This is a genomic window from Rhodobacter flavimaris, assembly GCF_021378075.1.
Classification (GTDB): Bacteria; Pseudomonadota; Alphaproteobacteria; order Rhodobacterales; family Rhodobacteraceae; genus Rhodobacter; species Rhodobacter flavimaris.
The window spans coordinates 278956-336626 of sequence record NZ_JAJUOS010000003.1; the positions used below are offsets into that span (position 1 = coordinate 278956).

Consider the following 57671-nt stretch of genomic DNA (forward strand, 5'->3'; position numbering starts at 1 on the left):
GACACGGAGCCACGCCAATGATGCAAGACGCCGACACCGCCGACACTCTGCCCTTTCTGGATGTCGCCAATCCCGCCTTTTCGATCCGCTCACAAGCCGTTCTGGACGCCCGCGACGCATCATGGTGCGCCCGCACGCCCTATGGCCTTGCGGTGCTGCGCTATGACGATGTGCAAAAGCTGCTGCGTCACCCGAAACTGCGGCAGGGCTCGTATCGCTGGCCGGCCCATAACGGCGTCACCGGCGTCTTTGCCCGCTGGTGGGAGGCGATGCTGCTCAGCCAGGAGGGCGACACCCATGCCCGTCTCCGCCGCATGGCCAACCCGGCCTTCTCGCCCAAGCTCATCGGCTCTCTGATCCCCAAGTTTCAGGCGCTGGCCAACCAGCTGATCGACAAGTTCGCCGACAAGGGCGAGTGCGACTTCATCGCCGACTTTACCGAACCCTACGCAACCGGCGTCATATGCGACCTACTGGGGCTTCCGTTCGAGCGTTGGCGCGAACTGGCGGACATCGCCGCCGAGATGGGCCTAGCGCTCGGTGTGACCTTCAAGCAGGACCTGCCCACGATCGAGGCCGCCACCAAGCGCATTTTCGCATTCGCCGAAGACCTCGTGGAAACTCGCCGCGCAGCGCCGACCGAGGACTTCATCGGGATGCTTATCAAAGCCAACGAGGACAAGGCGCAGCTTTCCGATCAGGAACTGCTCGACATGATCGTGCTGGCGATCTTTGGCGGCATCGACACCACCCGCAACCAGATCGGCCTTGCGATGGCCACCTTCATCGAGAACCCCGAGCAGTGGAAACTTCTGGGCGAGCAACCCGAGCTTGCCCGCGCGGCGGTGGAAGAGGTGATGCGCGTGCGCCCGACCGTGACCTGGGTCACGCGCGAGGCGGTCGAGGACTTCACCTACAACGACACGCCGATCGCCAAGGGCACCACGGTTCACCTGTTCTCGCAATCGGCCACCTCCGACCCCAAGATCTTCCCCAACCCGGGCTTCGACATCACCGCCGAGCGCAAGCCGCATTTCGGCTTTGGTGGCGGCACGCATCACTGCCTGGGCCATTTCATTGCCCGCGGCGACATGACCGAGGCGCTGAAACTGCTCGCGCAGCGCCTCAAGAACCCGCGCTTCAACGGCGAGGTCGAGTGGCTGCCCGACAGCGGCAACACCGGCGCGATCAAGATGCCGATCGCCTTCGACGCCGCCTGAAATCCAAGAAAAACATCAAGGATACCAAGATGAAAGTTCACGTCGATATGTCGATCTGCCTGCTTCACGGCCAATGCGTGATCGCAGCACCCGAAGTCTTTTCCTTCGATGACGCGGGTGGCCTGGTCTGGGTCACCGAGATCGATGACAGCCAAGTGGCCGATGCCGAAGCAGCCTCGGACGCCTGCCCCGAGCAAGCAATCATCCTCGGCTGAGCGCGATGGCGGACCCTCGGATCACCATCGTCGGGGCGTCGCTTGCGGGCCTGCGCACGGCCGAAGCGGTGCTGGCGGAGTTGCCGCAGGCCCGCATCATGCTGGTCGGCGACGAGCCGCACGCCCCCTACAACCGCCCGCCACTGTCAAAAGACAGCATGGAGGCCCTTGCAGGCGGCCAGGCGCCGCGCGCCGAGGTGTTCGAAAAGCTCCTGCTGCGTTCCAAGATCATGCCCGGGCAGATCGAGATGCGCCTTGGCGTTGCGGCTGCGGGGATCGAGAGTGGCAATGTGCGACTGGAAGATGGCGCGCTGCTCCGCTCGGACTTCGTGGTGGCGGCTACCGGCATCCGGCCCCGTCGCATGCCGATGCAGGGCGCGGCAGACCGCCGGCACGTCCTGCGCAGCTTCGACGATGCCGAGGCCTTGGCCCAAGCAATGCGGCCGGGCGCGCAGATGGTGGTGATCGGCGCGGGCTTTATCGGCTGTGAGATCGCCGCGACCGCGCGCAAACTGGGCCTGCATGTCACCGTGGTCGAGCCCGCCCCGCAGCCGATGCTGCGCGCGCTTGGGCACCGTGTTGCGGCAGCCATGGCGGCCTTGCATCGCCGCCATGGCGTGACGCTGCTTACCGGGCGCTCGGTCGAGACGTTTGAGGCCGAGCGGGTAATCCTTGATGACGGCAAGGCGCTTGAGGCCGATGTGATCGTCGAGGCGCTCGGCTCGCGCCCCAATACCGAATGGCTCGCCGCCAGCGGCGCCGATCTGAGCGACGGCGTGCTGGTTGATGACCGCATGCAGGCGATAGGCGCGCAGAACCTGCTGGCCGTGGGCGATCTTGCCCGCTTTGCCAACCCGCTTTTTGACGACCTGCCCCGGCGGGTCGAGCATTGGTGCGTGCCGGGCCAGACCGCCAAGCGCGCCGCCGCAACCATCGCGGCGCGCGTCTCGGGCGGAGCCCCCGCGCCCGATTTCGCGCCGATGCCCAGCTTTTGGTCGGACCAATACGGGATGCGGGTGCAGGCCTTCGGCGCCCCCGCCCTGGCCGAGACGCAGACCGTCGTCGAGGGAGACCTGACCCAGATCGGGGTGGCCCCCATCGTCGTCGAATATGCAAGGGGCGATCACCTCGTGGGGGTCATCGGCCTTGGCGCCCCGCCCGCCCTTATCGCCCGATACCGCGCACGTCTGATGGACGCGCTCTGTGCCCCTGTCACCGCCTGAGGATATGATGAGCAACCCCCTGACCACTGCCCTCGAACAGTTCGACGCCGAGATCGTTCATGTCGGCCAGTTCGACTACGCCAGCGTGTTTCGCGAACGCCGCCTGCGGCGCACCCAGTTCCTTGAATGGGCGACCGACGCGCGTTTCGCCAACGTGCTGGCCTATTGGGACAGCGCCGACAACCTCTTTGGCGGGACGTCCTATTACACCGAGACGGTCGAGATCGACCCCGCCTCGATCCGGCGCAACCCAACCGAACCGGGCGCGGTCACCATGATCGCCGAACTGTCGGGCGAGGCGAAAGAACTGATGCCCCGCCAGTTGCTGCGCCGCCAGATCGAGCGCGCCTCCACTATGGGTTTCAGCGTCGATGCGGCCTTCGAGTTCGAATTGATCGTGCTTGATGAATCCGACACCTCGGTGCGCGACAAGGGGTTCGAGGGCCTCGCGAAATTTGCCCCGGATAACAAATGCTGGTCCGGCGCGACCGCCAATACCCATGCCGGTTTCATCGCCGGGATGGAGGCAGAAATCCTTGGCCATGATGTAAACCTTTACGGGCTTGGCGTCGAGCTTGGGCCGGGCTGCCTTGAGGCCACGCTTGGCGCGACCGAGGGGCTGCGCGCGGCGGATGATGCGGCCTTCTTCCGGATGGCTGCGCGCTCTTACGCCCGCAAGCACGGAAAGACCGCCAGCTTCATGCCCTATCTGGGCGCGGAATATCCCGGCATCGGCGGGCATTGCACCGTTTCGCTGCGCGACAAGGCGACCGGCAAGAACCTGTTCTCGGACCCCGAGGGCAAGACCTCGGCGCTGGCCGGGTCGTTCATCGCGGGAATGATGCAGATCGTGCCAGAGGCCTTTGCCATGTGCACCTCGACGGTCAATGCCTATCGCCGCCTTGCGCCGGGCTCCTGGGCGCCGAAATCGCTGACCTGGGCGGAATATCCCTTCACCGTCGCGGTCCGCTCGGCCCCCCACGCAGGCGATCGCGCACGGCTCGAATTCCGCGTCCCGCCTGCCGATTGCAACCCTTACCTCACGCTCGCGCTGATGTTGGGGGCAGGCCTCGACGGGATCGAACGCAAGCTGGCCACCCCTGCCCCGACCACCGCCGCACACCCCGATTTCGTGCCCGAGGGCGCCGCGCGCTTCCCGCGTGATCTGGCCGAGGCCGCCGACCGCCTGGAGGCCAGCGCCGATGCCGCCCGGATTTTCGGGGCCGCCTTCACCAGGAATTTCGCGGCAGCCTGCCGCGCCGAATACGCCAGCCTCTCCAAGGCGGTCAGCGCGGAAGAGCGCGCCCGCTACCTCGAAGGCTGAGCAGACAGAATAACAGGGAGACGTAAATGAGCACCACCGATACCGACTACCACCGCGAACTTGACGCCCCCGGCCGCGCCGAGATGGTCGAGCGCGCGCGCCGCAAGATCGACGCGCTTGGGGTGGATTACATCTACTACCAATACGTCTCGATCACCGGTCGCGTCATGGGCAAGGCCGCGCCCGCCCGCCATTGGGAGACCCAGGCCCGCAAGGGTGTTCAGACCTGGATGGGCGGCGTGACCAACGTGTTGCCCGACTTCAAGGGCAACCTGATCGGTTTTGACAGCAACGCGATGGAATGCATCGCCCTGCCCGATCCCGACACCTTCTGCCAGCTTCCTTGGGACAAGCGCGTGGCCCGTGTCTTCTGCACGCTGTTCTACAGCCTCGAAGACCCGAATTTCCCGGGCCAATACTACGAGTACGACACCCGCGGGAACCTCAAGCGCTTTGACCGCGAGTTCCGCGAGGCGCATAACGGGCTGCACCTGCGCGTGGGCCTTGAGCCCGAGATGCTCTGGCTTAAGCCCAAGGCGGGCGAGGTACGCCCCTATGAGGGCGTGACGGAGGCGCTGGCCTATCACATCGGCCAGTTCGAAAGCGCGCGCGACATCTGGATGCAGGTCTCGGATTATGCCCGCGCCATGGGTCTCGACATGATCCAGGGCGATTGCGAGGACGCACCGGGCCAGATCGAGCTGAACTACCAGTTCGACGACGCCCTGCCGACCTGCGACCGGATGACGACCTACCGCCAGATCTGCGCCGAAGTGGCGCGCCAGCGCGGGTTGATTGCGTGCTTCATGGCCAAGCCCTTCATGGGGTACGCCGCGAATGGCTGCCACCATAACTGCTCGGTCTGGACGGGTGGTTCGCGTGAATTGCAGCAGATCATCCCGGGCGAACTGCCCGGCATGGAAGAGCTGTGGCACTACTCGAAGGGCGGCGTAAACGAGTTCGAGAACAAGGAAGGCGGCTGGCTGCCGACCGAACTTGGGCATCACGTTCTGGGCGGCTCGCTCAAGCATATCGACGCGCTGACCTGCCTTGGCGCCTCGACGGTCAACTCGTATCGCCGCTTCAACGACTACGGACTTTGGGCGCCGATCGGGGCGAACTGGGGCTTGCAGAACCGCTCCTGCACGATCCGCATCTCGTCGCCCGACCGGTTCGAGTTCCGCGCGGTGGACAGCATGGTCAACCCGCACCTGTTCTGCGGCGCGCTCCTGAAGGCGATGGATGACGGCATCCGCAACAAGATCGACCCCGGCGCACCCGAGTCGCGCAATGTCACCGAGGTCTGGCAGAAGGGCGAGCCGGTCAAACTCATCCCGCTCAATTTGCGCGATGCACTGACCGCTTTGGAAAAGGACGAGGTCATCCGGTCGGCACTTCCGGGCAGGCTCTACAACGTCTTCGACGAATACAAGCAAGACGAGTGGACACGCTTCCTGCGCGAGGTCACCAATTGGGATGTGGAACGCTACCTCCATTGCGTGCCGTAATCGGAGCCACCCCAATCAGGAGCGCGAACGTATGATCGACAAAGCCACACCCGAGATCGAAATGGTGGACATTCTCAGCCGCGACGGGCGCATCGTGTCGGTCGGCGCGGCCGAGCTCGGGTGCCTTGGCTTGCCCGAGGATCAGGTGGTCGATGCGCCGTGGTCCGCGATCTACCCGCTGGCCGCGCGCGAACGGATCGAAGAGCTGTTCGCCGCGGCCTCGGCGGGGCCGCATGTCGTGGCGCTCGAACTGCGTCAGGGCTCGGGCGCGCTGGTGCCGGTGACGGCGATCGCGATGCGGCTGGTCGATCCGGTCGCGGGCGCCTGCCTGCGCCTTGTCAAATGGCCGCGCGGGGGCACGCTTGATGACCTCGCGCGGCTCAGCGAAGAGAAAGAGGTGCTATCCTCGATCCTTGAAACCTCGGACGATGCGGGCTGGTGCATGGAGTGGGCCGAGCCCGTGGACCTTTCCGCCCCCGAGCAGGAAATCATCCGTCAGGTCTTCGAGAACGGCCCGCGCTGGCGGTTTTGTAACGATGCGATGGCGCGCCTTTACCGCACCCCCGAGGGCAAGGATTTCAACGCCCTGCCGGTGCATGAAACCTTCCCCCGCAGCCCCGAGAACGAGGCCTTCATCCGCCGCCTCGTGCGCGCCAGTTTCGACGTCAACGCCTCGCCCTCGCGCGATCTGCGCTATGATGGCGTCTATATCGAGGTCGAGAATGACGTGCGCGGCCATATCCGGGGCAACCTGCTCTACCGGATGTGGGGCACGGTTCGTGATGTCTCGAAACACGCCCGCCGCGCCGCCGTTCTGCGCGAGGAGATCGACGCGCTCGAGGCCATCCTGGGCGCGCTGCCCGACGCGCTTGTGATCACCGACCGCGACGGTCACCTGCTGCGTATCAACAGCGCCGCCGAGGAACTGCTGGACCTCTCGCCCGAGGAACTGCCGGGCCGCGCCTTCACCGACCTGATCGAACTGCCCCTGCCCCTGCCCGAGTTGTTCGCCGCCGCCGCCAACCGCAAACCCGGCCACCCAAGCCGCGTCTATCCGGCCCGTGTGCTCAACCCCGAGCGCCGGGCGCGCGCCGATCTGACTGCCCGCCTCGTGCAGTTGCGCGACGCCGAATACCTCGTGCTGTGCCTGCGCACGCGCCTTGGGCCGGTGACCGTGGGCGAAGGGCCCGACCGTATCAGGGTCGGGGGTTAGGGATGGGAATGCGCGCCATGACCCGTGACAACCCCGACCTGCCCGGCCTGACCGAGGCCCTCGACGCCCTTGCCGACGGGCTTATCGTGCTGGACCCGGACCAGCGCATCACCTTTGCCAACCGCGACGCGGGCGCCATCGCTGGGATCAACCCCGCGCAAATGGCGGGCATGAGCTTTGCCGAGTTCAACGCGGCCTCCTCCATGAACTGGGCATTGCTGGCCGAGATGCTGGAGGCCGGGCGCACTGGCAACCTGATGCTGCGCGGCGAGGCCGTGGGCGCGGTCTTCGTCACACTGCGCCGGATTTCGGCCATGGGCCCAGAGTCGGGCCATGTGATTACCCTGCGCGATCTGGCGGTGCTGGACCACGCACGCCGTCAGGCCTCGGGCAACCGCGACGCGGTGGCCTTCAACAGCGGGACCGAGCGCCGCCTGCGCCCGGATTTCGCGCGTCAGCGCGCGATCTCGCCCTGGCTCGACCGGATGATGTCGCGCGGCGAGCGGGCGCTTTTGCAGGGCGCGCGGGTCATCATCACCGGCGAATCCGGCGTCGGCAAAACCGAGATCGCCCGCCACCTGCATTCCTTCGTGGCCAATGGCGCCGACCCGTTCATCGCCGTGAACTGTGCCGCCATCCCTGAAAGCCTCTTTGAGTCCGAGCTGTTCGGCTATGAGAAGGGCGCCTTCACCGGCGCCTCGACCGAGGGCAAGAAGGGCCTGATCGAGGCGGCCGAAGGCGGCACGCTTTTCCTTGACGAGATCGGCGAGATCCCCCTGCCCTTGCAGGCCAAGCTGCTCTCGTTCCTCGAAGAGGGCACCATCCTGCGCATCGGCGGAACCCGCCCCCGGCGTGTCAATGTGCGCGTCATCTCGGCCACCAACCGCGACCTGCTGGAAATGGCCGAGGAACGCCGCTTCCGTGCAGACCTCTATTACCGGCTTGCGGTGGTGAACATGCCGATGAAGCCGCTGCGCGATGTGCCCGAATTGCTCGATCACCTGATCGACCGCTTTCTGGTCGCGATCAACCAGCGCCGATCAGTGCCCTTGGTGCTGAGCGACGATCTGCGCACGCGCCTGAGGGCCTATCGCTACCCGGGCAATATCCGCGAGCTTTGGAACCTTATGCAGCAGATCTCGGTCCTGGGCGATGACGAAGAGGAACTGCCCCGCCGCCTCATGGCCGTGCGCCTTGATGGCCGCCCGGAGCGCGACGATGCGACCCCGGCCGCAGCGCCCGAAGAGGCCGCAGCAGATGGCCGGGGCCTGCGAGAAGCCCTCGCGGAATACGAATTGCGGATCATCGAAGAGGCGATCCGTATCCACGGCAGCAAGCGCAAAGCCGCTGCCGCGCTTGGTGTCGATATCGGCACCATCTCACGAAAAACCCGAAAAGAGCCCTAACAGGCCAAGCGAACCAACAGGAGAGACAACGCAATGCGAAAGACCATTCTGACGACCACCGCTCTCGGCGCACTGCTTCTCGGGGCGGCCCCCGTGCTAGCCGAAGGATCGATCAACGTGCTGACCTGGGAAGGCTATGCCGACCCCTCCTTCATCTCGACCTTCGAGGAGCAGTCGGGCTGCAAGGTCAACGCGACCTATGTCGGCTCGAACGACGACTTCGCGCCGAAGATGATGGCGGGCGGCGGGGTTTATGACCTCATCACCCCCTCGATCGACACCACCAAGCTGATGATCGACCTCGATTTCGTCGAGCCGCTCGACACGGCGATGATCGAGGGCTGGAACGACATCTACCCCAAGTTCCTTGCGCTCGACGGCATCCAGAAAGATGGCGAATATTACGGGATGCCCTATAGCTGGGGCGCCATCGCCTTCATGTATCGCGACGACGCCTTCACCACGCCGCCCACCTCGATCAGCGACCTGTGGCGCGAGGATCTGAAGGGCAAGATCTCGCTTTGGGACGACAAGAGCGCGATCTATGTTGCCGCGCGCAAGAATGGCGACATGGACATCTACAATCTGAGCGACGAGCAGATCGCCGCCGCGCAGGCCGCGCTGGTCGAACAAAAGCCGCTGATCCGCAAATACTGGGCGACGGCGGGCGAGCTGGTCGATCTCTACAAGGCAGGTGAGGTGGTGATCTCGAACACTTGGGCCGGCTACCAGTCCTCGCTGCTGGCCGCCGAGGGCGTCAAGGTCACCGAGTTCATCCCGACCGAGGGCGCCGAGGGCTGGCTTGACAGCTGGATGGTTGTCAAGGACACGCCGAACAAGGAATGCGCCTACAAGTTCCTTAACATGCAGCTGAGCGAGTTGGGCCAGTGCGGCGTGGCCAATGTGAACGGCTATTCGGCGGCCAATGCCTCGGCCGCGAAAAGCTGCATGACGCCCGAGCAGTTCGCCGCCCTGCACCAGGACGATCCGACCTATCTGGACAGCCTGCTGATCTGGACCCCGCTTGGCGACCGGTTCGAGACCTATACGAACGCCTGGAACGCCGTGAAGGCGCAATAACAACAGACGCTTGCGGCGCCGCGCATCCGTGCGGCGCCGAACCGACGACATGCAAGCGGATCGCCAGGGAGGGGCCCCGTTTGCTGGAGCATTCAGGGAACAAGGCGACATGGCCGCAATTATTGAGCTGGAGAACATCTCCAAACACTACAGCCCCACCATCATCGGCGTGGATGACGTCTCGGTCACCGTCGAGGATGGCGAGTTCGTGACCCTGCTTGGCCCCTCGGGCTGCGGGAAATCCACCCTTCTGCGCATGATCGGCGGCTTTGAGGAGCCGACCGGCGGCGCGATCCGGCTGGCCGGAAAGGACGTCACCTGGGATCCGCCCTACAAGCGCGAGGTCAACATGGTCTTTCAGGACTATGCGCTTTTCCCGCATATGACCGTCGGGCAGAACGTGGCATATGGCCTCAAGACGCTGAAACTCAACCGCGCCGAGGTCGCAGATCGCGTCAAGGACGCGCTCTCGCTGGTGGGGCTTTACGACAAGGTCGATCAGCGCCCGCAACAGCTTTCGGGCGGTCAGCGCCAGCGCATCGCGCTGGCCCGCGCCATCGTGCGTCGCCCCAAGGTGCTGCTGCTGGACGAGCCGCTCTCGGCGCTCGATGCCAAGCTGCGCGAGCAGATGCAGATCGAACTCAAGCACCTGCACGAAAAGGTCGGGATCACCTTCATCATGGTAACCCATGACCAGACCGAGGCGCTGGTGATGTCCGATCGCGTGGTGGTGATGGAGCGCGGTAAGATCGCCCAGCAGGGCAAGCCGCAAGACCTCTACGATCACCCGGCCAGCCCCTATGTAGCGAACTTCATCGGCACGACGACCTTCCTGCCCGGTAAGGTGTCGAAATGCACGGGCGGCAAGGTCACCGTGGCCACCGGCGGTGCCATGTTCGAGGCAGAGACCGATCATAGCTACTCCCCCGGCAAGGTCGTGACCGTGGGCCTGCGCCCCGAGAAGGTGCGCTTCCTGGCCGAGGGTGAGACCGCAGCCAACACCATCACCGGCAAGATCGCCGAGGTGATCTATTACGGCCTTGGGCTGCGCATCGCGGTCACCCTGTCCGACGGGGCGACCGTCTATGCCGACATGCTGCTGCCCGACCGGCTGTCGCACAGCAAGCTGCCCGAGATCGGCACGCCGACCCGCATCGCGATCGAGCCCCATAACGTCTTCGTCTTCGAGGGGAACGTCGCGCCATGAACCTGATCCGCCGCAATCTTCCCGGTGCGCTGGTGGTGGGCATCCCGGTCCTGTGGATCGCACTGTTTATGCTGCTGCCCTATGGCATCATCGTCACCTATTCCTTCTGGCTGAAGAAATACCCGACCTTCGTGCCGGCCTTCCAGTTCGGCAATTACGTCACGATCTTCACCGATCCGCAGTATCTTCAGGTCTTTCTGAGGACGCTGAAGATCTCGATCCTGGTGTCGATCGCCTCGTTCCTGCTGGCCTATCCCTTCGCCTATTACCTGGTGTTTCGCTGCCGCTCGGCGGCGCTGCGCACTTGGCTTTACATGGCGGTAATCGCGCCCCTGTGGGTCAGCTACCTGCTGCGCGCCTATATCTGGAAGACGATCCTCGGGACCGAGGGGGTGCTGAACTCGTTCCTGATCTCGGTCGGTATCATCGACCAGCCCTCGGACATATTCCTTTATAACCAGTTCGCGATGGTGGTGACGCTGACCTATATCTTCATCCCCTTCATGGTGATGCCGATCTATACCGCGCTGGAAAAGATCCCGGTGAACCTGAGCGAGGCCTCGGCCGATCTGGGCATGGGGCCGTGGCGCAGCTTCTGGCATGTCACGCTGCCCCTGTCGCTGCCCGGGGTAGCCGCAGGCTTCACGCTGACCTTTTGTCTGTCGTTTGGCGACTTCATCGCGCCCTTCCTGGTGGGCGGGCCGGACGGCAACCTGATCGCCAACGTGATCGCCACGCAGTTCGGCGCGGCGCTCAACTGGCCGCTTGGCTCGGCGCTGGCCATCGTAATGCTGGTCGTGGTGCTTACGATCGTTTCGCTCTCCGACCGGATGGAGCGCAAGGGCATGGTGGGAGGCCACTGAGATGACACGCAAGAACCCCAACCTGTTCGCGCGCTATGGGGCCGATACCGGCTTCATGACCTTCGTCGCGGTGCTGATGGCCTTCCTCTACATCCCGATCTGGGTACTGATCGCGTTTTCGTTCAACGACTCGCGCTCGCTCACCTGGCCGATGACGGGCTTTACGTTCGAGTGGTATCGCAAGCTCGCGTCGAACACCGACCTGCTGGCCGCCATCGGCAACAGCTTTTACGTGGCCACATTCGCCACGGTGCTGACGCTGCTGGTGGGCGTTCCGGCGGCGCTGGTGCTGCACAAGTTCAACTTCCCCGGCAAGTCGATCTTTCGCCGGCTGATCTTGCTACCGATCACCCTGCCCGGCATCGTGACCGGTATCTCGATGCTGAACATGTTCAAGCTGATGGGTTTCCCGCTCAGCCTTGAAACGGTAATCTTCGGCCATGCCACGGCGCTTCTGGGAGTCGTGGTGACGCAGGTCTACGCGCGCCTGCAACGGCTGCCGAAATCGCTTGAGGAAGCGGCCTTCGACCTGGGCGCAACCCCCTGGCGCAGTTTCGTCGACATCACGCTGCCCAATATCCGCTCGGCCATCATCGGGGCGGGGCTGCTCAGCTTCGTTCTCAGCTTCGACGAGATCCCGGTGACCTTCTTCCTGACCGGGCGCGACAACACCCTACCGATGTACATCTACTCGACCATGCGGCGCGGGGTGACGCCCGAGATCAACGCGGTCGGCACGATCATCGTGCTGCTCTCGCTCATCCTCATCATCGTTGCGGTCGTCGCGACCCGCGAACGCAAGAAATAGAACCGGAGGTATCCCATGACCGTGACTTTCTTGGACTGGCAGGCCCGCGCCGCGGCACTAACGCCCGAAACCCGGATGTTCATCGACGGCAAGTTCGTGGAGGCCGCCTCGGGCGCGAAGTTCGAAACCCTCAACCCGGCGACGGGCGAGGTGATCGCCGCCGTCGCGCGCGGCGGTGCCGAAGACGTTGACCGCGCCGTCACGGCGGCCCGGCGCGCCTTCCGTTCGGGCGTGTGGTCGCGCATGGCGCCCTCGGACCGCATGGCCGTCATGCGCCGCTTCGCCGACCTGATCGAGGAGCATGCCGAGGATTTTGCCCTGCTCGACACTCTCGACATGGGCAAGCCGATCTCGGACATGTTCAACATCGACATCCCCGGCTCGCTGATGACGATCCGGTTCTTCGCGGAGACCATCGACAAGATGGACGGCGTCGTGACCGCGACCAATGCCGACGCGCTGCATTACATCCTGCGCCAGCCGCTTGGCGTCTGCGGCCTCGTCGTGCCGTGGAACTACCCGCTGATGATGGCCGCGTGGAAGCTTGCCCCGGCGCTCTCCTGCGGCAACTCGGTCGTGCTGAAACCGGCTGAACAGTCGCCCCTGTCGGCACTACTGCTGGCGCGGCTCTTTTCCGAGGCGGGCGGACCGGATGGGGTCTTTAACGTGGTCACCGGCCTTGGCGAGGAAACCGGCAAGCCACTGGCGCTACATATGGACGTGGACAAGATCGGCTTCACCGGCTCGGGCGAGGTCGGCAAGCTCATGCTGATCTATGCGGGCCAGTCGAACATGAAGCGCGTCACTACCGAATGCGGCGGCAAGTCCCCGCAGATCGTGCTCGCGGATTGCGAAGACCTGGCCAAGGCCGCGACCACCGGCGTTGCGGGCATCTTCGGCAATCAGGGCGAGGTCTGCTCGGCCGGGTCGCGCATCCTGGTCGAGCGCGCGATCTATGACGACTACGTCGCGCTGTTCACCGAGGCCGCCAAGACCATGCACCAGCCAGGCAACCCGCTCGACCCCGACACGACGATGGGGCCTCTGGTGACGCCCGAACAGCAATCGCGCGTGCTGAGCTACATCGACATCGGCAAGAAGGAAGGCGCGCAGCTTGCCTTCGGCGGCGGGGTTCCCGCCAGCCTGAATGCCGGTTGCTACGTCGAGCCGACGCTGTTCACCGGCGTCTCCAACAAGATGCGCATCGCGCAGGAGGAGATCTTTGGCCCCGTCGCCTCGATCATCCCGGTGGACAACCTCGACCACGCGATCGAGACAGCCAACGACACGATCTACGGCCTCGCCGCCGCAATCTGGACCTCAAACGTGAAAAGCGCGCACCGCTTTGCCCGCGACATCGAGGCCGGTATCGTCTGGGTCAACGCCTACGAAGCGGGCGATGCCACGACGCCCTGGGGCGGCTTCAAGCAGTCCGGCAATGGCCGCGACAAATGCCTTGAGGCGCTGACGCAATACACCCAGACCAAATCGGTCTGGATCGAGATGAGCTGACACGACAGCCGGGGCGCGAGGGAATTCGCGCCCCGCATCGACCCAAAGGACTGACATGAGATTTTGCATACTTGAGGCCGACCGCCCCGCCGAGGCCTTCCAACCCGATCACGGCACCTATGCGGGCATGTTCATGCGCTGGCTCGGACCGCACTTGCCCGAGGCCGACTTCTCCAATGTCTTTGTGGCCGGCGGCGAAGCCCTGCCCCAGCCCGCTGATTTCGACGCCTACCTGATCACCGGCTCGCGCGCCGGCGCCTATGAGGGCCACAACTGGATCGCCCCCTTCGAGGCCTTCCTGCGCAAGGTCCGCGCGGAACGCATTCCCCTTGTCGGCGTCTGCTTCGGGCATCAGATCATGGCACAGGCCTTTGACGGGGTTGTGCGCAAATCGGATGATGGCTGGGTCATTGGACGGCAGGAACACAGCCTGACCCCCGAAGGCGCGGACCTCTTCGGCCCCTCGGCCCTATCGGCCCTGTCCTTCCATCAGGATCAGGTTATCGAACTGCCACCGGGCGCGCGGCACCTTCTGTCGAACGCCGCCTCGCCCAATGGCGGGCTGGTTTATGACGATTTCCCCGCCATGTCGCTGCAATTCCACCCCGAGTTCCAGCCCGCCTATATCCGCGACCTGCTTGTGGCCGCCAGCGGCATCCGCGTGCCCGCCCCGCTGGCCGAAACAGCGATGGCCTCGCTGGACGACCCGCTGGAGCCTGACCGCATCGCGCAGGGTGTCGCGCGCTTCTTCCGCAGCCACGCCAGGGTCGCTCCATGAAGCTTCGTCAGGAAGTCGCGCTGCGCCAGCAGCTCGGGCTCCGGCTCAATCAAGAACTCGCGCGCGCGATCGGCTTCCTTGAGCTATCGAATATCGACCTTGCCCAAAGCCTGCGCGAAATCGCTCAGGACAACCCCTGGCTGCGCCTTCAGATGCCGCGCGGCGGGATCGAGGGCGCGCCGGAAACCGCCGCCGATGGCCCGACCCTGATCGAGCACGTCCTGACCTGCATCCCCGGCCTGGTCGCGCGCCCCGAGGACCGCCGCATCGCCGTCGCCCTGACCGAGGCCCTCGATCAAACCGGGTTCCTGACCGAGACCGTCGAACAGGTTGCCCTGCGGCTCGATCAGCCCCCGAGCCGGTTCGAGAGCGTGCTCGCCGCGCTGCAACAGATCGAACCGCGCGGGCTCTTTGCGCGGTCCCTCTCGGAATGCCTTGCTCTGCAACTTGCCGCCGAAGGGCCAGTTCCCCCCGCGCTGCGGCGGGTACTCGAGGCCCTGCCGAGCCTGACCGAGGGCGGCGCATCGGCCCTGGCCCGGGCAACCGGCCTGCCCCTGCCCGAGGTTCAGCAGGCGCTGGCCACGTTGCGCGATCTCGATCCACGCCCGGCCGCGGCCTTCGCCACCGCCCCTACACGCATCCGCGTCGCCGACCTTATCTTTGAGCCGGTGGGCGAGGCTTGGCACGTCCGTCTCAATCCCGAGACTCTGCCGATCCTTTCCCTGCATGATCTGGGCGCTACGCCCGCACGCGGTTCGATACTGTCGCAGGCACGGGTCGCGGCACGCGCTCTGGTGCGCGCGCTCGACCGACGCAACCGGGCGCTGCTGGCGGTCGGTGAGGTGCTGGCGCAGGAGCAGGCCGAGTTCCTGTCGCGTGGGCCGATCGCGTTGCGCGCCCTGACGATGCGCGCGGTGGCCGAACGGGTGGGCCTGCACGAAAGTTCGGTCAGTCGGCTGATCAATTCGGCCTCGGCCAATACGCCGCGCGGCACACTGGCCCTGCGGAAGTTCTTTGCCCGCTCGGTCCGGCGCCATCCGGAAAGTCCTAGCAACTCGGGGCCCGCCGTTCAGGCGCGCTTGACCGAACTTATCGCGAAAGAAGACCCCCGGAAGCCGCTGAGCGACGAGGCTCTGGCGCGTCAATTGGGAGCGGAGGGGATCACCGCGTCACGGCGCGTGGTGGCGAACTGGCGGGTGAAGGCAGGCATCGCAAACCGGAGCAAGCGCAGGTGCCGACAGTAACCCAAGGGTTCTCCGCGGTGGCCACGAATATCGCAAAGTCGATGAATTGCAGTGCATCTGGCCCAATTCAGCCGCCTTTTAGCCGTATTTTCGACAAAATTCTTGCCCGAGCGCGTCGATTGGCACTTACTGGGGTGACATTTAGATTTCTGGCTGGATGCATTGCCACTGCGTCAAGCCAATTGAACTGATTACCGCTTGCCGGGGGGGCAGTGCTAAAGTGTTCCAACGCCTCATATCCGCCGTGCTCGCCGGCGCATTCATCATCGTAGCATCGTCTCTTCCGGGCGAAGCTGGAATAGCAACCGCAGTCGCCGTGCAAGACGGCGCCAAGTTGAAGAACGTGACCGGGACAGTCGCCTTGTCCACCGGAATGTCGCTTGAGCAGGGTGATGAGATCGTCACTGACGCCAAGGGGCAAGTCCAACTTGTCTTTGCCGACGAGACGCGCATCGCGATCGGGAACAATTCTCGTCTCAAGATCGATCAGGTCTTGATGCGCAATTCCAAGAGCGCAAGCAGCCTTGCGGTCACGGCCGTGTCAGGCAGTTTCCGTTTCATCACCGGCAAAAGCGAAAAGGCAGCCTACAAGATCGCCACTCCGACGGCGACGATGGGCATTCGCGGCACGATTTTCGATCTGGCGATCGATCCTAGACGGCAAACCGCGCTCGCCCTGCATGACGGAGAGGTCAAGATGTGTGGCTCCGGGGCTAGCTGCGCCGAGGTTGCCAGTGGCTGCACCCTCGTAAGGACCGGCGGCGGTGGAGTCGCAGAGCTGACCTCGCAAAAAGAGGCAAACCAGACATTGCGCAGCGGCTTTCCCTTCGTGTTGGCGCAACAGACACTTAGGCAAGACTTCCGCACCAATGTTCAGGCATGTGACCGGCACCTGATCGTGGCAATGAACGAGGTGCCGCCCAAAGCGCAGCCGCCGGTTGCCCCGCCTGTACCGGAACCCGAGCCCGAGCCCGAGCCCGAAGTCGAAACGCCCACAGATTTCCCGGGCAACAGCGGCAGCACCGGCCCTAGCGAAGGGCGTGGCAACGATGTCAGCAATGGCCAGAGCGGCACCGGCACCGGCAAAGGCCAGGGTGGCGCGAAGAAAGAATAACGGCTGATCGCATCAGCTCGGTGGAGAGCCAGAATGACGGGCCGACGGCAGGTTTCAAACATCTTCCGCGCCTTCCTGATCATCGGCTTCTCACTGGTTTCGCTGGGAACGGCGGTGCGCATTGTTGACCCGGAGCCTTTGCGCATCATCCGCCTAGCCTATTTCGATCAGTTGCAGCGCGCGGCCCCCCGGAAGTTTCCTGAGCTTCCGGTCCGCGTCGTCGATATTGACGACCGCGCGCTGGCGGAGTTTGGCCAGTGGCCTTGGCCGCGCAATCTTGTAGCTGATCTGACCGCGCGGCTGCTGCAGATGGGCGCGGCCTCTGTTGCATACGATGTCCTCTTTTCCGAGCCGGACCGCTATTCCCCCGCCCGTCTCGCACAGCACCCCGCGATTGCAGTGGCGCTGAAAGATCCAGCTTCGCTAAGCTCGCTTGACAATGATGCCCTTTTGGCTGCGACGATCGAAGGCAATCCGGTCGTTCTCGGGATCGCCTCTGCGCAAGAGGATCGCGGTAACAATCTTGCCCCGAAATCTGGCCTCGTCGAAATCGGCGATGCGCCGACGCGGGGGCTCTATTCTCTGCCGCAGACAACGCGCCTCGCGCCACCGCTTTATGAAGCCGCGGCGGGAATTGGCGGCGTGAACGTCGCACCGGGTCAATCCACCGGTGTGGTGCGCGAAGTCCCCCTGTTCTGGCAAACGCCGGGCGGGGTGATGCCCGGGCTGGCAGTGGAGGCATTGCGCCTTGCATTGGGAGAGTCCACCTATCTTCTGACAGGCGTGCCCGGGGTTCCGGGGGCGCTCGAAAGCGTCGGGCTTGGTCCATTCGACATTCCGACCGGCCCTGAAGGGCAGTTCTGGGTGCACTATCGCCGAGACGATCCGCGCCTATATATCTCTGCCGCAGACATACTTTCGGACGAGACGGGAGGGTCGGCAGGCGCCGCAGTGGAAGGCGCGATCGTCCTAGTGGGCACCTCGTCTGCCGGACTGCTTGATATTCGGACAACGGCCTTGGGTGAAACCGTCCCCGGGGTTTCAATCCATGCGCAGATCATCGAACAAATCCTGTCGGGTGATGCGCTTCGGCGTACCGATTTCACAGCCGGCCTTGAGATCATAGCGTTCATCGTGCTTGGTATCGTGATGACTTCGCTCATGACACAGGCAGGTGCCGTGACTACCGTCGTATCGGGGTTGTTCGTGGGCGCCTCGATCGTTGCGATCAGCGCGCTCAGTTACATGCGCGCAGGCATCCTGTTCGACGCGACCTTTCCCCTGTTGGGCGGGGCTGCGAATTTCTTCCTGCTCTTGGCCTACCAGTTCATCGCGGTGGATCGCGACAAGCGCCGCATACGCCGCTCCTTCTCGCATTACGTGGCCCCGGAGGTGCTGAGCGACATCGAGAAAGGAGGGCACCAGCTGGAACTCGGCGGCATCACCAAGGAGGTCACCGTTCTTTTCAGCGATATCCGGGGCTTCACCCCCCTGAGCGAGAAGCTTTCGGCAACTGATCTGGTCGAGCTGCTGAACGACCTGTTCACCAATCTCGGCGCAGAGATCCTGCGCGAGCGCGGAACGCTCGACAAGTTCATTGGCGATGCCGTGATGGCATTCTGGAACGCGCCGCTGGAGGTAGAGGACCATGCCCTTCACGCCGCCCGCGCCGCGCTGCAGATGCGCCAGAGCCTTGCTGCTTTCAATGCCCGCTCGCAGGCCGCCGGGCGGCCGCCCATCGCCATCGCGATGGGTTTTGCCACCGGTATCGTTTGCGTAGGCAACATCGGCTCGCGCGACCGCTTCAACTACACCGCCATCGGTGAGGCCGTGAACACGGCCGCACGGATCGAGGCAAGCTGCCGACGGATCGGCTATGACATCGTTACCACCCAACACTCGGTCGAGATGATGGCGGGAAGGATTGCCACGCTTCCCGCCGGGCGCCTTGAACTCAAGGGCATCAGCGAACGCGAGGCGCTTTGCATTGTGATCGGAGACGAGAAGCTTGCACGATCCGAGGTCTTCGCCGAACTTCGCGAGCATCACACGCGCCTGATCAAAGCCCTCGTCTTGGACGATGAGGTGCCTGCGGCCCTAGACGCGTGCAGGCACCTGATTTCCCAGATCGAGCCTGGCCTTGCGGGCTTTTACGACGCGCTGCGAGATCGGCGCGCGGATTTCCTCTAGCCGTTCAGCTTAGAAGATACCAAGCCGCTGCCATGCCAAGATAGGTGATCTGGTGCAGCGCCTGATCAAGTCCGAGCGCGTGCCAATACTCGGGCATGTCGGGCTTGAAGCCGTAATGCTCACCCACAGCGCTTTTTGCCCAGTCGATATGGTAGTGCACGATGAACTCGGCCAGCAGGATCATCGCGACAAAGGCCCCGCCGATACCAAGCAAGGCAAAGGACAGCGCCGTTCCCGCAAGATGGATCAGCACATGCGTCGCGCGCCCGGCATGAAAGTAGCGGTTGCGGCCCGACAGCATGAACTGGTTTTGCAGGTAGAAATCCGCGACAAGGTGCTTGGCCTGCAACAACAGCACCAGAGCCAGAACATCCACGGCGCCGATCACCATGCGCCCCTCCGCGCCAACCTGTTCTGCACGAAAACCACGACCACCTCACAACCCTGCCAGCTAGATTCAACCTAAACGCAACTGCACGCGAATTACAAAGACTTATGCGCGAACGCAGGCGCGCATACCGGCCTGCACAGTTTGCGATATTTTCCCTAGCCCACTGCCCATTAGATCATCGCCCGAAGAAGACATCGTTGCCGAGCAAACTTGCGGCACGGCGCCCCGCAAATCACGAACTGCCCGAACAAACGGCAAAGTTCGGCGCACGCCGTCAAATATGCTCAAAATCATTACAGTTTCCCGCGCCCACTGCCGGGTTGTCACAAAGCCCCGTGGCATTTCTTGACAGTGCGAAGGGCACATATTCCGCTAGGTCAGTACAAGATCACTACCCCCGGAAGCGAGGACACGAAGATGGTTGCGATGGAGCGAAGCGTCGGTTTTCAAAGCCGGTCCCCCGTCGAGCAATATCTTCACGACCTTCTTGCGCAGATCGCCACGAACACCGAAGGCACGGTCGCCGATTACATCCCCGAGCTCGCGAAGGCCAACCCCGAGCATCTGGCCGTCGTCGTGGTGACCGTGGACGGCAAGGTCTATTCGGCGGGCGACGCCGATGTGCCCTTTACGATCCAGTCGGTCTCGAAACCCTTCATGTTCGGCTATGCGCTGCAAGAATACGGACTCGAGACAGTATTGAAGAAAGTCGGTGTCGAGCCGACAGGCGATCCCTTCAACTCGATCGTGCTCGACGATGTGAACAACCGCCCCTTCAACCCGATGGTGAACGCGGGCGCCATCGCCATGTCGGAACTGCTGCGGGGCGAAAACCACGCGGAGCGCGAAGCCACCCAGATGGATTTCTTTAGCCGCTTCGCCGGGCGCAAGCTGACCATGGACCAGACGGTCTACCAATCCGAAAGCGATACCGGGCACCGCAACCGCGCGATCGCCTACATGATGCTCAACTCGGGCATGATCAACGGCCCGACCGAAGAGGTACTCGATCTCTATTTCCGGCAGTGCTCAATCCTTGTCACCGCACGCGATCTTGCCGTAATGGCGGCGACTCTGGCAGCACATGGGCGCAACGTGATTACCGGTGAGCAGGTGATCTCGCCCGGCAACGTGCGCGACGTGCTTTCGGTTATGGCGACCTGCGGGATGTATGACTACGCCGGCCAGTGGATGTTCGACGTGGGCCTGCCTGCGAAAAGCGGGGTCTCCGGCGGCATCATTGCCGTGCTGCCCGGTCAATTGGGGATCGCGGTCTACTCACCGCGCCTTGACAGCGTGGGCAACTCGGTGCGCGGGATCGAGGTGTGCAAGCGTTTCACCCGCGATTTCAGCCTACATGCCTATGTGGACCGCACCGACACGCGCGCGGTCGTACGCCGGATGTATCATGGCGACGAGGTCACTTCGAACCGCGTCCGCAGCCAGTCCGAAATCCAGGTGCTTTATCAGGCCGGCAAGAACATTTCAGTCGTCGAGGCACAGGGGCCGCTGCATTTCGGCACAGCCGAGCGATTGCTGCGGCAAGCAAGCAAGGTCGCGACAAGCAGCGACACGCTGATCATCGATTTCCGCCGCGTGGCCTATGCCGACCGCGCCGCGCGCATGTTGCTGCGCCAGTTCGTGACCGAGCGCTCCGCAACCGGCTGCAAGGTGGTCTTCACCGAGGTCTGCGCCAATGACAACCTGCGCGGCTTCGAAGGCGCGTTCGCCGAAGAGGTCGCCTCGGGGCAGCTTGCCTTCGTTTCCGATCTCGATCACGCGCTGGAAGCGGCCGAGAACGCCCTTCTGGAGCGCCACGGCCTGAACCATCGGGAGGAAAAGCTCAAGCTCTCGGAGCTGGAACTTTTCCAGGGCCTGTCGCGCGAAGAGATTGCCGCGCTAGAGCCTCTGATCCTGTCCTTCAACTTCAAGGAAGGGCAGACGATCCTGAAGGTCGGCGACGAAGGGCGGCTGATTTTCATCGTCGCGCGGGGCTCAGTCAGCATTCATCTTGGCGAACCAAGCGACCTCGCGCGGCGCATCGCCTCGGTCGGGCCGGGGCAGAGCTTTGGCGAGATGGCGCTGCTGGACGGCGGGCGGCGCTCTGCAAACGCCTGCGCCGATACGCCTGTGCTCGCCTATGCCTTCGACGTCGAGGAAGTGCGAAAACTTGCCCAGACCCGCCCGCGGATCATGGAGGTGATGCTGGCAAACATGGTTCGCTCGCTCTCGAACCGGCTGCGGGCTGCCAACGATCAGATCAAGGCCCTGGAGTGATCCAGGCGGGCGCAAACGCTTCCTATGATCGCCGACCGGGCGCGTTGCTCGATCAGAACCGCTCGGCCTTGCATCCGTAGGTGGTTGGGGGGCGCGCACGCCCCCCCGATCAATGCGCGACCATGACGTGGCGCACGACCGAGTAGTCCTCGAGCGCGTAGGACGACAGATCCTTGCCATAGCCCGACTGCTTCAACCCGCCATGCGGCATCTCGCTGGTCAGCATGAAGTGGGTGTTCACCCAGGTGCAGCCGTATTGCAGCCGCGAGGCGACCTGCAGGCCGCGCGAGACATCCTTGGTCCAGACCGAGGACGCGAGGCCGTAATCCGAGTCATTCGCCCAGGCGATGGCCTGATCGGCATCGTCGAAACGGGTGACCGAGACGACGGGGCCAAAGACCTCGCGGCGCACAATCTCGTCGGTTTGCAGCGCGCCTGCGATGACGGTGGGCTTGTAGAAAAAGCCGGGTCCATCCGGGATCTCGCCGCCGGTGGCGACCTCGATATGGTTGGCCTCGCGCGCGCGGGCGACGAAACTGGCCACCCGGTCGCGCTGACGTAGAGAGATAAGCGGCCCCATCTCGTTCTGAGCGTCATCGGCTTGCCCATAGGCTATGGACGAAACCGCGTCGCTTAGATCGGCAACGAAGCGGTCATAGACCGAGCTATGCGCGTAGATGCGGCACGCGGCGGTGCAATCCTGCCCGGCGTTGTAATAGCCAAAGGCGCGCAGGCCCTGCACGGTGGCCTCGATGTCGGCGTCGTCGAAGACGATGACCGGTGCCTTGCCGCCCAGTTCCAGATGGGTGCGCTTGATCGTCTTGTTCGCGGCCTCAAGGATCTTGCGCCCCGTGGCGATGTCGCCGGTCAGCGAGATCATCGCGATCTTGGGGTGGTTGATCAGTGCCGAGCCAACCGTCTCCCCGCGGCCAAGGATGATGTTCACCACGCCTTCGGGCAGGATCTCGGCGAAGATCGCGGCCATGCGCAAGGCGGTCAGAGGCGTCTGTTCCGAGGGTTTGAAGACGACCGTGTTGCCCGCGCCGATAGCGGGCGCGATCTTCCAGGCCATCATCATCAGCGGATAGTTCCAGGGCGCAATCGAGGCCACGATGCCAATCGGATCGCGGCGGATCATCGAGGTGTGGCCCGCCAGGTATTCGCCCGCGACCGGGCCGGTCATGCAGCGCACCGCGCCCGCGAAGAAGCGGAAGCAATCGACGATGGCGGGGATCTCGTCGCCGAGAGCCATATGACCCGGCTTGCCGCAGTTCATCGCCTCAAGGGCGGCAAGGCTTTCGGCCTCGGCCTCGATCCGCTCGGCGATTTTCAGAAGATAGCCCGAACGTTCGGCGGGGGTGGTGCGCGACCATCCGGCAAAGGCCTGCTCGGCGGCGCTGACGGCGGCCTCGACCTGCGCCAGCGAGGCCTCGGGCAGCGATACGATCAGCTCGCCGGTGCGCGGATTGAGGATCTGCTCCTCGGTCTCGGTGCCGCTCACAAGGCTGGCGCCGATCAGCATTTGGGTGTCCATCTCAGTCTCCCTGTTCTTGTCTTATTTCTCGGCGCCGGCGGTGTGTTCGCCGTCGCGGGTCAGGTAATAGGCGGCAAGGATCGGCAGCACCGTCACCAGCACGACGGCCATGGCGACGACGTTGGTCACCGGGCGCTGGCGCGGGCGCACCAGTTCCTCAAGCATCCAGATCGGCAGCGTGGTCTGCTGCCCCGCGGTGAAGGTGGTGACGATGACCTCGTCAAAGCTGAGCGCGAAGGCGAGCATCCCCCCCGCCAGCAGCGCGGTCGCGATATTGGGCAGGATCACCAGCGTGAAGGTCTGCACCCCGTCCGCGCCCAGATCCATCGCCGCGTCGATCAGCGCCCCCGAGGTGCGCCGGAACCGTGCCACCGCGTTGTTATAAACGATGACGATGCAGAAGGTCGCGTGACCCAGCACGATAGTCCAGGTGCTGAAGGGGATCTCCAGCAGCGAAAACGCCGAGCGCAGCGAGATCCCGGTGATGATCCCCGGCAGGGCAATCGGCAGGATCACCAAGAGCGAGATCGTCTCGCGCCCGAAGAAGCGCGACCGGGCCACGGCAGCGGCGGTCAGCGTGCCAAGCGCCAGCGCGATGACGGTCGAGATCGCGGCGACACGCAGCGACAGGAACAGCGCCTCCCACACGTCGGGGCGGTTGAGCGTCACGCCGAGCCATTTCAGCGTGAAGCCGGGCGGCGGCCATTGGAAGCTCTTCTCCTCGGTCGTGAAGGCGTAAACGAAGATCAGCGCAATCGGCGCGAGCAGGAAGAACAGCCCTCCGGCGGCGGCCAGCTTGAGCGGAAGCGGTGCGCGGGTATCAGAGTGCATCGAAAGCCCCCATCTTGCGCGCGCCCCACAGGTAAAGGCCCATGATCACGATCGGCACCACGGTGAAGGCCGCGGCCAGCGGAATGTTCCCCGCCGTGCCCTGCTGGGTATAGACCGCCTGCCCGATGAAAAGCCGCGACGAGCCGATGATCTGCGGGATGATGTAATCGCCAAGCGTCAGCGAGAAGGTAAAGATCGACCCGGCCACGATCCCCGGCATCGCCAGCGGAAACAGCACCATGCGGAACGACTGTGCGGGCGTGGCCCCCAGATCGGCGGCGGCCTCCAGGAGCGGCGCGGGCACCCTTTCAAGCGAGGCCTGAACCGGGATAATCATATAGGGCAGCCAGATATAAACGAATACGATGAAGGTGCCGAGATAGCTGACCGAGAGCGAGTTGCCCCCCACCACCGGCAGCGCCAGCGCGGCCTCAAGCGCCCAGGTCAGGTGCAGCTTGGCGAAAAGCCAGTTCAGGATGCCTTCTTTCGCCAGCACCAACTTCCAGGCGTAGACCTTGACAAGGTAGCTCGACCAAAGCGGCAGCATCACCCCGATGTAGAACAGCGCCTTCCACTTGCCGCGCGCATAGCGGGCCGCGAAATAGGCGATCGGGAAGGCGATCACCGCCGCGGCCAGCGTCACCGCCGCCGCCATCGACACCGTGCGGATGATGATGTCGAGATTGTAAGAGCGGAACAGCTCGGCATAGGTCTTGAGCGTGAACTCATGGACGATTAGACCCGAGTACTCGTCGATCGAGAAGAAGCTCTGGATCAGCAGCGCGATCAGCGCACCGATATAGACGATGCCAAGCCAGAGCGAGATCGGCAGCACCATCAGGAAAACGAACATGCGCGGGTGGCGGATCACCCAATCGACCGCGCGCGATAAGGGCCCCGAGCGGGGGGCGAAGATGGCGGGGCTCAGGGCGCTCATGATCCGCGCTCCATCAGGTGAACCCGCGCCGGGTCCCACGCGATGCGCGTGGCCCGACCGGCATCTGGCAGGTCGTCACGCGGAGCAACCAGCGCGGTCAGGGCTTGGCCGCCGACATCCAGCGCCAGTTTCACCACGCGGCCGTGGAAATAGCGCCCGGTCACCACCGCCTCGCGCCCGGCGGGGTCAAGGGTGATGTCCTCGGGGCGCAGGCTCGCCCATTGGCCCGCAGCGCCCACGCCCGCGAAATCGGCCGGGATCACGTTTGAGGAGCCCACGAAATCGGCGACGAAGCGCGAAGCCGGACGACGATAGATATCCTCGGCGCTGCCCACCTGCTGAATGCGACCCTCGGCAAAAACTGCCACGCGGTCGGCCATCGAGAGCGCCTCTTCCTGATCATGTGTGACGAAAACGAAGGTAAGGCCAAGCGCACGTTGCAGCTTGCGCAGCTCCTCCTGCATCTGCTCGCGCAGCTTGAGGTCGAGCGCGCCGAGCGGCTCGTCCAGCAACAGCACGCGGGGCTTGTTGATCAGCGCGCGGGCAAGGGCCACGCGCTGACGCTGGCCGCCCGACAACTCGCCCGCGCGGCGGCTTCCGTAACCGGCCAGCTCAACCATCGCCAGCGCCTCTTCGGCGGCTTTCAGACGCTCGACCCGGCTCACCCCCTTTACCCGCAACCCGAAGGCCACGTTGTCGAGCACGTTCATATGCGGAAACAGCGCGTAGCTTTGGAACACGGTGTTCACGTTGCGCAGGTAGGGCGGGACGCCATCGGCACGCTCGCCAAAAATCTCGATATGGCCGGCGGTCGGCTGCTCGAACCCCGCGATCAACCGCAGGCAGGTCGTCTTGCCCGACCCGGACGGCCCCAGCATGGTAAAGAATTCTCCGTCGCGGATCGCCAGATCCACCTCATCCACGGCCCGCACAGGTCCGTAATGGCGCGAAACGCCACGGAATGTCACAGCATCAGTCATGTCAGTTCTTTCAGGGGGAGGTTCCCGGACCGGCGTGGCCAGTCCGGGACTTACGCACAGGGATCAGCGGCCGCCAATCACGCCGATGTAGTCGGACACCCAGCGATAGTAGGGAACACAGGTGCCCTGGCTGTCGCATTTCGAAACCGGGGTGCGCCAGAAGCTGATGCGCTCGAAATCGTCTAGGCCGTTCGTGGCACAGCCCTCGGCAGTCTGCATCCCCGAGCCGTCGGTGCAGGCGTCGGGAACCGAGGGAACGGCGCCGAACCAGACCGAGAGGTCCGATTGCAGGTTCGAGCTTAGCGAGTGCTCCATGAACATATAGGCGCAGTTCGGATGCTCGCTGTCGGCATGCAGCATCAGCGTATCAGCCCAGCCGGTCGCGCCCTCTTCGGGGATAACCGAGGCCACCTTGGCACCATCTGCTTGCAGCAGGTTCACCTGGAACGGCCAGGAGGACGAGGCCACGACGCCCTCGTTCTTGAAGTCGTCGATCTGGATGAAGGCGTCATGCCAGTAACGCGACACCAGCGTGCGCTGACCACGCAGCAGGTCAAGCGCCGCCTTGTACTGATCCTCGTTCAGCTCGTAGGGGCTCTTGATACCCAGTTCGGGCTGATGCGCCATCAGATACATCGCGGCGTCGGCGATGTAGATCGGGCCGTCATAGGCCTGCACCCGGCCCTTGTTCGACTTGCCGTCGGGCAGGTCCATCTCCTTGAAGACCACATCCCAGCTTTTCGGCGCCTCGGGGAAGGCCGCGGTGTTATACATCAGCACGTTCGGCCCCCACATGAAGGGGGTGCCGTAGTGCATCCCGTCCACGGTGTGCCAGGGCGCATCCTTGAGACGATCATCGACGCGCGACCAGCTGGGGATCAGGTCGATGTTGACCGGTTGCAGGCGCTTACCCGCGATCAGCCGCAGCGAGGCGTCGCCCGACGCGGTCACAAGGTCAAAGCCGCCCTCATTCATCAGCGCCACCATCTCGTCCGAGGTGTTGGCCGTCTTGACCTCGACCTTGCAGCTGGTGGCCGCTTCGAACTTGGTCACCCAGTCGAAGGCCGGATCGGTCTCGCCGCGCTCGATATAACCCGGCCAGGCCACGATCGAGACAGAGCCCTCGCCCGCGCCAAGCTCGGTCAGCATATCGGCGGCACCTGCCGGCATAGCCATCGCAAGGCCAAGCGCCAGCGCCGAGGCGCATCCCATGTAGATCTTTTTCATCTGCGTCATCCCTGTTGCCATGGGAGCTTCGACTCCCTTGGCGCGAAGCCTGCGCGCGATGAACCGATTTCACAAATTCAATAATCTGGTGGGCAGTATCGGAATTTCCGATATCGTGACTTTACTTCACGTTATTATGGACTTGCGCGGCCAGAACGAACTCGCGCGCGGCGCGCGACAAGGGCGCGCCCTTGCGCCAGACCACGCCGACCTGCACCACCGGCAAGCTGCCCGAAACGTCGCGCGACACGATCCGGTCACCTTCCAGCGACCAGCGGCGATAGACCATCTCGGGCAAAAGCGCGATCCCCGCCCCCGTCGCCACGAGCGAGCGCACAGCCTCGACCGAGCGGGTGCGGAAGGCCACACGCGGCCGGGCGCCGAAGGCCGAGAGCAGCTTGCGCGTCGCTTCTTCGATTTCATCGACGCGCAGCATGATCATCGGCTCGTCAATCAGATCGCCGATCGAGACCGAGGTGCGCGTGCTCAGGTCATGCCCATTTGGCAGCCACAGTTGATAGGGCGAGACGTCGATGATCTCGGTTTGCAGGGCCATCCGGTCGCGCATGTTCGAGGTCACCATGACGGCCACGTCCAGCTCGCCCCCAACCAGCAGGTGTTCAAGGTAATCGCCACTGTCCTCGACTGCGTTCACCTGCACCTTCGGGTTGGCGCGCCGAAACCGCGCCAGAATGTCCGACAGCACATATCCCGCCACAAGCGAGGTCACCCCGATATGCAGCGTGCCGGTGATATCCTCGGCCTCGGTCGAAAGCGCGTGCCGGGCGTCCGAGACATTGCTGAGGATCCCCGTCGCATGGCGCAGGAACTGGTGGCCCTTTTGCGTGATATCAAGACCGCGCGGGTGGCGCTCGAACAGCGTGACGCCCAGATCGGCCTCAAGCTCTCGGATCGCCTCGGTCACCGCGGATTGCGAGATCGCCAGCGCATGGGCCGCCCCCGAGACCGTCCCGGCCTCGGTCACCGCCACAAAATAGCGAAGCTGCTTGAGTGTGAAGGCCATCGCGCGCCCCTGCCCCTAACCTGCGCCAGATAGCACCACGAAGCCGCACCGGCCTCAAGCACCAACGCGCGGCGATCATTCACCGGCGCTGACGGCCCGTTGCGGCGCAAGTGGCACGGAGATCATCGATATGATTGAACCGCACCGACACGACCGCACGGTCGATAACGCTCCAGCCCGCCTCCGGAACGGAGCAGACGCGCGCTAGTTCGAACCTGGCTGCAAGCGCGCAGACCTACGGATGCAATGCTGCTGACAGCCGAATCAAACCGGCCTCCTCAAGGGCGTAAACGCCGGGTCTGAAGCCGCGCGACCCCGCACGAGCTTTGGTACGGCTTGCTTTGAGGCCCTGTCGAGATCTTCGTCCTCAGCCCCGCAATACGACGTTTTCAGATCACTGAGGCAAACATTGGCACCCCGTAGTGCCACCGGGATCGCCCCGCCTTGTGACAAGAAGCACCCCCAGTTCGCGCCGAATACCTTTGGCATTTCTGAAGGGTAACGGAACCCGTGTCCCAGGCATGGCCAAGCGTCAGATGATCTGTGGATTTGTTTCTCAGCAACGCATTGGAGAGCGTTTCGTCTGACCCGGCTCGGCCCCGACCCGCACGTCACTGAGTTGGTCGTGATGATCCAGCTAGACATTAGGAACTATATTCATTATTAGAATATCATTCCAATTTTGGAGAGACCATGTCCTTCAGCCATACCGAACGAAGCCTCCGCGCGATCGAGGTTCTTGCCGAGCACCCGGAGGGGCTCCAGCTGGCGATGATCGCATCGCTGCTGGAAATGCCCAAGCCCGGCGCCCACCGCCTGATGGCAGAGCTGGTGCGGCTCGAATTCGTGACACAGGACCAGAGCGGCGCCTACCTCCTGACCCCCCGCCTGGTTTCAATCGCGTTCCGACACCTTGCCTGCCTGGGAACGGTCGATGCCGCTCAACCCGTTCTCGACCGGTTGGCCAAGATATCCGGAGAACTCGTGCGCCTTTCGGTCACCGACACCCGGCGACAGGTCTTTGTTGCCAAGGCGCAGGGAGCGCGCGGCGGATTGATCTATGACCCGCAAATGGGAGAAGCCGCCCATCTGGCCTCGATGGCGACCGGGCTTGCCTGGCTCTCGACCATGGACGACATCGCCGCGATGCGGCTGGTCACGGCACAGGGTCTCGGTGGCAGCAATCTGGGTCCGAATGCCCCAAAGAGTCCGGCAGAGGTGCTGGCGCGTCTTGAAAACGCCCGCAGCGCAGGCCTTGCCCGCGCGATCGACAGTTCGGCGCCCGGCATGTCAGCCATCGCCGCGCCGGTCTTCCACCCCGGAACCGGAGCCTGCCTTGGCACCGTCTCGATCGGTGGCCCCTCTTCAAGGCTGACGCCCGAGCGCATCGAGGAGCTTTTGCCGGCCCTGCGAGACTCAGCCGCGGAACTTTCGGACCGCGTCGCCGCTTCGACCTATTTCACCCCCGCCCGCGCGGCGAACTAAGGAGCCCCCAATGGACCTCACGCTCAGCCACGAGCAGCGCCTGCTGGTCGATACCGTCCGTGATTTCATCAAGACCGAACTCGCCCCGCTGGAGGAAGCTGTCGAGGAAACCGGCGCCCTCGCCCCCGAACTGGCCGCCGAGGTCTTTCGAAAGAGTTCCGAGCTTGGCCTCTATGCGATGAACGTCCCGGAGGAGCATGGCGGCGGCGGGCTTTCCGCCCTCGACACCATGCTGGTCGAAGAGCAGTTCGGCCGCACCACCGACATTCTGATCCGGCGCGCCTTCGGCAATGTCTACGAGGTTCTGCTGGCCTGCGAGGGCGATCAGGTCGAGCGCTGGCTGCGCCCTGCGGTGCGCGGGGAGCGTGTCTGCTCGATCGCGATCACCGAACCGGGTGCCGGGTCGGATGCGGCATCGATCGCCACGAAGGCAGTCGAGGATGGCAAGGGCGGCTGGATCCTGAACGGCAGCAAGCACTTCATTTCGGATGGGCTGGTGTCCGACTTCTTCGTCGTCTCTGCGGTCACCGACCCCGGCAAGGGCGCGCGCGGGATATCGCTTTTCCTCGTTGACAAGGGAACGCCTGGCCTGACCATCGGGCGCGACCAGCCGATGATGGGCCTGCGCGGCACCTCGCATGTCGAGCTGCATTTCGACAACGTGCCCCTGCAGCCGATCAACATGCTCGGCGCGCGGGGCGAGGGTTTCCGCATGGCGCTTGGCGTTCTGGGCCGGGTGCGTCTGGCGCAGGTCGGCGCGCGCTCCATCGGGAAGGCGACAAAGGTGCTTGACCTGATGGTGGACTACGCGCGCGAGCGTAAGCAGTTTGGCCAGGCCATTGGCGAGTTCCAACTGGTGGGGCAGATGCTGGCTGACTCCGCGCTCGAGATCAACGCGGCCCGCCTTGCGCTCTGGCAAACCGCGATCGAAATCGACGAGGGTCGCGATCCGCGCACTCGTATCAGCTTGGTCAAGGTTCAGGCTGCGGAGACGCTTGGGAGAGTCGTGGACCGCGCCGTTCAGCTTTTCGGCGGCATGGGTTTCTGCAAGGACCTGCCGATTGAGCGCTACTACCGTGACGCCCGGATCTACCGGATCTTCGATGGCACTTCCGAGATCCACCGCACCGTCATGGCCAGAATGCTGATGAAGGGAGAGCCCACGCTCTACGACCCCTTCGTTGCCTGAGTTCACGCACGACAACAGCTCTCTCGGGCGTGGAAAAGGGAAGGCGCGGGCCGCTAGCCCGCGCCTTTTTCTTGACCCATGCCAATCACATCAGGAAAAAGGCGTCGGCATCCTCAAGCTCGCGCAACTGGGCAAGCATCCGCACCGCAGCGTTTGGAGCCCCCATGCCAGTGTAACCGCGACGCTCGACGATCTCGAAGAAGAACCCGTTGATCGACCGCGTATAGATCTGGAAATACTCACCGCCCGCATCACGGTCGTAGAAGATGTTCAGGTCGCGCATCTGCGCAATGACCGCGGGATCGAGATCGAACCGGCACGCAAGGTCCTCGTAGTAGTTCATCGGGACCTGCAAGATATCCTCGGGTGCCATGGAACCTGCGAAGGCGAAGATGTCATCGCAGGCAAGTGCAACGTGATGCCACGGCGCAAAGCCCGATTTTTCAAGGAATCGCTGCGTGGTCGTCGCTGCACCAAAGGACGAGTTCAGCGAAATGCGCACCAGCCCCGTATCATTGGCCAGCGTGCGCGAATGCACCGTTCCATGCGGGTCAAGAACATCCCTGATCTCTTCCGAGCGCATGTCGAATATGGCGCGGTAGAACATCAGCCCCGACAGAAACAGGTTCGGCTGCAGCGCCTGCCCGCAATGATCGACCCGCAGGATATGGGCCGAGGGCTCCTCCCCCGTCGGTTTGAAGGCCCCAAAGCCGGGCATGGTCTCGACGGTGCCAGAGCTGAGGTAGAAAACCGATCCACCGGGACCGCGAAGGACCGGCAGATCATAGGGCGGCTCCGCGGGCTCGCCCAGTTGCTCACCATGAAAGAGGCCAAGCCGGGTATCCATCTGCTCGAGATCGTCAACGATCATGCCAAGACCGGAAACCGACAGGCCCTGCAAAAGGTAGATAGAGTGCGCCAGCCCCTCGGTCATCCGGTTGAGCATGATGACTGCCTCACCCTGCCGCCAAAGATCCACCTTGCCCGTCGTGTGGGTCATCGCGAAGCCCATTGAGCGCAGGAGCCCCGCAACATCCTCCACCTCGTCGCCCTGCGCCACAAACTCGACGAAGGCCGGAGCGACCAGATCCGAATGCAGGGCAGGACGGCGCCGGTGCGCCTCAGACAGCAGATGAAACGCCCGCATCCCGTCACGGGCAATTTGCGATGCAGGAAGCGAGCGGATCTGATCGTTGAACGTCTCGATCGACATCGGAGCTGTGACACCAAGGGTAATCAGCTGCGAATAGAAGTCGGCCACCGGCAAGGTGCCCTGCCCCGGAAACAGCCGGAACGATTGTGTCAGCAGTGCCCTGTCGATCCGACCGGTGGGCGCATCCGCCAGGTGAACGAGGACAATCTTCTCAGGCGGGATTTCGGCCAGAATGGCCGGGTCGGTGTCCATTGCAAACAGATGGACCGCCCCGATCACGAGGCCAAAATTCTCGGCATCGACCCTGCGGACGATATCGAGCGCATCGGCAACCGTGTTGATATGTGCCGAGGTGGCCAGCGCCTCATAGCCTAGCTTCAGGCCCATCGCGTCCGCACGTCGGGCCAGCTCCCGCAAATCAGCTGCAATCCGGTCCCGATCTGCGTCAGAGGCGATCAGTGTCGTTGCACAGACGACCAGCATGGGCGCGCCGATCCGCCGCGTCAGCTCAAGAAAGCGGCCCGCCCGACGGAAGGCTGCCGCGCGCGCATCGCCCTCAAGCCCCTCGAAGTCGCGCAACGACTGCAGCGAAACGATTTCGATCCCGGCATTGCGGGCAAAAACGGGGATTTCCTCGGGGGCGCCATCGAAGCCGATGATGTCCTCACGGAAAACCTCGATCCCGTTGAAACCAGCCGCGGCAGCCGCCTCGATCTTGTCTTCCAACTGCCCCGAGAAACTAATCGACGAAATCGAGCGGAACATGGAATTCTCCTTGGACTGGCAGCGCAACGCGTTGATTTCCCGTATGGTCCACGGTGTGCGCCTCTTTCGTCCGAGGTTATCGCGCGGGACGGATTGGCGCAAATCCAAAGGCAGGCCCACCGCACCCGGGAAGGAAGTGCGATGGGCCCTTGGATGCGGCGTCGGGGTGGATGGGACGCCTACACCTTTCCTTGTGATGCAAGGCGCGCAGGGCGCCTTGCATTCTGATGCTCATCACTCCGTCGACACGTGCCCCACGCCGCCCTCGGGCGAGTAGATGTCGAGGATGTTCCAATGGCCCGAGGTCGGCGTCGGGTTGTTGATCATGGCCACGTCGATCACGGTCGGACGACCGGACTTGATCGCGGCCTCCAGAGCGGGCTTGAACTCGGCCGCCGATTTCACGCGGACGCCATCGACGCCATAGGCCTCGGCGATGGCGGCGTAATCGGGCTTTTGCTCCAGCACGTCATTCGCCTTGGGGAAAAGCGTGCCATAGGTCAGGTCGTAATGCGCCTTTTGCAGACCGGCGATGGTCCCGAAAGCGTTGTTGTTCATCACGACCCAGATCACGGCCAGACCTTCGGCTGCGGCCGTCGCAAGCACCGCCGGGTTCTGACCGAAACCGCCATCCCCCACCAGCGAGATCACCACGCGGTCGGGCGCGGCCACCTTGGCACCGACGGCTGCGGGCGGGCCAAAGCCCATCGTCGCGAAGCCGCCCGGGATCAGGATCGAGCCCGGCGTGTAGATGTCGAATTGCTGCGCCACGCCGTTCTTGTTCCAACCCACGTCCGAGGTCAGGATCGCATCACGGGGCATCGCCTCGCGCAGGTCGGCCAGAATGCGCTCGGGCATCATCGGGAAGGCATCCGAGGTTTGCATCGCGATGTTGCGCGATTTGAACTCGGCGCGGAAGGCGGCGATGGCCTTGACCAGATCGGAACGCTTGACGCCCTCGGGGGCCATTTCCTTCGCGACGCGGGTCAACACCTTCAGCGCCGCCTTGAGATCCGCGACCGCCCCGATTTCCACCGGGTAGTTGCGCCCGATTTCCTGCGGTTCGATGTCGATATGGATCAGGCTGGTTTTGCCCGGACCGATATCGAAGGTGTATTCGGGATACCAGGACGAGCTGTCAGCCTCCTTGAAGCGGCTCCCGAGCGCGATGATCCAGTCGGCGTTCAGGGTCTGCTTGTTGGTGAACTCGGTCCCCCAGAAGCCGGTCATACCCAGCACCAGCGGGTGGTCGTCGGGCAGACAGCCCTTACCCATCAGCGAATGCGCAACGGGGATCTGCAGGTGATCCACGAATTCGCGCAGCTCATCCCAGGCGCGGGCCAGTGCCACGCCACCGCCAGCATAGATCACCGGGCGCTCGGCCTTGAGCAGCGCCCCGACGATCTCGCGCGCGGTCTCGTCATCAAGCGAGGGCTTACGGTAGCTCTTGGCGTTGGCTCCCTGCTTTTCCCACAGTGCGTTCGGGATCTGGGCCGAGAAATAGTCCATCGGCACGTTGACCAGAACCGGGCCCGGCTGGCCGCTTTCGGCCAGGTGGAAGGCCTTTTCCATGATCTCCGGCAGCAGCTCTGGCGTATCGACGCGCCAGGCACGCTTCACGAAGGGGCGGTAGATCTCATACTGGCTGCCGTCGGCATGCAGGTTCACCTCCTGGTGGGGGTGCTTGCCGTAGTAGTAGGACGGGATATCGCCCGCGATCACCACCATCGGAATGCAGTCCAGCGCCGCGTTGGCGACACCGGTCGCTGCGTTGGTCAGCCCCGGCGACAGGTGCGACAGCACGACCGAGGCCTTGCCAGTCACCCGCGCATAGCCGTCCGCCGCATGGGCCGAGATCTGCTCGTGACGCACGTTCACGAACTCGATCCCCGAGTCCGCCATCGCCGCCAGAACGGCGATGTTCGTGTGCCCGCACAGGCCAAAGACGTGCTTGACGCCACGACCTTCGAGATAACGGCAAAGCTGGTTCGAAATCAGGTCCTTGCCGGGTTCGATGTTCTTCGTAACCATCACATCACCTCGGTGTTATAGAACTCGCCAAAGAGTTCTTCGTCAGAGGGGCGATCCGCAGGGATCGGGCGGGCAACCCAAGTCACGTTCATGTAGTGCTTGAGCGAGACGTTCTCGTTGGTGATATTGCCACCCCAGATGCCGCAGCCGAGGCTCGAGGTCATCGGCATCCCGTTCTCGAAGGAACCAGCGTTGGCCTTCGATTGCGGCTGGCGCACCATCACGCGGCTGACCGGCGCGTTCTTGGCATGCTGGAGGATATGCTCCTCGTTGAACGAGTAGATCCCGCAGGAGTGGCCCTTGCCGCCGACGTCGTAGATCGCGCGGACCTTGGCCATTGCGTCATCAAAGTCCTTGAACTTGTAGAGCGCCATCGTGACCGAAAGCTTCTCGCCCGAGAACTTGTGCGCTTTGCCGATTTCCTCCTGTTCGACCATGATGAACTTGCGGTCGTCCGGAATCGAGAAACCGGCATATTCCGCGATCCGCTGCGCCGCGATGGCGACGGTTTCGATCCGACGCGAGCCATCCTCTTTCCACAGCGCCTTTTGCAGAAGGGCCTTCTCTTCGGGGTTGCAGAGGTAGCCACCCTCTTTGATCAGCGCCTCTTTCATAGCGTCGTAGATCTTCTCGTGGATCACGAGGTTGCCGTCAGCCGAGCAGCCCGACCCGAAGTCCGAGGTCTTCGAGATGCGCGAGTTCATCGCGGCTTCGGCGATATCGGCGTCCTCGTCGATAACCATGGTCGCATTGCCCGCGCCCACGCCGTAGGCCGGCTTGCCCGACGAATAGGCCGCCTGCACCATCGGCTTGCCGCCGGTGGCCATGGTCAGATCGCAGTTCGCCATCAGGTAATCGGTGAGCGGGATCGAGGGGTTCTCGACGCACTGAAAAATGTCGCGCGGCGCGCCAAGCTTGGCCAGCGTCTCACGCATCACGCGCACCATTTCGAAGGTCGTTTCCTTGGCACGCGGGTGCGGCGAGAAGATAACCGCGTCCTTGCACTTGATCGCGTAGATGCCGGTGACAGGCGGGGTCAGCTCCGGGTTGGTCGTCGGGATCAGCGAGGCGATGACACCGGCAGGCTTGGCAATCTTGGTCAGGCCCTTGGCGGGGTCCTCCTCGATGATGCCCACAGACTTGCCGCGCAGCGCGTCGCGCAGGACTCCGAGGATCTTGAAACGCTTGCCGGCACGGCCGGCGCGGTCACCGATACCGGACTCGTCCACACCCATCTGGGCGATGCGCACGAAGGTGGTCTCGTTGCCGCAGTTCCAGCCGAGCGCGCGGGCCAGGCGGTCCACCTGTGCTTGATCGTAGTCCTTGATCTCGTCCATCGCGGCACGGGCGCGGGCGATCAACTCGTCAGCGTAAGCGATTTCTTCGGGGGTAATGTCGCGGGCCATGTGGGTCTCCTCCGGTGGTATGGCTTGGGCCGCTCAGGCGGCATGTCCTGCGCGGGTATCCCGCGCATCGGGGTCAAAGAAACGCTTGGCGCCCTCTAGGCAGCGCCTCGCATGTTCGGTGCGGCCGTATTTGGCCATCAGTTCAGCGTTGGGCAGTTCCAGCGAGATCGCCGCATCCGGGATCATCGAGGCGATCAGCTTGAACGAGATCACCCCGTCGCCCGGGTAAAGGCGCGCATCGCGGGCGATATGGATCATCTCATCCTTGTTGTAGGCGACGTGGTCGGTATCGCAGACATGCAGGAAGTTGATCCATTTGCGGGGCACGCGGGCCAGGTCTGCCATCGTGCCGCCGGTAAAGTAGTGATAGAGCGTGTCGATCAGCAGCCCCTGATTGGGGCGGTTCGCCAACCGCAGGATCTCGAGTGCGTCATCGATACAGCACAACCGCGAGAATGCCGGATATTCGAGGTTCACGGTCAGCCCGTATTGCGCGGCCAGATCGCAGATCTCGGAAAAGCGATCGACGATAAAGCCTTTATCGTTCCGGACATCGGTCCAGGCCGAGGAAATCACCTGCTTGGCGCCAAGTTCGGCGCCCGTGGCAAAGGCACGCTCGTAATCGCTTGCCGGGGCCTGGCGCAGGATGCGGGCCAACTCGATATCATAGCATTGCAAGCCGGTTGCCGCGAGTTCGGCCTTGGTGGCGCGCACGACTTCGGGCGCGCAAGGGTCGATATCGGGTTCACCCGCCACGCCCATCTGGATCAGCCGAAAACTCGCGGCATCATAGCCTGCTTCATGCGCGATGCGCACCTGCTCGGGCGGGGTCACCCCCGGAACGGTCAGATAGGCAAGGGAATAGAGGCGGCTCATGCACAGGCTCCTTTCTCTTCGTTGGCGGGGTCGCCGGGCTGGTTGATATGGCCCATTCGCCCCGGCAGGCGGCGGCCCAGAATGTCTTCGGCACGCGCGATGGCGGGCTTCAGCGCGCGCCAATCGATGCCGGTTTCAAGGCCCATCTCGCCAAGCGCAAAGGCCACATCTTCAGTGGCAATATTTCCCGTGGCCTTCGGCACGAAGGGGCAGCCCCCCAGACCGCCAAGAGCGGCGTCGAAAATACGCACGCCAGCCTGAAGCCCGGCCACCATGTTGGCGATGCCCATCCCGCGCGTGTCATGCAGATGCAAAGACAGCGCACAGGCAGGATCGATAACGTCGCGCACACGGCGGCAGAGGTCGAAGACCTGGCGCGGGTTCGCCAGACCAGCCGTGTCCGCCAGATTGATTTCTTGCGCGCCGATGTCCGACCACTGTCGCGCAATGTCGAGCACCACGCTTGGATTGATCGCACCCTCAAAACCGCAGCCGAGTGCGGACTGGATACCGGCACGCACGGCAACCCCTTCGGACAGGGCCTTTTCGATCACCGGAGCGATGCGAGCACGCCCCTCATCGACGCCGCGGTTGGTATTCTTGCGCGAATGCGTCTCGGAGGCCGACACCGAAATCGACAAATGTCGCACATCCACAGCCAGCGCACGGTCCAGGCCTGCCTTGTTGAGGATAAGCGCCGTGTAGATCACACCCGGCTTACGCGTAATACGCGCGAAAAGCTCATCGGTATTGGCCATCGTCGGAACCCATTCGGGATGCACGAACGAGCCTATCTGGATGCGGCGGCAGCCCGCCTCTTCCAACGCCGACAGGAAGGCAAGCTTTTCCTCGACGCTGAACAGGCGCTTTTCATTCTGCAACCCGTCACGCAAGAATTCGTCTTCGACGATCACCTCGCCGGTCAGATCGTACATTGCTTCCTCCCTCAGCGTCAGCCTTGGGAAGAGAATAGCCCCGCCAGTAAGTAACTTCGAATACCCACCTAGACGGATGTGCAACCGTAATGTTAATTTCTAATTCTGGCGGAGGTAATCATGCTCACATTGCGGCAAATCGAGGTCATCCGGGCGATCCTTATCACCGGTACAGTCAAGGGCGCTGCAGACCTTCTGGGCGTGTCGGCGCCCGGCATCAGCCGCGTCATGAAGCATACCGAAAGCCAACTCGGCCTGCGGCTTTTCTCACGCGCGCATGGGCGCTTTGCCCCGACAGACGAAGCGCGCCACATCTTCACCCAGATCAACGAGGTTTTCGCCAAGGTCGAGAACCTTCAGACATCGATCGACATGCTCAAGCGCGGCGAGGACCGCATATTCGCGTTCGCGTCAGTGCCCTCAATTGCGCAGCGCATGCTGCCCAATGCGGTCAAACGCCTGCGCGAAAGGTTCCCTGACCTGCGGATGACGATCGACCAGACAAAGATCGAAGAATCCATCGACTACCTGTTGTTGCGAAAAGGCGAATTGGTGGCCAATTCGTTCAAGATCGACCATCCGGGCCTCATTTCTCTGCCGATTGGCGCCGGCAGGGTCATGGCACTTTTGCCCGAAGGCCACGAACTCGCCCAAGAGGCGAGCGTATCGGTCCGTGACCTCGCCAAGAACCCGATGATCGGGATCTCTCCCAGCGACCCCTATGGCAATATCGTCTCGCGCCCTCTGCGCGACGCGGATCTGCCGGTCGATTTCCAGATCCAGGCACGCGTCGGCCAGACCGTGCAGGCCTTGGTGCGCAACGGGATGGGCGTGGCCCTGATCGACGAATTCTCGGTCGCCGATCAGGTGCTGCCAGGGCTCGCCGTGCGTCCGCTGGCAGAGCCCTCGACCTTCCGCACCTATGCCGTCGTCAACGCCGAGACCCCGCGCTCAATCTTCGCGGAATCGTTGATCGAGCTCCTGCAGCAGGAGATGCGCAAGGCGACGGCCAAGCGTTAAAGCGCAAGGCTCTCTTTCAGCAGCGCCTGATCGAGCGGCTTTCCGGAAAAGATCTGCCAGGCATGCACGCCCTGCCAGAAGAACAGATCCACGCCCGAGACAATCTGCAACCCCGCGTCTGCAGCATCCGACAGAAACTGGGTCTGTGCAGGGGTATAGACCGCGTCAAAAACCCATTGGGCAGAGCCGATCAGGGCCGGATCGAATACGGTCCCCTCATGCCCGATCATCCCGACTGGCGTGCCGTTCGTCAGACCGCTGCAACCCTCGATCGCCTCAGCATGGATCGCATGCGTCGTAACATCGACCCCAAAGGGTGCCAGCGCCTCGGCCAAGGCATCGGCACGCTCGGGCAGTATATCCATCAGCTTGATGCGTTTGCAGCCAAGCCCCACAAGCCCAAAGGCAATCGCCCGCCCGACGCCGCCGCAACCGATCACGCAAGTCGGGCCCGGCGCGGCCTCGCCCCGGACGGCGCGATAACCCGCCATGAACCCGGAATAGTCAGTATTGAAGCCTCTGGGTCCATCCGCGTCGAAGCGCACCGTATTCACTGCCCCCATGGCGGCAACCAGCGGATCCTCGATGGTGACCTTCGGCACGGCGAGCATCTTGTAGGGATAGGTCACATTGATACCGCGGATGTCACTGCGCGCCACCCAATCGAAAAGCGTGTCGAAATCCATCTGCATCTGACGCGGCACCAGCCTGTCGTACTGCACGACCATTCCGTTCTGCTCACCAGCCAGTTCGTGCAGCCGGGGCGAGCGCGAATTGGCGATATTGTCCCCGATCAGTCCAAGATGAAGGTCGTAAGCCATCTGTCCCTCCTGTGTTTGGACCGACGATTAGGCGCCCGCCCCTCGCCCGTCATCTGCCCGCTCGCGCCTTTCAGGCCACGGCGCAGCCCTAGGGATTAGAAACTTGGCCCTCCAGTCATTTTGATGCATCATTATTAGCATGACTGAGCATCAAAATTACAAACCGCGAATCGCCGACATTGCCCTTCAAGCTGGCGTCGGGACGGCCACCGTGGACCGCGTCCTGAACAACCGCCCCGGGGTCAAAGAGAAGACCGTGCAAAAGGTGATGGCGGCGGCGCGGTTTCTGGAGCAAAGCGGCGGGCGTCCGCGCGTGATTGCCCCCACTGCTGCCGGGCTGAACCTGCGCGCGTTTCTCGGCGGCGCCCCAGGCTTTGCCAATGAAATTCTCGGCCGCGCTCTGCGTGAAAGCGCCCGGATGCACGGCGTGCCACTGGCGCTCGATTTCGTGAAACGCACCGATCCCATGGCGCTGGCCGCGCAACTGCGTGGCTGCCTTGAAGACGGCACTTCGGGGGTCATTGTTCAGGCGGTCGAGCACCCCTTCGTCCGCGATGCCATCGCCGAGCTGATCACCCGGGGGCTGCATGTCACCAGCGTGCTGACCCAGATGCCGGGGCTTGATGGGCTTGGTTATATAGGTCTCGACAACCGCGCAGCGGGAAGGCTTGCCGGACAGATCCTTGGCTTACTTTGTGGAGGGAAAGGAGAAATTGCAGTATTTCATTCCGACGCAATCTATCGCAGCCACGAGGAACGCGAGGCCGGACTGCGATCGGTTCTGCGCGAAGATTTTCCAGATATCCGGATCGTCGAAACGATCTCGACCGACGACAACCCGAACGAATGCTTCCGCCGCGCCCAGCAAGTCCTTTCAAAACACCCGGATCTGACCGGCCTCGTGAACCTGGCCGCGGGTAATCGCGGGATCGAGCGCGCGCTGCTCGATTCAGGTCGCGCGACCGAACTGACCTTCGTTGCCTTCAACCTTACACCGCTGTCGCGCAAGGCACTTGTCGAACGCACGATGGACGCCGTCATCCACCAGGACATGACCCGTATCGCGGAAGAGGCGGTCACAGCCCAGATCGCAGCCCATCAGGGGAAGGTCTTGCCCGGAAAGATGATCCCGACCGAGTTGATCCTGCGCGAGAACTTGAAAGATGCGTCCAATTTTTGATGCATCATTTTGAATAATTCACATCAAATTAGCAATCAATTCAACTCCAGCGACAATTCATACCCGCTTCGGGATTGGGAGAACCCCACGACCACCGGTAAACATTGGCATCAGGCTTGGAACCGGAGGACACCCCATGAATGATTTGCCGCTAAAGGGAATTCGCGTCATCGATTACTCCCATTTTCTGGCTGGCCCATTCATGAGCCGCACACTCGCAGCTTTCGGCGCGGATGTGATCAAGGTCGAGCGCCCGACGGTCGGCGATGCGGGCCGCGCGTCTCCGACGCAAAAGGATGGCGTCTCGGGTTACTTCCTTCAGCAGAACATGGGCAAGCGCGGTCTCTGCCTCGATCTGCGCAAGCCCGGAGCGGTCGAGCTGATGAAACGCCTCACACGCACCGCGGATGTCTTTGTCGAGAACTACCGCCCCGGCGCGTTGAACCGACTTGGCCTGGGCTATGAAACCCTTTCGGCGGAAAACCCCGGCCTGATCTACGCATCGGTTTCGGCCTTCGGCCATACTGGCCCGCTATCCGAGCGGCCGGGCTTTGGTCTCATTGCCGAGGCGATGAGCGGCGCGATGTCGATCATCGGCACCAAGGGCGAGGCACCGCCCCTGTTCAGGATGCCGCTTGCGGATATGTACACCGGCATCCACGGCACCGCCGCGATCATTGCAGCGCTTTATGGCCGCAAGGCGACGGGGCGCGGCCAGCACATCGATCTTGCCCTTTATGACTGCATGGTCTCGATGCACGACTATGCCCTACAGGGGTATCTCATGTCGGATGGGCGTGACCTGCCCGAGCAAACCGGTGACAACCTGCCAGACTCTACCGTTTACGGCTGCTTCGCCGCACCCGACGGCTACCTGGTCATTGCGGCCCAAGTGGATGACACCTGGGTGCGGCTCGCCCGCTTGATGGGCGGCGACGAGCTGGCCGCCGATCTGCGCTTTCTGGGCGCGGCCAATCGCAACACCCATAACGCCGAGGCCATCGCGCTCGTCCGCGACTGGTGCGCACGGCAGGAAAGCCGCGCCGCCTGCCTTCAGGCTCTGGACGAGGCCGGCGTTCCCGCGGCGCCCGTCCAGACCATTGACGAGGTTGCCAATGATCCCCAGATCGCCGCACGCGAAATGATCATCGAGCAAGAGCACCCCAAGCTGGGCAAGGTGCGGCTGCCCAACCTGCCTTTCCGCTTTTCGGATTACGACATGGGCGTGCCATCTGCCGCACCGGAACTTGGCCAGCACAACGACTCGATCGCCGCCGAACTTGGCTTTTCCACGGACGAAATCGCCGAGATGGTGCAAAGCGGCGCACTCTACTCGGCCTGAACTCAGGGTTGCAGGAAGCGCAGGGCGACGGTCAGGGTGAAGAAGCTCAGGATCGTCGCCAGAACCTGCGCTGTGGCGGTCAGTCCCAGCCGTCCGAAACGCTGACCGAAGAGCGAATAGATCGAAATCATCGGCACACCCGCCCCCAGAACCCCTGCGACGCGCATCGGGTCGGGGACAGAGGGCACGAGCATGAAAACGAGGGCAACCGCCAAAGGATGCCCCAAGAGCTTGCCGATAACGATCCGCGCAACACCGCCATCGAGTTCGCGCAACGACAACTGCGCGACGGAACCACCGATAATCAGAAGCGCCACCGGGGCTGCAACAGGGGCCATCATACGCAGCACCTGATCTGCCGGCTCAGGAACCGGCAGGTGAAATCCGGTCCAGACCAAGGCAACGATGGCGGCAACGGTCAGCGGGTTTCGCAAGATAGATGTTGCGACGCCACGCACCGAGACCGGCGCCTTTCCTTGCCCCACCTCGCAAAGACTGACAGCCATCGGGATCATAAGAAGGTTCTCGACCAGAACCGCCAGCGCAAAGCATTGCAGCGCCACCTCAGGGCCGACCACAAGCGTTGCCACGGGCAGCGCGAAGAAGGCCGAGTTTGAGCAGGACATCCCCATCGCCTCGATCGCCGCGTCGCCAAAGCTTCGGCCGGAAAGACGCACAATGGTGAAGCCAAGGGCATAGATAGCCAATGAACCCACGGCGTAGGCGAAGATATAGTCCCATCGCAACGTCTCGTTCAGCGGATTGCCGGTGATTGCGAGGAACATCATCGCTGGAAGAAAGATCTTCAGAATGATGCTGCCGAAGCCCTTTACCTCGGCCCCGTCGATATAGCGCAGCCTGACCGCCAGGAAGCCAATCGACAGCAGAATGTAGATCGGCAGCGCCAGCAGGAAGATGTTGAGCATCTCAGCCTTTCGCCTTCCATTCCGCCGCAAGCGAGCGCGCCGCGTTCAGCAACAGCGCCTGATCGACCCCGACCGCGGTGAAGGTCGTGCCCGCCGAATGGGCAGCCGCAAGAAATTCTGCGTTCAACGTCAATATTCCAGCGGGCTTTCCACACGCCCGGATCCGGGCAAGCGCGTCGAGAGCCACCGTTCGCACCTCGGGGTGCGCGCCCTGCCCCGGATAACCCATCGAAGCCGCAAGATCCGCGGGCCCGATGAACAAGCCATCGACGCCATCGACGGCGCAGATTTCCTCGATATTGGCGACGGCCTCTACGCTTTCCACCTGCACCAGCACGCAGATCTCGCCTGCGGCCTTGGTCGCGTAATCCTCGACCAGGCCATAATGGGTTGCGCGCGAGATGCCCGCATAGCCACGCAGCCCCTGAGGGGCATAGCGCGTTGCGGCCACGGCCAGTTGCGCCTGTTCAGCGGTGTTCACCATCGGGATCAGCAGGCTTTGCGCACCGATATCCAGCAACCGCTTGATCTCGACCAGATCGAGCGAGCCAGGGCGCACGACGCATTGCGTAGGCCAGGGTGCTGCGGCCTGCAGCATGGCATGTACCGTCTCCAACCCGACCGCGGCATGTTCGGTGTCGATCAGCATCCAGTCGTAACCGCAGGTCGCAAGCGCCTCGGCATGGGCCGGATGCGGAGTGGTACACCAGATGCCGATCTGCTGGCGGCCTTCGACGATAGCGGCTTTGAAGCTGTTATGCGGAATCTGCATCGGCTCACTCCTCAAGGTAAACGCGCGCACCACTTTCGGCACTGCGCAGAACGGCGTCGATCAATTCGATAGTGCGCAACCCCTCGCGCCCCGAAACCAGAGGCGCCTCGCCATCGCGGATTACGCGGGCGAATTGCTCGGCCTGAAGAACGAGCGGATCGCCCGCGGCGCGAGGGCTGTGCCGGACAGTCAGCGGCTCCCACCAGCTGCGCATAGCCGGGTTTGACCAGACCCGGCCCGACGGCAGGTCTATCGCCCCTTCGGTGCCGCCGATCTGGTAACAACTTTCCTGCGTAACCGGATACGCCGGATTTTCGCCCGTGGTAATTTCCCACGACCATGGGGCCACAATCGTATCCGAGACATTGGCCGTGCCAAGCGCGCCATTGGAAAAATCAAAGGTCACGACGCAACTCTCCTCGACCGGGTTGCCGCGCACGGCATTCGAACTCAGAGCGTAGACCGAGGCGACCTCGCCGACCAGATACCGCATCAGATCGAGATCGTGCGCGAGGTTGGTCAGGACGGGCCCCGCCCCCTTCTGACGCCGCCAGGGCACGTCAAAATAGTCGTCCGGCTTCATCAGCCAGAACATTGCATGGGCCGAGACGATACGACCGAGCGCGCCGCGATCGATCTCTGCCTTTGCGGCAGCGATGAGCGGATTGTGACGCCGATGATGCCCGGTCAGCAGAGGGACGCCCGCCGCCTCGGCGGCCTCAACAAGCCGCCGCGCCGCCAACACATCGGAATCGATCGGCTTTTCCACCAGCACCGGCATGCCGGCCGCGATGCAAGCCATTCCCCCGTCGCCGTGCATGGCCGTTGGGGTGCAAAGAAAGACCCCGTCGCACAGACCGGATTGGATCATCTCCTCGAGCGTGGAGAACAGGGGCACATCAAGGTCTGATGCCACCCCTGCCGCACGCGGGTCGGGGTCGGCAAGCGCGGTCAGTTCCGCCCCCTCGGCCTGCGCAATCGCCTTTGCGTGGCGGCGACCGATCAGCCCCGCCCCGACGATGCCGAAGCGGACGGATCTCATTTCCCGCCCAGAAGCGAACACACCCGGCGCACGCAAAGCGCGTAGCCCTCGACACCGAAGCCCGCCATCACCCCGTCCGCGCGCAGCGAGACATAGGAGTGGTGGCGGAAGCTTTCGCGCTTGTGCACGTTCGAGATATGGCACTCGAAGACTGGCCCCTCGAAGGCATTCAGCGCATCGAGGATCGCGACCGAGGTATGGGTATAGGCGCCAGGGTTGATCACGATGGCGCAGGCCTCTTCGCGCGCGCGGTGGATCAGTTCGACGATGCCGCCCTCGTAATTCGACTGGAACAGCTTCACCTCGAAGCCCTTCTCGGCCGCGACGGCGGCGCAGTTGCGCTCGACATCGTCCAGCGTGTCGTAACCGTAGATTTCGGGCTGTCGCTTGCCCAGCAAGTTCAGGTTCGGCCCGTTCAGGATAAAAATCGGTTTGCTGCTCATTGGTCCCTCCCCCGGCATGCAATCTCCCATTGGTAGACCAGACCGCGAGTGCTTTCGAGTACCGCTTATGCAACTTGGGTTGCCTTGATGTTACGTCTCAGGGCAATCCATTATAATCGATTATTTGTTTTACATATGCGTTAATGTATGATTTAACATTTTCAATATCATCCTAAGATATTCTGTGGACAGGCCACTGCGAATCCGCCAATCTCCCCGCAGCCCCCGGGAGGAGGGGTGCGCCATTGCGTTCTCAGTGGAGGAGACCATGACCATGAAATTCACCCGCCGCGCGCTTATTGCGGTGACCACCGCAATCGCCCTTACCGCTTCTGCTGGCGGTGCATTCGCCCAGGACAAGATCAAGCTGCGCCTTTCCTCGGTGAACTCGGAAACCGACCAGCGCGCCATCGCACTGGTCGAGAAGTTCGGCCCGGAAGTCGCAGATTTCGCCGAATTCGAACCGCACTGGAACGGGACGCTCTTCAAGCAGGGCACCGAGCTTGAGGCCATCGCCCGCGGCAACCTTGAAATGTCGATCACCTCAGCGCAGGAACTTGCAGAATTCTTCCAGGAATTCTCAATATTCTCAGCTGGTTACGTGCACCAGTCGGCTGAGCATCAGGTCAAGGTCTTCAACGACCCGCTGATGGCCCCCTTCAAGCAGAAGGTCGAGGATAAGCTGGGCATCAAGCTCCTCGCCGTCATGTACCTTGGCAAGCGCCAGCTGAACCTGCGCGGTGACAAGATGATCAACACCCCGGCCGACCTGGAAGGCGTCAAGTTGCGCATGCCGGGGTCGGAAGCTTGGCAGTTCCTTGGCAAGGCCCTTGGCGCCTCGCCAGTGCCGGTCGCCTTCACCGAGCTTTACACCTCGCTTCAGACCGGCGCCGTGGACGGCCAGGACAACCCCCTGCCGACCGTTGTTGACGCCAAGTTCTACGAAGTCACCAACCAGATCGCACTGACCTCGCACCTCGTGGACCTCAACTACATCGCCATCTCGAAAGCCGCGTTCGACGCGATGACCCCCGAGCAGCAGGCGACGGTCCAAAAGGCCGCGGAGGACGCCGCCGAATTCGGCCGCCAGAACCAGCTCAAGAAAGAAGAAGAGCTTGTCGCCTTCCTCAAGGAAAAGGGCCTCAATATCTATGAACCCGACGTTGCGGCCTTCCGCGCCAAGGTTCAGGCCGACTATCTTGCCTCTGAATATGCGGCAAGCTGGCCCGCTGGTGTTCTCGACCAGATCAACGCGCTTGGCGAATAAGCCATGAAGCAGCTCACCCACCTTTTCGGTCTGGGTGCGAATGCGGTGGCGGCGACAATGCTCGCCGCCATCTTCGTCACTTTCCTGATCCAGATTGCGGCGCGCTACGTGCTGACGGAATTCGGCATCCAGCTTGAGCTTGGCTGGACGATCGAGCTCAACCTGACGCTCTGGCTCTGGCTGGTCCTGTTCTCCTGCGCCTTCGTTCTGAAAGAACGCGACCACGTAAAATTCGACTTGATCTACAGCCATGCCGGACCGGCCCGCAAACGCGTCTTCGCGGTGGTTTCTGCGCTCTGTATCGTTGTGGCACTTGTGGCAGCGATGCCTGACACTTGGGATTACGTGAGTTTCTACAAGATCAAGAAATCCCCCACCCTGCGGATAAGGCTGAACTATATCTTCGTGATTTACCTGGTTTTCGCAGGCGTCCTGATCCTGCGATACGGCTGGCGCGTCATTGACGTGATCCGTGGCCGCGACCTGTCGCAGGATGAACGCGATATTCTGGCCGACTGAGCGACGGAGACCCTACATGAGCTTTGCCTTCGTCGTCTGCCTGGCCGTCCTTTTCGGTGTCGCCGCCCTCGGCACGCCCATCGGTTACGCAATGCTGGTTGCCTCGATCGCCTATCTTGCGATCTCGGGTTCAGACCTGTCGCTGGCAGCCGAACAGCTGATCCAGAACATCTATTCGGGCTATATCCTGCTGGCCGTTCCTCTGTTCATCGTGGCTGCCAACATCATGAACGCGGGCTCCATCTCGGACCGTCTGCTGGCCTTTTGTATCGCGCTGGTAGGTCGTTTCCGCGGGGGCATGGGCTATGTGAACATCGTTGTCTCGCTGATCTTCGCGGGCATGTCTGGCTCGGCCGTGGCGGATGCCGCCGGGCCCGGCAAGATGATGATCTCGATGATGACCAAGGGCGGGCACTACACGAAGGGCTTCGCAGCGGGGATCACAGCGGCATCCGCCACCATCGGCCCGATCGTTCCGCCATCGATCCCGATGGTGATGTATGCGCTCGTTTCCGACCAGTCGATCGGCTACCTGTTCCTGGGCGGCGTCGTGCCTGGGTTCGTGATGGCGATCATGCTGGCAATCATGAACTTCGCCCTGACCGGGCGGGCAGAGAAAAAGCGAGAACCCGCCGTCCCGCTTCGGGAAATCCCCCGCCTGACGCTGCGTGCCATTCCGGTGCTGTTCATGCCGGTGATCCTGCTCGGTGGCATCTACGGCGGCGCAACGACCCCTACCGAGGCCGCAGCCATTGCCGCGCTTTATGCGCTGCTCTTGGCAATGGTTTTCTATCGTCAGCTATCGCTGAAGGGCCTTGCCGAGGTTTTCTCGGAAAGCGCCCGACAGGCTGCGACCGTCGGGATCGTCATCGGATCGGCCCTGATCTTCAACTACATCGTCGCGGCCGAGCGCATTCCGGATGCTTTGGCCAGCTTCCTTGAGGGGCGTGAAATTGGCCCCGTCGAGTTCATGATCGGCGTCAACATCCTGCTGCTATTGCTTGGCATGTTGCTTGATGGCGGAACGATCATCCTGGTGGTCTTGCCACTCTTCATTCCTGCGGCGCGTGCCGTGGGGATCGACATGATCCACTTCGGGGTCGTCGCGGTCGTGAACACGATGATCGGCCTCGTCACCCCGCCCTACGGGATCCTGATATTCGTGATCAACGCGGTCACGGGCATCTCGATCAAGGAAATCGTCGCGGGCATTCTGCCGTTCCTCGGCGCCCTCATCATCGCCCTGGTCGTGCTGGCAGCATTCCCAGACCTCGTTCTCTACCTCCCCAGATTGTTCGGATACGAAGGATGACCATATCCACTCCCAAATCCCCGCAGCGCACCTTTCGGCTGGGCCTCATCGGCGGCAACATCACCGAAACGCGCTCCCCCGTGCTACACGCCACCTGCGGCCTGTCGCTTGGCGCTAATGTCACCTACGACCTGATCATTCCGGCCGAGCGCGGGCACAGTTTTGCCGATCTGCTGGTGCAATGCGAAACGGCAGGTTTCGACGGGGTCAATGTGACATACCCCTTCAAGGAAGAGGCCGCAGCACTGATCCCGGCCGGCAACCCGGTCGTGGCTGCCATGGGCTCTGCCAACACAATCCGCTTCACCCCCGAGGGACCGCGGGCTTTCAACACCGACCATTCGGGCTTTATCGCGGCCTATCGCAAGCTCTACGGCGAGGCGGCGCCCGGCCGGGTGCTGGTGCTGGGCACGGGCGGAGTGGGACGTGCCGTCGCTTTCGGGCTGGCTGATCTCGGGGCCAGCGAGATCGTCCTTTACGATATGGACGCAGCCAAGGTCGCCAGCCTCAAGGCAGCGCTCGAAAGCCATTCGGGGATCACCGTTTCAACCTGCAGCGCGCATGAACTGTCCGACCTGTCGGGCTTCGACGGGGTGGTGAATTGCACGCCTCTGGGCATGGTCGGTCGACCCGGCTCGCCCCTACCCGCCGATGTCTCCGGACCGGTTCACTGGGGTTTTGACGCGGTCTACACTCCCGAATTCACCCAGTTCCGCGCCCAGATCGAGCAACTCGGAGGCACGTTCCTGAGCGGATATGAGCTCTATTTCCATCAGGGCGTGGATGCGTTCGAGATCTTTACGGGCCTTGAGGTCAGCGAAACCGATTGGGTACGCGGGATCATCACCCACAAACCCGCCGCCTGAGGCTACTCGGCCGCCCGGCTCTTCTGGGCGGCCAGCGCGTGCTCCACCCCCCCCGCGATATGGCGTGCAAGGATCTCCTTTGCGGCCTCGATGTCGCGCGCAAGTGCGGCCTCTTTCAACGCCAAGTGCTCACGGCTCGAAATCGGGCCGCGATAGGTCAGGAAAAGCATCTGGTACCGCAGGTACTTGTCGAAAACCATCGCGTGGATCGCCATCAGCTCGCCCGACCCGCAAGCGGAAATGAGCGCCTGATGAAACTCCCAGTCATACCGCTTCCACGCGTCGCGCAGCACGGGATCGGCCCCCGGGTCCTGACCTTCGACACGGCTTAGCCGGTGGTGCGCCGCGACGACCCGCGCCTCCCATGCCATATCGCCAGCCCGAAGAGATTTCTCCAGCGCATCCATTTCGATCAGGCGGCGCAGGTTTGCCAGTTCCACGAGGTTCTCGGCAGATATCGGCGCCACCCGGAAGCCGCGTTGATCCTCGGCGATGACGAAGCCGTCCCCCGCCAACCGATTGAGCACTTCGCGCAGCGTCGGAATCGAGACGCCATAGTTTGCTCTCAGATCGTCCAGCCAAAGCCTCTGCGCAGGCGCGAGCCGGCCGAAGATGATATCGGCGCGCATCCGGTCATAGGTCGATTGCGAAAGGGTCTGTGACACGGGCGTTCTCCCTGCCTCAGACTATAGGAACCCGGGCAACGCGGTTCAATTGACGAAACGAAGATCGTCGATTTGTTTGCCAATCGTTGCTGATCCGTGCGGGCCTCTCTAAGGTCGATGCAAGGATTGGGGAAACCGATGGCCATCACACGCAAGGCAACGCTTTCATCACGCATTGGCGCCGATCTGCGGGCCGAGATCCTGCGCGGATCACTCGCCCCTGGGGAAAAGATCAACCTTGACCAACTGCGCGCACGCTATGACGTCTCGATCAGCCCCTTGCGAGAAGCGGTGGCAAGATTGGTTGCGGATGGGCTAGTCGAGTTCGAGGATCAGCGTGGCTACACAGTCTCTCCGATCTCGGCGGCGGATCTGGCCGATGTGACGGCCCTGCGCGAGACCCTGGAAGCGCAGGCCCTTGAATCGTCGATCGCAACCGGTGATCTGAACTGGGAAAGCGATGTGGTCGAAGCGCTTTACCGTCTGAACCATACGCCGCGCCAGAACGGTGCCGAGGATTGGGAAGAGGCGCATACCGCATTTCACCTTGCGCTGATTTCGGGCTGCCGCCGACCGCGTCTCTTGCAAGTTTGTACCACGCTGCGACTTCAGCACGACCGCTATCGCCGGGTCTTGCTTGGGGATGCGGAGCTTGCCGCCTCGGGTCGCCGGGTGGAAGAAGAGCACAGCGCCATCGCCGATGCAGCCGTGGCGCGGGAATCCGCGCGCGCAGTGGCTCTTCTGCGCGCGCATATCGAGGCGACCGGCAAGGCGCTTCGCGCCCAGCTGGCCGCCCGGATGTCTCAGGGCTGAGCGGGGAACAGCTTGCGCTTGCCCCAACTCCAAAGCGGCGTGTTCGACACGAAAATCAGGATCACCGCGATCATCAGCACCGCCGACAAGGGCGAGGTGAAGATGCCGTGGAACAGGCGCGGCAGGCTTTCCTGATCGGAAATGATCGCCCGACGCCAGTTGTCATCGATCAGGCGCGACAGGATCACACCCAGGATGACCGGCCCGATCTGGTAGCCATACATCTTCATGAAGTAGCCCAGAACACCGAAGCCCAGCATGAAGTAGACGTCGATGATCGAGTTGTTCACGGCAAAGGCGCCGACGATGGACAACAGAAGGATCAGCGGGAACAGAACCGCGCGCGGAAGCTCGACGATCTTCACGAAGAGCCGAATGCCGGTGAGCCCGAAGATCAGCATGAAAATCGTGGCCAGCACCAGTGCCCCGAGAATGAACCAGAACATCTCGGGGCGCTCGATCATCAGCATGGGACCCGGATTGAGGCCGTGGATAAACATGGCGCCGATGATGATGGCGGTCACCGCGTCGCCGGGAATGCCGAGTGTCAGCATTGGCACGAAGGCCCCGCCCACGGCCGCATTGTTTGCGGCCTCAGGTGCGATCAGACCCTCCTTGGCCCCCTGGCCGAAAGGCACCTCGGGGTTCTTGGTGACGCGTTTGGCATAGTCATAGGACATCAGCGCAGCGATATCGCCGCCGGTGCCGGGCAACGCCCCGATGATCACTCCGATCAGCGAGGACTGCATCGAGATCGGAAGGTACTTCACGACCGACGACCACTGCGGAACGATCCGGCGAATGACCTGCTTGACCGCCTCGCTATCGACATGCTGGAGCTGCTGAAGCGCTTCCGAGACACCAAAGAGGCCGATCATCACGGCGATGAACGATATCCCGCCCCAAAGCTCGATCTGGCCGAAGGTAAAACGTTCCTGCGCCGTAAGAGGATCGAGGCCAACGCAACCGATGGTCAGACCCAGGGCGCCAGCGAAGATCCCCTTCACGAGGCTCTCGCCCGAAAGCGAACCGACCAGCAAGATGCCGAGAACGGCCAGCAACAGGTAGTCGCGCGGCTGGAACGTCAGGGCGAATTCCGACACGGCCGGCGCGGCAAAACCGAGAACGGCGATGCCGACAAAGCCTCCGACCGCCGACATCGTCGTCGAGAGACCGATGGCCTCGCCCGCCAAGCCCTTTTGCGCCAGCGGATAGCCATCCATGGCTGTGGCGATGGCCGACGGCGCGCCGGGAATATTCAGCAGGATTGCCGTGCGAGAGCCGCCATAGACGCCCCCCATGTAGATCCCGATCATCAACGACAGCGCGTCGTACATCTCCCACGAGAAGGTGAAGGAAATCAGGATCGAGACGGCCATGGTAACAGACAGGCCGGGAATGGCGCCGACATAGATGCCAGCGAAGGTGCCGATCGCGACCAGGGAAAGCAGCTGCAGGTCGATCCAGCTCATGAAGAAATGCGCGAAGTCCATCACTGACCTCCCCCGCTAAGAATGGAGCGCATACCGGCGATGATCTCGCGCTCCGGCACGATGCCCTCTGGCATCAGAACCGAAAAGATCAGGCGGAACACGACATAGACGAGTGCCAGCGACAGGGCCGAAATCAGTGCGGCCTTGGCGAGGCTTGAGCGCATCATCACCTTCGTCGAGATCAGCAGGAAGACGAAGGAAGTGGGCAGGAACCCAACCGGTTTCAGCGCGAGGGCGTAGAAGATCATCATCACCGCCATGAAGATGACGAAACCGGGCAGGATCGCGCGCCAGCCATGCTCGTCGCTCTCAGGCAAACGGACGGTCTGGAGGGCGACAATTACGGCGGTGATGACCATCGAGCCGGTGGCGAACATCGGGAACGAACCCGGCGCCGAAAGGCCCTCGAAGCCCGAAATCTTGGTGGCCTCGTAGAAGAGAAAGAGGCTGAGAGCCACGAGAAGCAGCGAGAAAAGGCGCTCCCCGGGTAGCCTGCGGCTAGGATCGTGCATGGTGTCCCCCGGATCGAAAAAGGCCGCCCCGTGAAAGGCAGGGCGGCCACGATATTAACGCCGATTACGGACGCGGGATGCCGAATTCCTCGGGCGAGGCCTTGGCGATACCGGCATCAAAGACCAGCCACGAGGTGACCGACTGCCACTTGTTGAGGAAGCTGCGCGCCTCGTCACCCGACAGGTTCAGCACGGTGAAGCCACGGCCTTCGATGAGCGAGACGAACTCTGCGTTCTTAACACCCTCGCCATAGGCGGCGCTAAGCTTCTGCACCACGTCGTCCGGCGTGCCGTTCTTGACGAAGATGCCGAAGAACGGACCCCAGGGGAGGTACTTTTCATAGCCGGGATAATCGACGGTGATCGGGGCGACATCCGGCAGAGCCGGGTTTGCGGCCACGTCGACCAGCGCGATAACCTTCATGCGGCCAGCTTTGACACCTTCGATTGCGGCCCCCAGAACGGCGGGCATGACATCGATCGCACCGCCCTGCAGCGCGGTCAGCGCCGGGCCGTCACCGTCATAGGGGACGAAGGTCACCGGAAGCTCGACCTCCGAGGTGAGCATCGCGGTAACAACCGACGGCAGGCCGCCCGGACCGGTCGAGCCGAACTTCACTTCCTTCGGATGGGCCTGAACGTATTCGACCATTTCCTTGAAGTTGTTGAACGGTGCGTCATTGTTAGCCACGATCAGTGGCACGCCGCGCGCGATGATGTTGATCGGGGTAAAGTCCGAATAGTCGGTGTCGCCGAGGCCCATGACCTTGTAGAGTTGCGGGTTTTCCGCACCCATTAGCAGCGTGTAGCCGTCTGCGTCCTGGGCGCCAACATACTTGGTCGCAATCGCGCCGACACCGCCCGTCATGTTCTGCATCACGACCTTGCCGCCCAGAACTTCCTCGGCATGCGGGGTCACTGCACGCATCACGGTGTCGGTCGAGCCACCGGCACCCCACTGGATGATGCCCTGAATATCCTTTTCCGGATATTCGGCCAGCGCCGGCGCAGTGGCGACCATCAGCGCGGCAACCGCGCCAAGAAGCTTGGATTTCATTGTATCCTCCCAAAAAAAGGCGGGCATCCCGTCCGGTAAGCGTGAGTGTCTCCTCCAACACCGGGGATGCCTACAGCTATGGAGTAAAGCAGTCAGGGCAACTTCACGTCAAATGACTTGTAGGTCGATTTGCAAAACCTAATGTTAATTTCCTGAAATGCGCTTATGCGTGAGGGTATTGTCCGAAGGGTTCAAACTCGTCTCTGAACGGTCGGCATCTCTGCCCCCTACGCCGCGCAGAGACCGCACCACTCAGCGAGAACGACGGAGCGATTGGCCTTGAAGAGTGGTCTGCTTAAGCGGCTGCGATCCTACTTGAAATGGTTAGTGACGACGTCGTGAACCTCAGCCAATTTCTGCGACATTCTCATCCGTCTGAAGCGGAGCATCGCCTGCAACCGCCCTTGGAGCGGCAGGTTAAAATTCTCGACACCGCAACTCATCCACCGACCTTTCTGCTGACGCTCACGGATGCCGAGTTCATCAAGAGCCGCACCATAAGAACGAAGATGGACAGTCACACGCGTATCAACTGCACCGTGTCGCTTCAGAGATTTCTTCAAGAATTTCAATGCCGCTTTATTGTCTCGATTCCTCATCATAAAGCTCTCGAGCACTATCCCTTCATGATCGACGGAGCGCCACAGGTAATGGCGCTCGCTATTGATCTTCACGGAAACCTCGCCGAGATGCCAGCGCCGCTGAGGACCGGACCGCAGTCGCTCGGCCCGTCGCGCACGGATCTCGGACGCGAACATCGGGCCAAAGCGGTTCCACCAGAAACGGACGGACTCATGGCTGATGTCGATACCGCGCTCGTGCAGCAGGCCTTCGACGTTGCGGAGCGATAGAGGGAACCGGACCTACATCATGACCGCCAGGCGAATGATTTCCGGGCTGGTCCGGAAGTACTTGAAGGGGGCGTCTATCGTTATCCCCAGAAGCTACGAGACCACCCTGACCCGCTCAACGGAATTTACTCTGACAAGGCCAGCGACTGAGATGACAAGCGCATCGGCCAGATGCCTACCGACAATCTGCAGACCTATGGGCAGGCCTTTGGAAGATTGTCCTGCGGGGACTGATGCTGCCGGTTGCCCTGTCAGGTTCATTGGAAACAACGCAGGTGTCCAAGCATCGTCAGCGATTGCAATTCCATCAATCGATCCGGGGCTGTCCAGGTCGACCGGAAACGGCAGGCAAGCCACGCTCGGGGTCAGCAGCAGATCGAATTCTTGCATCAAGTCCGTCATCGCAAGGACTGCCTGCATGCGCCCAAAGCGTGCGAGGTGATATTGTTCGGGCGTCGGGATCTGTCGGAGCATGCGCGAAACGGCCCTCGAAAGGTGCATACCGTCTGCTGCCGAGCGACGCAAACCCAGGTAATCGGTATCTGCCGCCACGACGGACCGGAATATCTCGAGAGGGATCACCGGAGCCGCTGGTTCGTGAAACTCCGCCGATATCCTGGCACACAACGATCTTGCTGCTGCGCGGGTGACCTCACGGACTTCCGGGTCAACCGGCACCCCGGCCCAATCGGCACAGAATGCCACACGCAACCCGCTTGGTGCAGTCGCTTCGGCAGCAGCGCACCAGTCCAGATCGGCACAAGGGATCGAATAGCGGTCCCGCGCGTCAGGCCCGGCGATTACCGACAGCAGCAAGGCGGCGTCATAGGTGTCGCGGGCAAGCGGGCCGATATGCTCGATGCTTTCCCAGCTCGATGCACCCGGCAGTTCGGGGTCGCGACAACCCGGCCACAGCGGCACGCGCCCCATGGACGCCTTTATACCGACGAGTCCCGTGAACGAGGCCGGCAGTCGGATCGAGCCACCGCCGTCCGAGCCAAGGGCCAATGGGCAGATGCCAGTCGCCACCGCGACCGCAGAGCCGGCGCTCGACCCGCCGGGTGTCAGCCTGGGATCAAGTGGATGTCGGGTCGTGGGAAACAACGGGTTGTGACCAAAGCCGCCATACCCGAATTCCGAGCAATTGGTCTTGCCGATAAGGACAGCCCCCGCCGCGCGCAGCCGCTCCACGGCTATGTCGTCCACTGACGGACGGTAATCACGATATAGCGGCGAGCCGAAGGTAGTCGGCATATCTTTCGTGGAGATGAGATCCTTCACCGCGACCGGCACGCCTGCAAGCGGCCCTGCCGGGATGCCGGAGGCAATTTTCTCAGCAACCTTTCGGGCCTGCTGAATGACATCATTGGCGACATAGACGAAAGCATTCAGCTGAGGATCAACTTCGTCGAGGCGGGAAAGGGCGGCTTTCGCGATCTCGATGGGGCAAAGCGAACCGGCATTCACGCCCGCAGCGATTTCTCGGGCAGAGAGAGCGGCATATTCTTGGGGGTTCAAGCGACTATCCTTGCGAAATGAGGCAAGAGAAGTGGCCGCCATTGCACGGGCGGCCACCATCATGGATCAGCTTATTCGCGGCTAAGTGTGCGGTAATCGAGCGTCAGGTGGAACCAGTAGGTGTAGCCGTCAACATCGGGCTGCATCGCCACATCACGATAATCCTGCACCATCGGAATACGCGGCACATCGTCCATCGCGATCTGGATGAAGCCTTTTACCGCCTCGTCATAGGCCGCCTTGTCGGTCTCGAACCGGGCCTTCGCGATCAGCTCGTCCATCGCCGGATTGACGTAGTTCATCGCGTTGAAGACCGAATTGTTCACCCCGTCGTAGGTCCAGTAGAAGTAATAGTCGGGGTAGTTCAGCCACGCCTTGAAGGACATGATTAGGAACGGCATGTCCTTGTTGCCAAGACGGGTGTACCAGTCCGCCCCGGGAACCTTCTCTAGCGTCACGTTGATGCCGATTTTCTTCAGGCTGTCCTGGATCAGGAGCGCAATCGGCTCGCGGGTCGTCGCGGTGGTCACGTCGTAGCTGAGCGTGATGTCGAAGCCATCGGGATAGCCGGCTTGGGCCAGAAGGGCCTTGGCCTTCTCGAGATCGGTCGAATAGGGCGAGGGCTGCGGCCAGGCGGTGGTCGTCACTTTCTCGGGACCGCCGAACATGCCGACGCCGCGCCCGTAAAGGGCCGAGTCAAGGATCGGTTGATAAGGGATGGCATAGGCCACTGCCTTACGGACCAGCGGATTGTCGAACGGCTTCATCGTGACATTCATGTCGAGATAGAGCAGTTCTGCATCGACCGGCGTGCCGATCACCTTCAGCTTGCCATCCGCAGCCAGTTCCTTGAAGTCCTTGGGCGGGAGGTTGAAGGACAGGTCCGCATCGCCCTTTTCAAGCAGTGCGCGACGGGTGCCAGCCGAGGCGATCTGCTTCACAATCACCTTCTTCATTTCCGGCAGTTCGCCGGATTTCCACTCTTCGAACCGCGAGAAGACGATCTCGTTTCCGGGCTTCCAGCCATCGATCTTGTAGGCACCACCGCCAGCATCGTTCTTGCTGACCCAGTCGAGGGCCCAGGGGTCCTCGGCCGTGGCATGCGACTTGGCCAGTTTCGAGTTCAGGATCTGTGCGACCGGTACGGCAAGGTTCGCGAGTACAAGCTTGTTGGGCTTGGGGAAATCGACGCGGATGGTATGCGTATCGATCACGACGAACTGGTCCGCCGATTTCATCTCGCTTGCGCCCATCTGGATCGCGGGGAAACCGCCCACCGCGACGGCCCGGTCCAGAGACCATTTCA

Annotated in this window: 50 protein-coding genes and 1 pseudogene (1 of these 51 running past the window's edge); 27 read left to right on the forward strand and 24 right to left on the reverse strand. The window is 62.7% G+C overall.

All coding sequences use genetic code 11. The features are described 5' to 3' along the window. The first annotated feature begins 17 nt into the window (after positions 1-17). From LZA78_RS06100 to LZA78_RS06175, 16 genes are all read left to right on the forward strand, one after another. Positions 18-1220 carry a cytochrome P450 gene (locus LZA78_RS06100; RefSeq protein ID WP_233676041.1) on the forward strand — a complete coding sequence of 401 codons (1203 nt, stop codon included), beginning with the start codon at positions 18-20 and terminating at the stop codon, positions 1218-1220. Between the two features lie 29 nt (positions 1221-1249). After that, a complete protein-coding gene (locus LZA78_RS06105) occupies positions 1250-1435 on the forward strand; it encodes a ferredoxin (protein WP_233676042.1) in 186 nt (61 codons plus the stop codon). 5 nt (positions 1436-1440) lie between these two features. Continuing rightward, positions 1441-2658: an NAD(P)/FAD-dependent oxidoreductase gene (locus LZA78_RS06110; protein ID WP_233676043.1), complete on the forward strand. Its 1218-nt coding sequence runs from the start codon at positions 1441-1443 to the stop codon at positions 2656-2658. Between the two features lie 7 nt (positions 2659-2665). Next, the gene (locus tag LZA78_RS06115; protein WP_233676044.1) at positions 2666-3982 is read left to right on the forward strand and encodes a type I glutamate--ammonia ligase; all 1317 of its coding nucleotides are present in this window, start codon (positions 2666-2668) and stop codon (positions 3980-3982) included. A 26-nt stretch (positions 3983-4008) separates the two neighbouring features. Then, complete coding sequence (locus tag LZA78_RS06120) at positions 4009-5490, forward strand: glutamine synthetase family protein (RefSeq protein ID WP_233676045.1); 1482 nt, start codon at positions 4009-4011, stop codon at positions 5488-5490. Between the two features lie 31 nt (positions 5491-5521). Continuing rightward, positions 5522-6703 carry a PAS domain-containing protein gene (locus tag LZA78_RS06125; protein ID WP_233676046.1) on the forward strand — a complete coding sequence of 394 codons (1182 nt, stop codon included), beginning with the start codon at positions 5522-5524 and terminating at the stop codon, positions 6701-6703. Positions 6704-6720: 17 nt separating this feature from the next. Further along, complete coding sequence (locus tag LZA78_RS06130; RefSeq protein WP_233676047.1) at positions 6721-8109, forward strand: sigma-54 interaction domain-containing protein; 1389 nt, start codon at positions 6721-6723, stop codon at positions 8107-8109. Between the two features lie 33 nt (positions 8110-8142). Further along, positions 8143-9189 carry an ABC transporter substrate-binding protein gene (locus LZA78_RS06135; RefSeq protein WP_233676048.1) on the forward strand — a complete coding sequence of 349 codons (1047 nt, stop codon included), beginning with the start codon at positions 8143-8145 and terminating at the stop codon, positions 9187-9189. 109 nt (positions 9190-9298) lie between these two features. Next, positions 9299-10396 carry an ABC transporter ATP-binding protein gene (locus LZA78_RS06140; protein ID WP_233676049.1) on the forward strand — a complete coding sequence of 366 codons (1098 nt, stop codon included), beginning with the start codon at positions 9299-9301 and terminating at the stop codon, positions 10394-10396. Next, positions 10393-11259, forward strand: a complete 867-nt coding sequence (locus LZA78_RS06145; protein WP_233676050.1) for an ABC transporter permease — start codon at positions 10393-10395, stop codon at positions 11257-11259. Before LZA78_RS06140 ends, LZA78_RS06145 begins: the two co-directional genes overlap by 4 nt. Before the next feature lies 1 nt (position 11260). Further along, positions 11261-12067 (forward strand): ABC transporter permease, encoded by an 807-nt coding sequence (locus LZA78_RS06150; RefSeq protein WP_233676051.1) that lies wholly within the window; start codon positions 11261-11263, stop codon positions 12065-12067. Between the two features lie 15 nt (positions 12068-12082). Further along, positions 12083-13579 carry an aldehyde dehydrogenase gene (locus tag LZA78_RS06155; RefSeq protein WP_233676052.1) on the forward strand — a complete coding sequence of 499 codons (1497 nt, stop codon included), beginning with the start codon at positions 12083-12085 and terminating at the stop codon, positions 13577-13579. A 55-nt stretch (positions 13580-13634) separates the two neighbouring features. Beyond that, complete coding sequence (locus LZA78_RS06160) at positions 13635-14357, forward strand: type 1 glutamine amidotransferase (protein ID WP_233676053.1); 723 nt, start codon at positions 13635-13637, stop codon at positions 14355-14357. Then, on the forward strand, positions 14354-15601 hold the full coding sequence (locus LZA78_RS06165) for an RNA polymerase factor sigma-54 (protein ID WP_233676054.1): 1248 nt from the start codon (positions 14354-14356) through the stop codon (positions 15599-15601). Before LZA78_RS06160 ends, LZA78_RS06165 begins: the two co-directional genes overlap by 4 nt. A 220-nt stretch (positions 15602-15821) precedes the next feature. Next, positions 15822-16715, forward strand: coding sequence for a FecR family protein (locus LZA78_RS06170; protein ID WP_233676055.1), 894 nt, complete (start codon positions 15822-15824; stop codon positions 16713-16715). Positions 16716-16748: 33 nt separating this feature from the next. Then, the gene (locus LZA78_RS06175; protein ID WP_233676056.1) at positions 16749-18905 is read left to right on the forward strand and encodes a CHASE2 domain-containing protein; all 2157 of its coding nucleotides are present in this window, start codon (positions 16749-16751) and stop codon (positions 18903-18905) included. A gap of 4 nt (positions 18906-18909) precedes the next feature. Here LZA78_RS06175 and LZA78_RS06180 read toward each other — a convergent pair whose 3' ends face one another. Next, positions 18910-19296 carry a DUF3307 domain-containing protein gene (locus LZA78_RS06180; protein WP_233676057.1) on the reverse strand — a complete coding sequence of 129 codons (387 nt, stop codon included), beginning with the start codon at positions 19294-19296 and terminating at the stop codon, positions 18910-18912. Between the two features lie 417 nt (positions 19297-19713). Between LZA78_RS06180 and glsA the strand changes: the two genes are divergently transcribed. Then, on the forward strand, positions 19714-21573 hold the full coding sequence (gene glsA / locus LZA78_RS06185) for a glutaminase A (protein ID WP_233676058.1): 1860 nt from the start codon (positions 19714-19716) through the stop codon (positions 21571-21573). Positions 21574-21682: 109 nt separating this feature from the next. On the opposite strand, the gene LZA78_RS06190 is transcribed toward glsA, so the two are convergent. The 6 genes from LZA78_RS06190 to LZA78_RS06215 all read right to left on the reverse strand — a co-directional run bounded on the left by LZA78_RS06190 (position 21683) and on the right by LZA78_RS06215 (position 28106). Further along, complete coding sequence (locus LZA78_RS06190; RefSeq protein WP_233676059.1) at positions 21683-23107, reverse strand: gamma-aminobutyraldehyde dehydrogenase; 1425 nt, start codon at positions 23105-23107, stop codon at positions 21683-21685. A 21-nt stretch (positions 23108-23128) separates the two neighbouring features. Further along, positions 23129-23938, reverse strand: a complete 810-nt coding sequence (locus tag LZA78_RS06195) for an ABC transporter permease (protein WP_233676060.1) — start codon at positions 23936-23938, stop codon at positions 23129-23131. Further along, positions 23928-24875, reverse strand: a complete 948-nt coding sequence (locus LZA78_RS06200) for an ABC transporter permease (RefSeq protein ID WP_233676061.1) — start codon at positions 24873-24875, stop codon at positions 23928-23930. Before LZA78_RS06200 ends, LZA78_RS06195 begins: the two co-directional genes overlap by 11 nt. After that, positions 24872-25855 (reverse strand): ABC transporter ATP-binding protein, encoded by a 984-nt coding sequence (locus tag LZA78_RS06205; protein WP_233676062.1) that lies wholly within the window; start codon positions 25853-25855, stop codon positions 24872-24874. The genes LZA78_RS06200 and LZA78_RS06205 overlap by 4 nt, the downstream gene beginning before the upstream one ends. Before the next feature lie 63 nt (positions 25856-25918). Further along, a complete protein-coding gene (locus LZA78_RS06210; protein ID WP_233676063.1) occupies positions 25919-27082 on the reverse strand; it encodes an ABC transporter substrate-binding protein in 1164 nt (387 codons plus the stop codon). 121 nt (positions 27083-27203) lie between these two features. Further along, positions 27204-28106 carry a LysR family transcriptional regulator gene (locus tag LZA78_RS06215; RefSeq protein ID WP_233676064.1) on the reverse strand — a complete coding sequence of 301 codons (903 nt, stop codon included), beginning with the start codon at positions 28104-28106 and terminating at the stop codon, positions 27204-27206. 693 nt (positions 28107-28799) lie between these two features. Here LZA78_RS06215 and LZA78_RS06220 point away from each other — a divergent pair. Next, positions 28800-29591, forward strand: a complete 792-nt coding sequence (locus tag LZA78_RS06220) for an IclR family transcriptional regulator (RefSeq protein WP_233676065.1) — start codon at positions 28800-28802, stop codon at positions 29589-29591. 10 nt (positions 29592-29601) lie between these two features. Next, positions 29602-30780 (forward strand): acyl-CoA dehydrogenase family protein, encoded by a 1179-nt coding sequence (locus LZA78_RS06225; RefSeq protein ID WP_233676066.1) that lies wholly within the window; start codon positions 29602-29604, stop codon positions 30778-30780. A gap of 85 nt (positions 30781-30865) precedes the next feature. Here LZA78_RS06225 and LZA78_RS06230 read toward each other — a convergent pair whose 3' ends face one another. From LZA78_RS06230 to LZA78_RS06250, 5 genes are all read right to left on the reverse strand, one after another. Beyond that, on the reverse strand, positions 30866-32698 hold the full coding sequence (locus LZA78_RS06230) for a bifunctional sugar phosphate isomerase/epimerase/4-hydroxyphenylpyruvate dioxygenase family protein (RefSeq protein ID WP_233676067.1): 1833 nt from the start codon (positions 32696-32698) through the stop codon (positions 30866-30868). A 234-nt stretch (positions 32699-32932) separates the two neighbouring features. Continuing rightward, positions 32933-34729, reverse strand: a complete 1797-nt coding sequence (locus LZA78_RS06235) for a thiamine pyrophosphate-binding protein (RefSeq protein ID WP_233676068.1) — start codon at positions 34727-34729, stop codon at positions 32933-32935. Continuing rightward, positions 34729-36135 (reverse strand): aldehyde dehydrogenase family protein, encoded by a 1407-nt coding sequence (locus LZA78_RS06240; protein ID WP_233676069.1) that lies wholly within the window; start codon positions 36133-36135, stop codon positions 34729-34731. The genes LZA78_RS06235 and LZA78_RS06240 overlap by 1 nt, the downstream gene beginning before the upstream one ends. Positions 36136-36168: 33 nt before the next feature. Then, the gene (locus LZA78_RS06245; protein ID WP_233676070.1) at positions 36169-37011 is read right to left on the reverse strand and encodes a sugar phosphate isomerase/epimerase family protein; all 843 of its coding nucleotides are present in this window, start codon (positions 37009-37011) and stop codon (positions 36169-36171) included. Next, positions 37008-37946, reverse strand: coding sequence for a hydroxymethylglutaryl-CoA lyase (locus LZA78_RS06250; protein WP_233676071.1), 939 nt, complete (start codon positions 37944-37946; stop codon positions 37008-37010). Before LZA78_RS06250 ends, LZA78_RS06245 begins: the two co-directional genes overlap by 4 nt. A gap of 120 nt (positions 37947-38066) precedes the next feature. Between LZA78_RS06250 and LZA78_RS06255 the strand changes: the two genes are divergently transcribed. Then, positions 38067-38966 (forward strand): LysR family transcriptional regulator, encoded by a 900-nt coding sequence (locus tag LZA78_RS06255; RefSeq protein ID WP_233676072.1) that lies wholly within the window; start codon positions 38067-38069, stop codon positions 38964-38966. Here the strand turns inward: LZA78_RS06255 and LZA78_RS06260 are convergent. Further along, positions 38963-39787, reverse strand: a complete 825-nt coding sequence (locus LZA78_RS06260) for a shikimate dehydrogenase family protein (RefSeq protein WP_233676073.1) — start codon at positions 39785-39787, stop codon at positions 38963-38965. The two genes, LZA78_RS06255 and LZA78_RS06260, sit on opposite strands and share 4 nt — an antisense overlap. Before the next feature lie 139 nt (positions 39788-39926). Between LZA78_RS06260 and LZA78_RS06265 the strand changes: the two genes are divergently transcribed. Continuing rightward, positions 39927-40967, forward strand: a complete 1041-nt coding sequence (locus LZA78_RS06265) for a LacI family DNA-binding transcriptional regulator (protein WP_233676074.1) — start codon at positions 39927-39929, stop codon at positions 40965-40967. A 136-nt stretch (positions 40968-41103) separates the two neighbouring features. Continuing rightward, positions 41104-42309 (forward strand): CaiB/BaiF CoA transferase family protein, encoded by a 1206-nt coding sequence (locus tag LZA78_RS06270; RefSeq protein ID WP_255697217.1) that lies wholly within the window; start codon positions 41104-41106, stop codon positions 42307-42309. Positions 42310-42311: 2 nt separating this feature from the next. On the opposite strand, the gene LZA78_RS06275 is transcribed toward LZA78_RS06270, so the two are convergent. The 4 genes from LZA78_RS06275 to aroQ are packed head-to-tail and all read right to left on the reverse strand — an operon-like array spanning position 42312 to position 45492. Next, positions 42312-43235: an AEC family transporter gene (locus tag LZA78_RS06275; RefSeq protein ID WP_233676076.1), complete on the reverse strand. Its 924-nt coding sequence runs from the start codon at positions 43233-43235 to the stop codon at positions 42312-42314. A 1-nt stretch (position 43236) separates the two neighbouring features. After that, a complete protein-coding gene (locus tag LZA78_RS06280) occupies positions 43237-44007 on the reverse strand; it encodes an HpcH/HpaI aldolase family protein (RefSeq protein ID WP_233676077.1) in 771 nt (256 codons plus the stop codon). Positions 44008-44011: 4 nt separating this feature from the next. After that, positions 44012-45049, reverse strand: coding sequence for a Gfo/Idh/MocA family protein (locus LZA78_RS06285; protein ID WP_233676078.1), 1038 nt, complete (start codon positions 45047-45049; stop codon positions 44012-44014). Continuing rightward, positions 45046-45492: a type II 3-dehydroquinate dehydratase gene (gene aroQ / locus LZA78_RS06290; protein ID WP_233676079.1), complete on the reverse strand. Its 447-nt coding sequence runs from the start codon at positions 45490-45492 to the stop codon at positions 45046-45048. The genes LZA78_RS06285 and aroQ overlap by 4 nt, the downstream gene beginning before the upstream one ends. A gap of 268 nt (positions 45493-45760) precedes the next feature. Here aroQ and LZA78_RS06295 point away from each other — a divergent pair, with 268 nt between their 5' ends. The 4 genes from LZA78_RS06295 to LZA78_RS06310 are packed head-to-tail and all read left to right on the forward strand — an operon-like array spanning position 45761 to position 49456. Further along, positions 45761-46759 (forward strand): sialic acid TRAP transporter substrate-binding protein SiaP, encoded by a 999-nt coding sequence (locus LZA78_RS06295; protein WP_233676080.1) that lies wholly within the window; start codon positions 45761-45763, stop codon positions 46757-46759. 3 nt (positions 46760-46762) lie between these two features. Next, complete coding sequence (locus tag LZA78_RS06300) at positions 46763-47278, forward strand: TRAP transporter small permease (protein WP_233676081.1); 516 nt, start codon at positions 46763-46765, stop codon at positions 47276-47278. A gap of 16 nt (positions 47279-47294) precedes the next feature. Beyond that, on the forward strand, positions 47295-48590 hold the full coding sequence (locus LZA78_RS06305; protein ID WP_233676082.1) for a TRAP transporter large permease: 1296 nt from the start codon (positions 47295-47297) through the stop codon (positions 48588-48590). Then, complete coding sequence (locus tag LZA78_RS06310) at positions 48587-49456, forward strand: shikimate dehydrogenase family protein (protein WP_233676083.1); 870 nt, start codon at positions 48587-48589, stop codon at positions 49454-49456. Before LZA78_RS06305 ends, LZA78_RS06310 begins: the two co-directional genes overlap by 4 nt. Positions 49457-49458: 2 nt before the next feature. Here LZA78_RS06310 and LZA78_RS06315 read toward each other — a convergent pair whose 3' ends face one another. Beyond that, the gene (locus LZA78_RS06315) at positions 49459-50121 is read right to left on the reverse strand and encodes a GntR family transcriptional regulator (RefSeq protein WP_233676084.1); all 663 of its coding nucleotides are present in this window, start codon (positions 50119-50121) and stop codon (positions 49459-49461) included. Between the two features lie 138 nt (positions 50122-50259). Here LZA78_RS06315 and LZA78_RS06320 point away from each other — a divergent pair, with 138 nt between their 5' ends. Beyond that, on the forward strand, positions 50260-50934 hold the full coding sequence (locus tag LZA78_RS06320; protein WP_233676085.1) for a GntR family transcriptional regulator: 675 nt from the start codon (positions 50260-50262) through the stop codon (positions 50932-50934). On the opposite strand, the gene LZA78_RS06325 is transcribed toward LZA78_RS06320, so the two are convergent. The 6 genes and pseudogenes from LZA78_RS06325 to LZA78_RS06350 form a co-directional block, all read right to left on the reverse strand. Continuing rightward, on the reverse strand, positions 50925-52427 hold the full coding sequence (locus LZA78_RS06325) for a tripartite tricarboxylate transporter permease (protein ID WP_233676086.1): 1503 nt from the start codon (positions 52425-52427) through the stop codon (positions 50925-50927). The genes LZA78_RS06320 and LZA78_RS06325 overlap by 10 nt on opposite strands. Continuing rightward, positions 52427-52939, reverse strand: a complete 513-nt coding sequence (locus tag LZA78_RS06330; RefSeq protein WP_233676087.1) for a tripartite tricarboxylate transporter TctB family protein — start codon at positions 52937-52939, stop codon at positions 52427-52429. The genes LZA78_RS06325 and LZA78_RS06330 overlap by 1 nt, the downstream gene beginning before the upstream one ends. 64 nt (positions 52940-53003) lie before the next feature. Beyond that, a complete protein-coding gene (locus tag LZA78_RS06335) occupies positions 53004-53996 on the reverse strand; it encodes a Bug family tripartite tricarboxylate transporter substrate binding protein (protein WP_233676088.1) in 993 nt (330 codons plus the stop codon). A 227-nt stretch (positions 53997-54223) separates the two neighbouring features. Continuing rightward, positions 54224-54931: pseudogene (locus LZA78_RS06340) on the reverse strand (IS6 family transposase). A gap of 9 nt (positions 54932-54940) precedes the next feature. Next, the gene (locus LZA78_RS06345) at positions 54941-56428 is read right to left on the reverse strand and encodes an amidase (protein WP_233676089.1); all 1488 of its coding nucleotides are present in this window, start codon (positions 56426-56428) and stop codon (positions 54941-54943) included. Positions 56429-56436: 8 nt separating this feature from the next. After that, positions 56437-57671, reverse strand: the 3' portion of a protein-coding gene (locus LZA78_RS06350) for an ABC transporter substrate-binding protein (RefSeq protein ID WP_233676090.1). 394 nt of this gene lie beyond the right edge of the window; 1235 of the gene's 1629 nt are visible here — the last part of the coding sequence; the start codon falls outside the window, past its right edge; the stop codon is at positions 56437-56439.

Excerpts from the sequence above, each read along its gene's own strand:
- LZA78_RS06200 (WP_233676061.1), bottom strand. The coding sequence starts at position 24,875 with ATGAGCGCCCTGAGCCCCGCCATCTTCGCCCCCCGCTCGGGGCCCTTA.
- LZA78_RS06125 (WP_233676046.1), top strand. The coding sequence starts at position 5,522 with ATGATCGACAAAGCCACACCCGAGATCGAAATGGTGGACATTCTCAGC.
- LZA78_RS06115 (WP_233676044.1), top strand. The coding sequence starts at position 2,666 with ATGAGCAACCCCCTGACCACTGCCCTCGAACAGTTCGACGCCGAGATC.
- LZA78_RS06195 (WP_233676060.1), bottom strand. The coding sequence starts at position 23,938 with ATGCACTCTGATACCCGCGCACCGCTTCCGCTCAAGCTGGCCGCCGCC.
- LZA78_RS06190 (WP_233676059.1), bottom strand. The coding sequence starts at position 23,107 with ATGGACACCCAAATGCTGATCGGCGCCAGCCTTGTGAGCGGCACCGAG.
- glsA (WP_233676058.1), top strand. The coding sequence starts at position 19,714 with ATGGTTGCGATGGAGCGAAGCGTCGGTTTTCAAAGCCGGTCCCCCGTC.
- LZA78_RS06305 (WP_233676082.1), top strand. The coding sequence starts at position 47,295 with ATGAGCTTTGCCTTCGTCGTCTGCCTGGCCGTCCTTTTCGGTGTCGCC.
- LZA78_RS06235 (WP_233676068.1), bottom strand. The coding sequence starts at position 34,729 with ATGGTTACGAAGAACATCGAACCCGGCAAGGACCTGATTTCGAACCAG.
- LZA78_RS06250 (WP_233676071.1), bottom strand. The coding sequence starts at position 37,946 with ATGTACGATCTGACCGGCGAGGTGATCGTCGAAGACGAATTCTTGCGT.
- LZA78_RS06310 (WP_233676083.1), top strand. The coding sequence starts at position 48,587 with ATGACCATATCCACTCCCAAATCCCCGCAGCGCACCTTTCGGCTGGGC.
- LZA78_RS06285 (WP_233676078.1), bottom strand. The coding sequence starts at position 45,049 with ATGAGATCCGTCCGCTTCGGCATCGTCGGGGCGGGGCTGATCGGTCGC.
- LZA78_RS06220 (WP_233676065.1), top strand. The coding sequence starts at position 28,800 with ATGTCCTTCAGCCATACCGAACGAAGCCTCCGCGCGATCGAGGTTCTT.
- LZA78_RS06120 (WP_233676045.1), top strand. The coding sequence starts at position 4,009 with ATGAGCACCACCGATACCGACTACCACCGCGAACTTGACGCCCCCGGC.
- LZA78_RS06320 (WP_233676085.1), top strand. The coding sequence starts at position 50,260 with ATGGCCATCACACGCAAGGCAACGCTTTCATCACGCATTGGCGCCGAT.
- LZA78_RS06140 (WP_233676049.1), top strand. The coding sequence starts at position 9,299 with ATGGCCGCAATTATTGAGCTGGAGAACATCTCCAAACACTACAGCCCC.
- LZA78_RS06110 (WP_233676043.1), top strand. The coding sequence starts at position 1,441 with ATGGCGGACCCTCGGATCACCATCGTCGGGGCGTCGCTTGCGGGCCTG.
- LZA78_RS06160 (WP_233676053.1), top strand. The coding sequence starts at position 13,635 with ATGAGATTTTGCATACTTGAGGCCGACCGCCCCGCCGAGGCCTTCCAA.
- LZA78_RS06295 (WP_233676080.1), top strand. The coding sequence starts at position 45,761 with ATGACCATGAAATTCACCCGCCGCGCGCTTATTGCGGTGACCACCGCA.
- LZA78_RS06155 (WP_233676052.1), top strand. The coding sequence starts at position 12,083 with ATGACCGTGACTTTCTTGGACTGGCAGGCCCGCGCCGCGGCACTAACG.
- LZA78_RS06180 (WP_233676057.1), bottom strand. The coding sequence starts at position 19,296 with ATGGTGATCGGCGCCGTGGATGTTCTGGCTCTGGTGCTGTTGTTGCAG.
- LZA78_RS06255 (WP_233676072.1), top strand. The coding sequence starts at position 38,067 with ATGCTCACATTGCGGCAAATCGAGGTCATCCGGGCGATCCTTATCACC.
- LZA78_RS06265 (WP_233676074.1), top strand. The coding sequence starts at position 39,927 with ATGACTGAGCATCAAAATTACAAACCGCGAATCGCCGACATTGCCCTT.
- LZA78_RS06225 (WP_233676066.1), top strand. The coding sequence starts at position 29,602 with ATGGACCTCACGCTCAGCCACGAGCAGCGCCTGCTGGTCGATACCGTC.
- LZA78_RS06230 (WP_233676067.1), bottom strand. The coding sequence starts at position 32,698 with ATGTTCCGCTCGATTTCGTCGATTAGTTTCTCGGGGCAGTTGGAAGAC.
- LZA78_RS06280 (WP_233676077.1), bottom strand. The coding sequence starts at position 44,007 with ATGCAGATTCCGCATAACAGCTTCAAAGCCGCTATCGTCGAAGGCCGC.
- LZA78_RS06275 (WP_233676076.1), bottom strand. The coding sequence starts at position 43,235 with ATGCTCAACATCTTCCTGCTGGCGCTGCCGATCTACATTCTGCTGTCG.
- LZA78_RS06215 (WP_233676064.1), bottom strand. The coding sequence starts at position 28,106 with ATGGCCTTCACACTCAAGCAGCTTCGCTATTTTGTGGCGGTGACCGAG.
- LZA78_RS06330 (WP_233676087.1), bottom strand. The coding sequence starts at position 52,939 with ATGCACGATCCTAGCCGCAGGCTACCCGGGGAGCGCCTTTTCTCGCTG.
- LZA78_RS06135 (WP_233676048.1), top strand. The coding sequence starts at position 8,143 with ATGCGAAAGACCATTCTGACGACCACCGCTCTCGGCGCACTGCTTCTC.
- LZA78_RS06345 (WP_233676089.1), bottom strand. The coding sequence starts at position 56,428 with ATGATGGTGGCCGCCCGTGCAATGGCGGCCACTTCTCTTGCCTCATTT.
- LZA78_RS06105 (WP_233676042.1), top strand. The coding sequence starts at position 1,250 with ATGAAAGTTCACGTCGATATGTCGATCTGCCTGCTTCACGGCCAATGC.
- LZA78_RS06145 (WP_233676050.1), top strand. The coding sequence starts at position 10,393 with ATGAACCTGATCCGCCGCAATCTTCCCGGTGCGCTGGTGGTGGGCATC.
- LZA78_RS06130 (WP_233676047.1), top strand. The coding sequence starts at position 6,721 with ATGACCCGTGACAACCCCGACCTGCCCGGCCTGACCGAGGCCCTCGAC.
- LZA78_RS06175 (WP_233676056.1), top strand. The coding sequence starts at position 16,749 with ATGACGGGCCGACGGCAGGTTTCAAACATCTTCCGCGCCTTCCTGATC.
- LZA78_RS06245 (WP_233676070.1), bottom strand. The coding sequence starts at position 37,011 with ATGAGCCGCCTCTATTCCCTTGCCTATCTGACCGTTCCGGGGGTGACC.
- LZA78_RS06165 (WP_233676054.1), top strand. The coding sequence starts at position 14,354 with ATGAAGCTTCGTCAGGAAGTCGCGCTGCGCCAGCAGCTCGGGCTCCGG.
- LZA78_RS06260 (WP_233676073.1), bottom strand. The coding sequence starts at position 39,787 with ATGGCTTACGACCTTCATCTTGGACTGATCGGGGACAATATCGCCAAT.
- LZA78_RS06270 (WP_255697217.1), top strand. The coding sequence starts at position 41,104 with ATGAATGATTTGCCGCTAAAGGGAATTCGCGTCATCGATTACTCCCAT.
- LZA78_RS06240 (WP_233676069.1), bottom strand. The coding sequence starts at position 36,135 with ATGGCCCGCGACATTACCCCCGAAGAAATCGCTTACGCTGACGAGTTG.
- LZA78_RS06150 (WP_233676051.1), top strand. The coding sequence starts at position 11,261 with ATGACACGCAAGAACCCCAACCTGTTCGCGCGCTATGGGGCCGATACC.
- LZA78_RS06205 (WP_233676062.1), bottom strand. The coding sequence starts at position 25,855 with ATGACTGATGCTGTGACATTCCGTGGCGTTTCGCGCCATTACGGACCT.
- LZA78_RS06210 (WP_233676063.1), bottom strand. The coding sequence starts at position 27,082 with ATGAAAAAGATCTACATGGGATGCGCCTCGGCGCTGGCGCTTGGCCTT.
- LZA78_RS06300 (WP_233676081.1), top strand. The coding sequence starts at position 46,763 with ATGAAGCAGCTCACCCACCTTTTCGGTCTGGGTGCGAATGCGGTGGCG.
- LZA78_RS06325 (WP_233676086.1), bottom strand. The coding sequence starts at position 52,427 with ATGGACTTCGCGCATTTCTTCATGAGCTGGATCGACCTGCAGCTGCTT.
- aroQ (WP_233676079.1), bottom strand. The coding sequence starts at position 45,492 with ATGAGCAGCAAACCGATTTTTATCCTGAACGGGCCGAACCTGAACTTG.
- LZA78_RS06100 (WP_233676041.1), top strand. The coding sequence starts at position 18 with ATGATGCAAGACGCCGACACCGCCGACACTCTGCCCTTTCTGGATGTC.
- LZA78_RS06335 (WP_233676088.1), bottom strand. The coding sequence starts at position 53,996 with ATGAAATCCAAGCTTCTTGGCGCGGTTGCCGCGCTGATGGTCGCCACT.